Annotated in this window: 64 protein-coding genes and 2 pseudogenes (1 of these 66 running past the window's edge); 29 read left to right on the top strand and 37 right to left on the bottom strand. The window is 28.4% G+C overall.

The window, feature by feature from the left end; all coding sequences use genetic code 11:
• The 20 genes from cbiD to nagA form a co-directional block, all read left to right on the top strand.
• Positions 1-95, top strand: partial view of a cobalt-precorrin-5B (C(1))-methyltransferase CbiD gene (cbiD, locus tag IAA47_08750; protein MBU3843049.1) — the 3' end only. 1030 nt of this gene lie to the left of the window's left edge; 95 of the gene's 1125 nt are visible here — the last part of the coding sequence; its start codon lies off the left edge, out of view; it ends in the stop codon at positions 93-95.
• Positions 82-714 (top strand): precorrin-6y C5,15-methyltransferase (decarboxylating) subunit CbiE, encoded by a 633-nt coding sequence (cbiE, locus tag IAA47_08745; GenBank protein ID MBU3843048.1) that lies wholly within the window; start codon positions 82-84, stop codon positions 712-714. Before cbiD ends, cbiE begins: the two co-directional genes overlap by 14 nt.
• A 22-nt stretch (positions 715-736) precedes the next feature.
• Positions 737-1306, top strand: a complete 570-nt coding sequence (cbiT, locus tag IAA47_08740) for a precorrin-6Y C5,15-methyltransferase (decarboxylating) subunit CbiT (GenBank protein MBU3843047.1) — start codon at positions 737-739, stop codon at positions 1304-1306.
• Between the two features lie 25 nt (positions 1307-1331).
• Positions 1332-2060: a precorrin-2 C(20)-methyltransferase gene (gene cobI / locus IAA47_08735; GenBank protein ID MBU3843046.1), complete on the top strand. Its 729-nt coding sequence runs from the start codon at positions 1332-1334 to the stop codon at positions 2058-2060.
• Positions 2039-2797 (top strand): precorrin-4 C(11)-methyltransferase, encoded by a 759-nt coding sequence (gene cobM, locus IAA47_08730; GenBank protein MBU3843045.1) that lies wholly within the window; start codon positions 2039-2041, stop codon positions 2795-2797. The genes cobI and cobM overlap by 22 nt, the downstream gene beginning before the upstream one ends.
• 3 nt (positions 2798-2800) lie before the next feature.
• Positions 2801-3787, top strand: coding sequence for a cobalt-precorrin 5A hydrolase (cbiG, locus tag IAA47_08725; protein MBU3843044.1), 987 nt, complete (start codon positions 2801-2803; stop codon positions 3785-3787).
• Entirely contained in the window at positions 3780-4511 is a 732-nt protein-coding gene (gene cobJ / locus IAA47_08720; GenBank protein MBU3843043.1) for a precorrin-3B C(17)-methyltransferase, read from the top strand. Before cbiG ends, cobJ begins: the two co-directional genes overlap by 8 nt.
• Complete coding sequence (locus IAA47_08715) at positions 4508-5260, top strand: cobalt-precorrin-6A reductase (GenBank protein ID MBU3843042.1); 753 nt, start codon at positions 4508-4510, stop codon at positions 5258-5260. The genes cobJ and IAA47_08715 overlap by 4 nt, the downstream gene beginning before the upstream one ends.
• Before the next feature lie 170 nt (positions 5261-5430).
• Positions 5431-6762 carry a dicarboxylate/amino acid:cation symporter gene (locus tag IAA47_08710; protein ID MBU3843041.1) on the top strand — a complete coding sequence of 444 codons (1332 nt, stop codon included), beginning with the start codon at positions 5431-5433 and terminating at the stop codon, positions 6760-6762.
• 142 nt (positions 6763-6904) lie between these two features.
• Positions 6905-8095: a pyridoxal phosphate-dependent aminotransferase gene (locus tag IAA47_08705; GenBank protein ID MBU3843040.1), complete on the top strand. Its 1191-nt coding sequence runs from the start codon at positions 6905-6907 to the stop codon at positions 8093-8095.
• A 354-nt stretch (positions 8096-8449) separates the two neighbouring features.
• Complete coding sequence (locus IAA47_08700; GenBank protein MBU3843039.1) at positions 8450-9160, top strand: amino acid ABC transporter permease; 711 nt, start codon at positions 8450-8452, stop codon at positions 9158-9160.
• Positions 9153-9881, top strand: a complete 729-nt coding sequence (locus IAA47_08695; GenBank protein MBU3843038.1) for an amino acid ABC transporter ATP-binding protein — start codon at positions 9153-9155, stop codon at positions 9879-9881. The genes IAA47_08700 and IAA47_08695 overlap by 8 nt, the downstream gene beginning before the upstream one ends.
• A gap of 35 nt (positions 9882-9916) precedes the next feature.
• Positions 9917-10642 (top strand): basic amino acid ABC transporter substrate-binding protein, encoded by a 726-nt coding sequence (locus tag IAA47_08690; protein MBU3843037.1) that lies wholly within the window; start codon positions 9917-9919, stop codon positions 10640-10642.
• Between the two features lie 114 nt (positions 10643-10756).
• Positions 10757-11470, top strand: coding sequence for a 2-phosphosulfolactate phosphatase (locus tag IAA47_08685; protein MBU3843036.1), 714 nt, complete (start codon positions 10757-10759; stop codon positions 11468-11470).
• Between the two features lie 6 nt (positions 11471-11476).
• Positions 11477-11617, top strand: a complete 141-nt coding sequence (locus IAA47_08680; GenBank protein ID MBU3843035.1) for a hypothetical protein — start codon at positions 11477-11479, stop codon at positions 11615-11617.
• A gap of 104 nt (positions 11618-11721) precedes the next feature.
• Positions 11722-11934: a hypothetical protein gene (locus IAA47_08675; GenBank protein ID MBU3843034.1), complete on the top strand. Its 213-nt coding sequence runs from the start codon at positions 11722-11724 to the stop codon at positions 11932-11934.
• 32 nt (positions 11935-11966) lie between these two features.
• A complete protein-coding gene (locus IAA47_08670) occupies positions 11967-12875 on the top strand; it encodes a TIGR01212 family radical SAM protein (protein MBU3843033.1) in 909 nt (302 codons plus the stop codon).
• Positions 12876-12886: 11 nt separating this feature from the next.
• The gene (locus tag IAA47_08665; GenBank protein ID MBU3843032.1) at positions 12887-13741 is read left to right on the top strand and encodes a MurR/RpiR family transcriptional regulator; all 855 of its coding nucleotides are present in this window, start codon (positions 12887-12889) and stop codon (positions 13739-13741) included.
• A 21-nt stretch (positions 13742-13762) separates the two neighbouring features.
• Positions 13763-14590 carry a glucosamine-6-phosphate deaminase gene (locus IAA47_08660; protein MBU3843031.1) on the top strand — a complete coding sequence of 276 codons (828 nt, stop codon included), beginning with the start codon at positions 13763-13765 and terminating at the stop codon, positions 14588-14590.
• A 69-nt stretch (positions 14591-14659) separates the two neighbouring features.
• A complete protein-coding gene (gene nagA / locus IAA47_08655) occupies positions 14660-15799 on the top strand; it encodes an N-acetylglucosamine-6-phosphate deacetylase (GenBank protein ID MBU3843030.1) in 1140 nt (379 codons plus the stop codon).
• A 309-nt stretch (positions 15800-16108) separates the two neighbouring features.
• On the opposite strand, the gene IAA47_08650 is transcribed toward nagA, so the two are convergent.
• A complete protein-coding gene (locus tag IAA47_08650; protein ID MBU3843029.1) occupies positions 16109-17086 on the bottom strand; it encodes a tyrosine-type recombinase/integrase in 978 nt (325 codons plus the stop codon).
• A 118-nt stretch (positions 17087-17204) separates the two neighbouring features.
• Complete coding sequence (locus tag IAA47_08645) at positions 17205-17885, bottom strand: rRNA pseudouridine synthase (protein MBU3843028.1); 681 nt, start codon at positions 17883-17885, stop codon at positions 17205-17207.
• Positions 17886-18002: 117 nt separating this feature from the next.
• Here IAA47_08645 and IAA47_08640 point away from each other — a divergent pair, with 117 nt between their 5' ends.
• On the top strand, positions 18003-18551 hold the full coding sequence (locus tag IAA47_08640) for a hypothetical protein (GenBank protein MBU3843027.1): 549 nt from the start codon (positions 18003-18005) through the stop codon (positions 18549-18551).
• Positions 18552-18575: 24 nt separating this feature from the next.
• Here IAA47_08640 and IAA47_08635 read toward each other — a convergent pair whose 3' ends face one another.
• From IAA47_08635 to nfo, 3 genes are all read right to left on the bottom strand, one after another.
• On the bottom strand, positions 18576-18908 hold the full coding sequence (locus IAA47_08635) for a cupin domain-containing protein (GenBank protein MBU3843026.1): 333 nt from the start codon (positions 18906-18908) through the stop codon (positions 18576-18578).
• Positions 18909-19073: 165 nt separating this feature from the next.
• The gene (locus IAA47_08630; GenBank protein ID MBU3843025.1) at positions 19074-19580 is read right to left on the bottom strand and encodes a nitroreductase family protein; all 507 of its coding nucleotides are present in this window, start codon (positions 19578-19580) and stop codon (positions 19074-19076) included.
• A 16-nt stretch (positions 19581-19596) separates the two neighbouring features.
• A complete protein-coding gene (gene nfo / locus IAA47_08625; GenBank protein MBU3843024.1) occupies positions 19597-20478 on the bottom strand; it encodes a deoxyribonuclease IV in 882 nt (293 codons plus the stop codon).
• A gap of 191 nt (positions 20479-20669) precedes the next feature.
• On the opposite strand from nfo, the pseudogene IAA47_08620 reads away from it, so the two are divergent.
• Positions 20670-21749: pseudogene (locus IAA47_08620) on the top strand (Fic family protein).
• Positions 21750-21914: 165 nt separating this feature from the next.
• On the opposite strand, the gene IAA47_08615 reads toward IAA47_08620, so the two are convergent.
• The 6 genes and pseudogenes from IAA47_08615 to IAA47_08590 form a co-directional block, all read right to left on the bottom strand.
• Positions 21915-22820, bottom strand: coding sequence for an autotransporter outer membrane beta-barrel domain-containing protein (locus IAA47_08615; protein ID MBU3843023.1), 906 nt, complete (start codon positions 22818-22820; stop codon positions 21915-21917).
• Positions 22821-22829: 9 nt separating this feature from the next.
• Entirely contained in the window at positions 22830-23537 is a 708-nt protein-coding gene (locus IAA47_08610) for a Bax inhibitor-1/YccA family protein (GenBank protein MBU3843022.1), read from the bottom strand.
• A gap of 51 nt (positions 23538-23588) precedes the next feature.
• The gene (locus IAA47_08605; GenBank protein ID MBU3843021.1) at positions 23589-24761 is read right to left on the bottom strand and encodes an iron-containing alcohol dehydrogenase; all 1173 of its coding nucleotides are present in this window, start codon (positions 24759-24761) and stop codon (positions 23589-23591) included.
• A gap of 24 nt (positions 24762-24785) precedes the next feature.
• Entirely contained in the window at positions 24786-26369 is a 1584-nt protein-coding gene (locus IAA47_08600; protein ID MBU3843020.1) for an FAD-dependent oxidoreductase, read from the bottom strand.
• Between the two features lie 113 nt (positions 26370-26482).
• Positions 26483-26755: an HU family DNA-binding protein gene (locus IAA47_08595; GenBank protein ID MBU3843019.1), complete on the bottom strand. Its 273-nt coding sequence runs from the start codon at positions 26753-26755 to the stop codon at positions 26483-26485.
• A gap of 72 nt (positions 26756-26827) precedes the next feature.
• Positions 26828-27383 (bottom strand): annotated as a pseudogene (locus tag IAA47_08590) (tyrosine-type recombinase/integrase).
• Positions 27384-27639: 256 nt separating this feature from the next.
• On the opposite strand from IAA47_08590, the gene IAA47_08585 reads away from it, so the two are divergent.
• Positions 27640-28581 carry an FAD-dependent oxidoreductase gene (locus tag IAA47_08585; protein MBU3843018.1) on the top strand — a complete coding sequence of 314 codons (942 nt, stop codon included), beginning with the start codon at positions 27640-27642 and terminating at the stop codon, positions 28579-28581.
• A 38-nt stretch (positions 28582-28619) separates the two neighbouring features.
• Here the strand turns inward: IAA47_08585 and IAA47_08580 are convergent, their stop codons facing one another.
• On the bottom strand, positions 28620-29525 hold the full coding sequence (locus IAA47_08580; protein MBU3843017.1) for a hypothetical protein: 906 nt from the start codon (positions 29523-29525) through the stop codon (positions 28620-28622).
• Between the two features lie 105 nt (positions 29526-29630).
• On the opposite strand from IAA47_08580, the gene eutH reads away from it, so the two are divergent.
• A complete protein-coding gene (gene eutH / locus IAA47_08575; protein MBU3843016.1) occupies positions 29631-30728 on the top strand; it encodes an ethanolamine utilization protein EutH in 1098 nt (365 codons plus the stop codon).
• A gap of 224 nt (positions 30729-30952) precedes the next feature.
• On the opposite strand, the gene IAA47_08570 is transcribed toward eutH, so the two are convergent.
• Complete coding sequence (locus IAA47_08570) at positions 30953-31639, bottom strand: YjjG family noncanonical pyrimidine nucleotidase (protein MBU3843015.1); 687 nt, start codon at positions 31637-31639, stop codon at positions 30953-30955.
• Positions 31640-31734: 95 nt separating this feature from the next.
• On the opposite strand from IAA47_08570, the gene IAA47_08565 reads away from it, so the two are divergent.
• Complete coding sequence (locus IAA47_08565) at positions 31735-32649, top strand: homoserine kinase (protein MBU3843014.1); 915 nt, start codon at positions 31735-31737, stop codon at positions 32647-32649.
• A gap of 47 nt (positions 32650-32696) precedes the next feature.
• Here IAA47_08565 and pcp read toward each other — a convergent pair whose 3' ends face one another.
• Genes pcp through IAA47_08550 form a run of 3 tightly spaced genes read right to left on the bottom strand, consistent with a single transcriptional unit; the run spans position 32697 to position 34937 of the window.
• On the bottom strand, positions 32697-33338 hold the full coding sequence (pcp, locus tag IAA47_08560) for a pyroglutamyl-peptidase I (GenBank protein ID MBU3843013.1): 642 nt from the start codon (positions 33336-33338) through the stop codon (positions 32697-32699).
• A gap of 17 nt (positions 33339-33355) precedes the next feature.
• Complete coding sequence (locus IAA47_08555; GenBank protein ID MBU3843012.1) at positions 33356-34270, bottom strand: DUF979 domain-containing protein; 915 nt, start codon at positions 34268-34270, stop codon at positions 33356-33358.
• The gene (locus tag IAA47_08550) at positions 34263-34937 is read right to left on the bottom strand and encodes a DUF969 domain-containing protein (GenBank protein MBU3843011.1); all 675 of its coding nucleotides are present in this window, start codon (positions 34935-34937) and stop codon (positions 34263-34265) included. The genes IAA47_08555 and IAA47_08550 overlap by 8 nt, the downstream gene beginning before the upstream one ends.
• Before the next feature lie 203 nt (positions 34938-35140).
• Here IAA47_08550 and IAA47_08545 point away from each other — a divergent pair, with 203 nt between their 5' ends.
• Entirely contained in the window at positions 35141-36103 is a 963-nt protein-coding gene (locus IAA47_08545; GenBank protein MBU3843010.1) for a hypothetical protein, read from the top strand.
• 44 nt (positions 36104-36147) lie between these two features.
• On the opposite strand, the gene queF is transcribed toward IAA47_08545, so the two are convergent.
• The 18 genes from queF to IAA47_08455 form a co-directional block, all read right to left on the bottom strand.
• A complete protein-coding gene (gene queF / locus IAA47_08540) occupies positions 36148-36630 on the bottom strand; it encodes a preQ(1) synthase (protein MBU3843009.1) in 483 nt (160 codons plus the stop codon).
• Positions 36630-37328, bottom strand: coding sequence for a 7-cyano-7-deazaguanine synthase QueC (gene queC, locus IAA47_08535; protein ID MBU3843008.1), 699 nt, complete (start codon positions 37326-37328; stop codon positions 36630-36632). Before queC ends, queF begins: the two co-directional genes overlap by 1 nt.
• A gap of 13 nt (positions 37329-37341) precedes the next feature.
• Positions 37342-37917, bottom strand: a complete 576-nt coding sequence (gene folE / locus IAA47_08530; protein ID MBU3843007.1) for a GTP cyclohydrolase I FolE — start codon at positions 37915-37917, stop codon at positions 37342-37344.
• Entirely contained in the window at positions 37917-38585 is a 669-nt protein-coding gene (queE, locus tag IAA47_08525; GenBank protein MBU3843006.1) for a putative 7-carboxy-7-deazaguanine synthase QueE, read from the bottom strand. The genes folE and queE overlap by 1 nt, the downstream gene beginning before the upstream one ends.
• A complete protein-coding gene (locus IAA47_08520; GenBank protein ID MBU3843005.1) occupies positions 38585-39013 on the bottom strand; it encodes a 6-carboxytetrahydropterin synthase in 429 nt (142 codons plus the stop codon). The genes queE and IAA47_08520 overlap by 1 nt, the downstream gene beginning before the upstream one ends.
• Before the next feature lie 295 nt (positions 39014-39308).
• Positions 39309-40904: a CTP synthase gene (locus IAA47_08515; GenBank protein MBU3843004.1), complete on the bottom strand. Its 1596-nt coding sequence runs from the start codon at positions 40902-40904 to the stop codon at positions 39309-39311.
• A 176-nt stretch (positions 40905-41080) separates the two neighbouring features.
• Positions 41081-42019: a succinylglutamate desuccinylase/aspartoacylase family protein gene (locus tag IAA47_08510; GenBank protein ID MBU3843003.1), complete on the bottom strand. Its 939-nt coding sequence runs from the start codon at positions 42017-42019 to the stop codon at positions 41081-41083.
• 52 nt (positions 42020-42071) lie between these two features.
• Positions 42072-42869, bottom strand: a complete 798-nt coding sequence (locus IAA47_08505; protein MBU3843002.1) for a dipeptide/oligopeptide/nickel ABC transporter ATP-binding protein — start codon at positions 42867-42869, stop codon at positions 42072-42074.
• On the bottom strand, positions 42853-43692 hold the full coding sequence (locus IAA47_08500) for an ABC transporter ATP-binding protein (GenBank protein MBU3843001.1): 840 nt from the start codon (positions 43690-43692) through the stop codon (positions 42853-42855). The genes IAA47_08505 and IAA47_08500 overlap by 17 nt, the downstream gene beginning before the upstream one ends.
• Complete coding sequence (locus IAA47_08495) at positions 43692-44516, bottom strand: ABC transporter permease subunit (GenBank protein ID MBU3843000.1); 825 nt, start codon at positions 44514-44516, stop codon at positions 43692-43694. Before IAA47_08495 ends, IAA47_08500 begins: the two co-directional genes overlap by 1 nt.
• 5 nt (positions 44517-44521) lie before the next feature.
• A complete protein-coding gene (locus IAA47_08490) occupies positions 44522-45463 on the bottom strand; it encodes an ABC transporter permease subunit (GenBank protein MBU3842999.1) in 942 nt (313 codons plus the stop codon).
• 57 nt (positions 45464-45520) lie between these two features.
• Positions 45521-47116: a nickel ABC transporter substrate-binding protein gene (nikA, locus tag IAA47_08485; protein MBU3842998.1), complete on the bottom strand. Its 1596-nt coding sequence runs from the start codon at positions 47114-47116 to the stop codon at positions 45521-45523.
• Between the two features lie 248 nt (positions 47117-47364).
• Positions 47365-48087 (bottom strand): ABC transporter ATP-binding protein, encoded by a 723-nt coding sequence (locus IAA47_08480; GenBank protein MBU3842997.1) that lies wholly within the window; start codon positions 48085-48087, stop codon positions 47365-47367.
• Complete coding sequence (locus IAA47_08475; GenBank protein ID MBU3842996.1) at positions 48087-48938, bottom strand: ABC transporter ATP-binding protein; 852 nt, start codon at positions 48936-48938, stop codon at positions 48087-48089. The genes IAA47_08480 and IAA47_08475 overlap by 1 nt, the downstream gene beginning before the upstream one ends.
• Complete coding sequence (locus IAA47_08470; GenBank protein ID MBU3842995.1) at positions 48928-49902, bottom strand: branched-chain amino acid ABC transporter permease; 975 nt, start codon at positions 49900-49902, stop codon at positions 48928-48930. The genes IAA47_08475 and IAA47_08470 overlap by 11 nt, the downstream gene beginning before the upstream one ends.
• A gap of 12 nt (positions 49903-49914) precedes the next feature.
• A complete protein-coding gene (locus IAA47_08465) occupies positions 49915-50799 on the bottom strand; it encodes a branched-chain amino acid ABC transporter permease (protein ID MBU3842994.1) in 885 nt (294 codons plus the stop codon).
• A 129-nt stretch (positions 50800-50928) separates the two neighbouring features.
• Positions 50929-52077: an ABC transporter substrate-binding protein gene (locus IAA47_08460; GenBank protein MBU3842993.1), complete on the bottom strand. Its 1149-nt coding sequence runs from the start codon at positions 52075-52077 to the stop codon at positions 50929-50931.
• 502 nt (positions 52078-52579) lie between these two features.
• Positions 52580-53062 (bottom strand): hypothetical protein, encoded by a 483-nt coding sequence (locus tag IAA47_08455; GenBank protein MBU3842992.1) that lies wholly within the window; start codon positions 53060-53062, stop codon positions 52580-52582.
• Between the two features lie 148 nt (positions 53063-53210).
• On the opposite strand from IAA47_08455, the gene IAA47_08450 reads away from it, so the two are divergent.
• The 3 genes from IAA47_08450 to IAA47_08440 all read left to right on the top strand — a co-directional run bounded on the left by IAA47_08450 (position 53211) and on the right by IAA47_08440 (position 56189).
• Positions 53211-53453 carry a TIGR03905 family TSCPD domain-containing protein gene (locus IAA47_08450; GenBank protein MBU3842991.1) on the top strand — a complete coding sequence of 81 codons (243 nt, stop codon included), beginning with the start codon at positions 53211-53213 and terminating at the stop codon, positions 53451-53453.
• 176 nt (positions 53454-53629) lie between these two features.
• A complete protein-coding gene (locus tag IAA47_08445; GenBank protein ID MBU3842990.1) occupies positions 53630-55135 on the top strand; it encodes an ABC transporter substrate-binding protein in 1506 nt (501 codons plus the stop codon).
• 25 nt (positions 55136-55160) lie between these two features.
• Complete coding sequence (locus IAA47_08440) at positions 55161-56189, top strand: M42 family metallopeptidase (GenBank protein MBU3842989.1); 1029 nt, start codon at positions 55161-55163, stop codon at positions 56187-56189.
• An 84-nt stretch (positions 56190-56273) separates the two neighbouring features.
• Here IAA47_08440 and IAA47_08435 read toward each other — a convergent pair whose 3' ends face one another.
• From IAA47_08435 to IAA47_08425, 3 genes are read right to left on the bottom strand one after another with little or no spacing between them, the layout of a single operon-like run.
• Positions 56274-56849: a toxin-antitoxin system YwqK family antitoxin gene (locus tag IAA47_08435; protein ID MBU3842988.1), complete on the bottom strand. Its 576-nt coding sequence runs from the start codon at positions 56847-56849 to the stop codon at positions 56274-56276.
• Positions 56850-56875: 26 nt separating this feature from the next.
• Complete coding sequence (locus IAA47_08430) at positions 56876-57103, bottom strand: hypothetical protein (protein ID MBU3842987.1); 228 nt, start codon at positions 57101-57103, stop codon at positions 56876-56878.
• A 26-nt stretch (positions 57104-57129) separates the two neighbouring features.
• A complete protein-coding gene (locus IAA47_08425; GenBank protein MBU3842986.1) occupies positions 57130-57615 on the bottom strand; it encodes an SGNH/GDSL hydrolase family protein in 486 nt (161 codons plus the stop codon).
• Between the last annotated feature and the right edge of the window lie 56 nt (positions 57616-57671).

Genomic DNA, 57671 nt, shown 5'->3' with positions numbered 1-57671 from the left:
AGTGTGAAGTTTTACTCTTCTCTTTCAAAGGAGATACACTTGGTTGTAGTAAAAATTTTTACCAAATGGCAGGTGAGTTAGCTGAAAAAGATTAATATAGTTGGACTTGGGCCGGGAAATATAGATTATATTACTAAGGGTGGTATAGATATTATAAAAAAGTGTGAGGTAGCAGTAGGAGGGGCAAGGCAATTAGAGGAGATATCCTCTCTACTCCTACCTACTTGTGAAAAATATACCTTGGGAAAACTTACCGAACTGATAAGTTATATAAATAGTCATAGAGATAAAAATATCTGTGTGATAGTATCTGGGGATACAGGTTTTTATAGTCTACTTAGCTTTATGAGAAAAAATTACTCAAGGGAAGAGTTAAATGTAATTCCAGGGATATCTTCATATCAATATCTTTTTTCTCGTATAGGAGAGGCATGGCAAGATTATAGACTTCTTAGTGTACATGGAAGAGAGACAGAATATATAGAGATATTTGCAGGAGAAAAGGGTATAGTATTACTTACTGATGGAATAAATACTCCATATGCTATTGCTAAGAATATATATAATGCTGGTTATAGGGATGTAGAGATTGTAGTAGGAGAGAGACTTTCCTATCCAGATGAGAAAATTACCTTTATAGATATTAAGGAGTATGAAAAGTTAAATAGAGAGTTTGCTATAAATATTGTTATAGTAAGAAAACTTAATATTTAAAAGAGAAAAGGAAGTGAAAAATTTGCATATATATGATAAGGATTTTGTTCAAGGGGAATTACCTATGACAAAACAAGAAGTAAGAGCCGTAACAGTTGCCAAACTTCAGTTAAAACCTAACTCTATATTGATAGATGTAGGAGCTGGAACAGGAACTATAGGTATTGAGTGTGCTACATATATTTCCAATGGAAAAGTAATAGGAATTGAAAAAGAGGAAAAAGGATTAGAGACTATAAAAGAAAATATAAAAAAATTTAATCTAACTAATTATGAGTTAATACATGGAAGAGCTCCAGAAGCTATTCCTAATATAGCATATGATAGAATGTTTATAGGTGGTTCGACTGGAAGTATGAAAAATATATTAGAACACTTTATAAAATATTCAACTGTTGATGCTAGACTTGTAATTAATACTATAGCTCTAGAAAGTCTGAATGATACAATGAGTTTATTAAAGGAGTATGGATTTAAAGATATAGAAGTGGTAAATATGATGGTATCAAGAGGTAAAAAAATAGGTCCATATACAATGATGTATGGAGAGAATCCTATTTATATAATTACTGTAGATAAAAATTCTTTATAAGAAAGATATAAAAAGGAGAGAATAGATGACAAATAAATTTTATGGTATAGGTGTAGGGGTAGGAGACCCAGAGCAAATAACTATTAAGGCTGTAAATACTCTAAAAAAATTAGATGTAGTAATAGTCCCAGAAGCTAAGAAAGCTGAAGGAAGTACAGCATATGAGATTGCTAAAGAGTATTTAAAAGAGGATATAGAGATAGTATTTATGGAATTTCCAATGTTAAAAAATCCATTGGATAGAATAGAAGGAAGAAAGTTTAATACAAGAGTAATCGAAAAGTTACTTGATGAGGGAAAAAATATAGGATTTCTTACAATAGGAGATTCAATGACATATAGTACATATGTATACCTATTAGAAAATATGCAAGATAAATATAAATCACAAGTGGAAACTATTCCGGGAATTTCCTCTTTTGCTGATATGTCATCAAGATTTAATTTCCCAATAGTTATGGGAGATGAATCGTTAAAAATAGTATCACTTAATGAAAATACAGATATTGAAAAAGAGTTAGCTGAGAGTGAAAATATTGTTTTTATGAAAGTTATGAGAAATTTCGAAAAATTAAGAGAAGCACTGATAAAAACAAATAATATGAATAATATCATAATGGTATCAAATAGTGGAAAGGATACAGAGAAAGTTTTTTATGATATATCTCAACTTACTAAAGAAGATATCCCATATTTTACTACAATGATTTATAAAAAGGGAGGTTTTGAAGAATGGAAAAAGTTTTCTTTATAGGAGCTGGACCTGGAGACCCAGAATTAATAACTGTTAAAGGGCAAAGAATTGTAAAAGAGGCAGATATTATAATATATGCTGGTTCATTAGTGCCAAAAGAGGTAATAGATTGTCATAAAGAGGGAGCAGAAATTTACAATTCAGCTTCGATGACATTAGAAGAGGTTATGGAAATTACAATTGAAGGAGCAAAGAGAGGTAAAAAGGTAGCTAGAGTTCATACAGGGGACCCAGCTATTTTTGGAGCACATAGAGAACAGATGGATATCTTAGATGAGCATGGAATAGAGTATGAAGTAATTCCTGGAGTAAGCTCTTTCTTAGCTTCTGCTGCTGCGGTAAAAAAAGAGTTTACTCTTCCTTCAATATCTCAAACTGTAATATGTACAAGGTTAGAGGGAAGAACACCTGTTCCTGAAAAAGAGTCTTTAGAAAGCTTAGCAACTCATAGAGCTTCTATGGCAATTTTTCTATCTGTACATATGATAGGAGAAGTAGTAAAAAGATTGGCTACCTCATATCCTATGACAACACCAATAGCTGTTGTTCAAAGAGCTAGTTGGCCTGATGAAAAAATTGTTATGGGAACTTTAGAAACTATAGAACAACAAGTAAAAGAGGCTGGAATATCTAAAACAGCTCAAATCTTAGTTGGAGATTTTCTAGGTGATGTATATGAAAAATCTAAACTATATGATAAGACATTCACTCATGAGTTTAGAAAGGGAGTAGAATAGAAGATGAAACTAGCTATATGGAGTGTAACAAGAGGAGCTAGTGAAGTAGCTATTGATATTGGAGAGAAGTTGGGAGGAGATATCTACACTCTTAAAAAATTTCAATTTAAAAATACTATACAGATTGAAAATTTTAATACTGAGCTAGAAAACAAGTTCGATAGTTATGATGGACATATTTTTATTATGGCAACTGGAATAGTAGTTAGAAAAATAGCCCCTCTCATTAAAAGTAAAGATATAGACCCCGCTGTTCTTGTGATAGATGAGGGAAAAAACTTTGTAATCTCTCTTCTATCTGGACATATTGGTGGAGCCAATGATTTAACATATAGGATTGCTAATTCTTGCTCTCTTCTCCCTATAATAACCACTAGTTCAGATGTTACAGGAAAGATAGCTATAGATACATTGGCACAAAAACTAAATTGTGAGATGGAATCTCTAAAAAAAGCTAAAGAGCTAACGGCTCTAATAGTAGATAACAAAAGAGTAGACATACTTCTTCCACAGAATGTAAAATTTAACAAAAGTGATGAGGCTGATGGTATAGTTATTGTTTCGAACAAAAAAAATATAGATGTGATGAGATTATACCCTAGAAACCTAATTATTGGAATAGGATGTAGGAGGGGAACTCAAAAGAGTGAAATAAGAAAAGCATTAAATGAAGTAATGGAAAAACATAATCTTGCATATGAGAGTATTAAGAAATTTTCAACTGTGGATATTAAAGCCGATGAAGAAGGTTTGATTGAATTTGTTAGAGAGCTGGATAAGGAATTAGAAATCATATCTAGAGATAAAATTTTGAGTATAGAGAATATGTTTGTTGGCTCAGAGTTTGTAAAAAAGCAGATAGGAGTTTCATGTGTTTCTGAACCATGTGCTTTATTAGCTTCTAATAGAGATGGAAAATTTTTAGAACAAAAATTTATTTATAATGGAATAACAATATCAATTTATGAGGAGAAGTTTGGAGATGAATAAAGGAAAAATATATGTAGTAGGAATAGGTCCAGGAAATATGGAAGATATTAGTATTAGAGCATACAATACACTTAAAAATGTAGATATAATAGCTGGATATATTACTTATGTAGATTTAGTAAAAGATGAGTTTAGTGAAAAAGAGTTCTATGTCTCTGGAATGAAAAAAGAGATAGATAGATGTGAAAAAGTTCTAGAACTAGCTAAAGAAGGAAAAAAAGTTGCGTTAATCAGTAGTGGAGATGCAGGTATCTATGGAATGGCTGGTATAATGATAGAGGTAGCTTTAGGTAGTGGAATTGAAGTAGAAATCATACCTGGAATTACTTCATCAGTAGCAGGAGCTTCACTTGTAGGAGCACCTCTTATGCACGATCAAGCTATTATTAGTTTAAGTGATTTATTAACTGATTGGGAGGTTATCACTAAAAGAATAGATAGAGCTAGTGATGGAGATTTTGTTATATCTCTTTATAATCCAAAAAGTAAGGGAAGAACTGAGCAAATAGTAGAAGCTAGAGAGATTATGTTAAAGTATAAGGCTGCAACAACTCCCGTGGCACTATTAAGACATGTGGGTAGAGAGGATGAAAATTATACTTTAACAACTTTAGAAGATATGTTAAATCATGAGATTGATATGTTTACTGTTGTTATAGTTGGAAACTCAAAGACATATGTAAAAGATGGAAAAATGATAACTCCTAGAGGATATCATCTATGATTTGGATAATTGGTGGAACGAAAGATTCCAGAGATTTTCTTGAAAAAATTTGTCCGATAAGAAAAGATATAATAGTTACTACAGCTACAGAGTATGGAGGCAAGTTACTTGAAAATTTACCAATAAAAGTTATTAGTAAAAAACTCACTTATTCTATGATGTTAGAATTTGTTGAAGAGAATAAAATAGATATGATTGTAGATTTATCACATCCATATGCTGTAGAAGTTTCACAAAATGCCTTAAAAGTAAGTAGTGAAAAAAATATAGAATACTTTAGATTTGAAAGAGAGGAGATCTCTTTACTCCCTCAAAAATATAAGGAATTTGATAATATTGCTACTCTTATAAATTATTTAGGAGGAGTAGAGGGAAGGGTATTAGTTACATTAGGAAGTAATAATATCCCATACTTTTCTGAATTAAAAAATCTAGATAATTGTTATTTTAGGATTTTACCAAAATGGGATATGGTTAAGAGATGTGAAGATGCTGGTATTTTACCTAAAAATATAATAGCTATGCAAGGACCCTTTACTAAAAATATGAATAAAGCTATGATAGAACAGTACGATATTAAATATTTAGTAACAAAACAAGCTGGAGATACTGGAGGAGAAAGAGAAAAAATAGAAGCTGCTGATGAAACTGGAGTTGAAGTTGTATTTTTAAGTAGACCAAATATTATTTATCCTAATCTTAGTAATGATATAGAAATATTGTTAAAAAGGGTACTAAAAAAGCCTTAATAAAATATACTAAACTAATAGAGAAGTTTTTTCTTAATTGAGAAAATTTCTCTATTTATTTTTCTAAAATATTATGACAAAATTGTGAAAAACTCTTTGACATATTTTAAATTTTAGAATATAATAATTTTTAGGAATTTTTTTAATTAATTATTAGGAGGAAAAAATAAATGAAAAAACACTCTAATACACTAGCTATTAAAATGAGTATAGCTCTAGTGTTAGGTATCATTGCTGGATTTTTATGTATCTTTTTAAGGGAAAAAGTAGGAGTAGAAAGTGGAGCTTGGAAATTTTTAAACTTCTTACTGTTCCAAGATATAGGAGCTAAAGGTGGAGAAAGAGCAATCGGTTTATTTTATATAATAGGACAACTATTTATAAATTCATTACAGTTAGTAATTATACCAATGGTATATACATCAATAACTCTTGCTATATGTCATATCAGTGATACAAGAAAACTAGGACGTATATCTTATAAAACTTTAGGATTCTTTTTAGTATCATCAGTATTAGCTTTAACTTTAGCTGGATTTGTTGGAATGGCTTTAAATATGTCTGGAGCTTTTAACATCCAAATTGAATCAGGTGTTAATGTAGTAACAGGAAAAACTGGAAGTAATCCACTTCTTATGATTATGCAAATAGTTCCAAATAATATATTTGCAGCGTTTTCACAAAATGGTGGAGTTTTAGCGGCTGTATTCTTAGCTGTATCTACTGGACTTTGTATTAATTCACTTGGGGATAAAACACACTATGTAAAAGGATTTTTACAAGAGATTAATGATATTGTTATAAAGTTTTTATCATTTGTTATAAATACTTTTGGACCAATAGCTATATTTGTTTTATTAACTAGAACATTTGCTGCTTACGGAGTAGAGCACTTAAAACCAGCTTTAATTTACGTAGTATCTACAACAATAACATTACTTTTATTCTTAATATTTGGATATTCACTTTTAATAGTAGCTTCAACAAGATTAAGTCCTTTACCATTTATAAGAAAAGCTTCTAAGGTAGCTTTATTTGGATTTTCTACATCTTCATCTGCAGCTACTTTACCATTAAATACAAAAACTACTGTAGAAGAACTTGGAGTTAATGAGGATATAGCTTCATTTGTACTTCCACTAGGAATGACTACTAATATGAATGGAACTGCTATTATGCAAGTTATTGCTGCAGTATTTGTGGCAAGTACAGCTGGATACGAGTTAGGACTTGCTAATATATTTGTTATTGGAGTTCTTGCACTAATAGCTTCAGTTGGAACACCAGCGGCACCTGGAGCTGGAGCAATAGTACTATTTACAATACTATCTGGACTTGGATATGTTAATGATACAGCAATACTTACTTATTCATTAATACTAGCTATTAATAGACCTATAGAGATGTTAGTAACTTCTCTAAATGTAATAGGAGATAGTGCTGCTAGTATATATGTGGCTAAGAGTGAAAATATGTTAAATGAAGAAACTTATAATAAATAAAATATAGTAAAACTAGAAATGGGAGTTGTAAAATTCAATATATGATACAACTCCTATTTTTATTTTAATAAATATTTTGAATTTTTTTTAAAGTTATGATAAAATTAATGAATGAAAATTAAAATTGAAAAGAGGGAGAGTTATGAAGATATCCAATAGAGCAATAGAGATGAATTTTTCACCAATAAGAAAGTTGATACCTCTTGCAGATGAAGCAGAAAAAAGAGGAATTAAAGTATATAAATTAAATATAGGACAACCTAATATAGTAACACCAGATTCTTTTTTTGAAGGTTTAAATAACTATAAAGAAAAAATTGTTACATACTCAGATTCAAAAGGAATTTTAAAATTAAGAGAAAGTTTTGTAAAAAGTTATAAAGCTAGTGGAATTGATATAGATGTAGATGATATCTTAATTACACAAGGTGGTAGTGAAGCTATTTTATTTACAATTATGGCTATTTGCAATGAAGGTGAAGAGATACTAGTTCCAGAGCCTTTCTATTCAAATTATTCAAGTTTCTCAGCTTTTTCAGGAGCAAAGGTTAAGCCTATTCCTACTACTATAGAGAATAATTTCCATCTCCCTTCTCAAGAAGAGATAGAGAAATTAATTACACCTAAAACAAGAGCTATTATGTTTTCTAATCCAGTAAATCCAACTGGAACTGTTTATACAGAAGAAGAGATTAGAATGATTGGAGAAATAGCTAAAAAATATGATCTATATATAATAGCTGATGAAGTATATAGACAATTTGTATATGATGATAGCCCATATACATCAGTTATGAAGATGGAAGATTTAAAAGATAGAGTAATATTAGTAGATAGCATATCAAAACACTATAGTGCTTGTGGTGCTAGAATAGGGCTTATAGCTAGTAAAAATCATGAATTAATGAATTATATTTTAAAGTTTTGTCAAGCTAGACTATGTGTTTCTACAATTGAGCAACATGCTGCAGCAAACCTTATAAATACAATGGATAGCTATTTTGAGGATGTAAGATTAAAGTATAAAAGTAGAAGAGATCTAATGTATGGATATTTAAGTAAAATACCTGGTGTAATCTGTTCTAAGCCTCAAGGAGCTTTTTATATTTTTGCAAAACTTCCTGTAGATAATGCTGAAAAATTTGCTAAATGGTTATTAACGGATTACTCTTATGATGGAAAGACTCTACTTATAGCTCCTGGGCCAGGATTTTATCAAACAGAGGGCATGGGAGAGCAGGAAGTAAGATTTTCATTCTGTACAAATGTTGATGATATTGAAAATGCTATGATAGTTTTAAGAAGAGCTCTAGAGGAATATAATAAAAAATAATTTCTAAAAACAAGAAAAAATAATTGACTTTTTTAACGATATGGGGTATAATCGAATAAAATTAAAAAAAGGAGGAAGTAAAATGTTAAGGAATTTTAGGATGAGGAATTATAGAGATAAAATTTATAATAATATAGCCTTGTCTATTAAAATGACTGCATTATACTAACTTTTTGAAAAGATTGAAGAAGGTAATTTTATTTTTTTCATGAGCATAAAAGAGTAACCAATATTAAGTAATATATTAGTGATATTGGATTATTTAAGGGTATGTAATACAGACATTTTTAGTGTCTGTATTTTTTTTTATAAAAAATAAAAATATATAATAATTAAAAGTATTAAGGAGGAAAAATGGAGTATTTAGCACTACTGAAAGATATTTTTATAGGAGGTGAGAGATATAAATATATATTAAATGGACTTGCCTTTTCTGTAGGAACAACAGCTTTGGCAGCTATAATAGGAGTTGCTCTAGGAATATTTATAGCTCTATTACAACTTTCACATTTTTATCCATTTAAACATAGTGAAAAATGGAAAAAATTTAACCCACTTTCAAAATTGGCCTTTGCTTATGTTGATTTAATAAGAGGAACACCAGCAGTGGTACAACTTATGATTTTAGCAAACTTAATATTTGTAGGAAGCTTAAGAGATACACCTATTTTAGTAATAGCTGCTATCTCATTTGGTATTAACTCTGGTGCTTATGTTGCTGAAATAATAAGAGCTGGAATAGAAGGATTAGATAAAGGACAAATGGAAGCTGCAAGAGCTTTAGGAATGAATTATGGTCAAGCTATGAAAGAGATAATTATACCTCAAGCTGTTAAGAAAATTTTACCAGCACTTGTAAGTGAATTTATAACTTTATTAAAAGAAACATCTATAGTTGGATTTATAGGTGGAGTTGACTTATTACGTTCGGCTAATATTATTACAAGTCAAACATATAGAGGTGTAGAACCACTATTAGCTGTAGGTCTTATCTATTTAATTATGACAGCTATGTTTACTAAATTTATGAGAGGAATAGAAAAGGGGTTGAAAGTAAGTGATTAAGATTGAAAAATTATGTAAAAGTTATGGAAATTTAGAAGTATTAAAAGGAATAGATGCTAAGGTTAATAAAGGTGATATTATTGCTATTATTGGACCATCTGGAAGTGGAAAATCTACATTTTTAAGATGTATCAATAAATTGGAAGAACCAACAAGTGGACATATATATATAAAAGATCAAGATATAATGGATGAAAAAACTGATATAAATTTAATTCGTCAAAAAGTAGGGATGGTGTTTCAACACTTTAATCTATTTCCACATAAAACTGTTATGGAAAATTTAACATTAGCACCTATGAAATTAAAAAATATATCTCAAGAAGTTGCCGAGAAGAAAGCTCTTGTTTTACTTGAAAAAGTTGGACTTAAAGATAAAGCAAGTAGTTATCCAAACCAATTATCTGGAGGACAAAAACAAAGAATAGCTATTGCTAGAGCTTTAGCAATGGAGCCTGAAATAATGTTATTTGATGAACCTACATCAGCTCTAGACCCTGAAATGATAAAAGAGGTTCTAGATGTAATGAGAGAGTTAGCTGAAGAGGGAATGACAATGCTTATAGTAACTCATGAGATGGGATTTGCTAAAAATGTTGCAAATAGAATTTTCTTCATGGATAGAGGAAACATATTAGAGGATACTACTCCAAATGAATTATTCTTTAATCCTAAACATGAAAGAACACAAGAATTCTTAAATAAAGTATTAAATAAATAATTAAAAAATCTTAATAAAAAAGGAGAATATTTATTATGAAAAAACTATTAAAAAAAGCTTTAATTGGAATAATGGTGCTATCTTTATCGGCTACAGCTTTAGCTAAAGAAAAAATATATGTTGGAACAAATGCTGAATTTCCTCCATTTGAATATTTAGAAAATGGAAAAATAACAGGATTTGATATTGAATTAATGAACGAGATTGGAAAAGTATTAAATGCTGATATAAAAATCCAGGATATGGCTTTTGATGGGTTATTACCAGCTTTACAATTAAAGAAAGTTGATGTTGTAATAGCAGGAATGACAGCTACTGAAGAGAGAATGAAAACAGTTGCATTTACACAACCTTATTATACAGCTAGTCAAGTTATAATAGTAAAAGAAGGAGATAACAGTATAAAATCTTTTGAGGACTTAAAAGGAAAAAGAGTTGGAGTTATGTTAGGATTTACTGGTGATACTGTTGTAAGTGAGATAGAAGGAGTTAAAATAGAAAGATTTAACGCTGCTTATGCTGGTATAATGGCTTTAAAAGCTGATAAGGCTGATGCTGTTGTTTTAGACTCTGAACCAGCTAAAAATTATGTAAAACAAAATCCAGGATTAAAATTAGCTGAGGCTGATGCAGCAAAAGAAGAGTACGCTATAGCTATAAGAAAAAACGATAAAGCTCTATTAGAAAAAATTGAAAAAGCTTTAACTGAAATAAAAGCAAATGGAACTTATGATAAATTAATAGAAAAATATTTTAACTAATAAAAAAAGCTACCAAATTCTAAGTAAAAAGTTAGAATGGTAGCTTTTTTATTTGACTTTTCACAAATAATAGGATATTCTCTTATTAGGAAAGAGTATAAATAGGGAGGAGATATGAAAATAGATGTAATTGATATTGCTGGTAATATTACTCAAGAGAAAGTAAAAGGAAAAACAGCTATTATAATAGATGTTTTAAGAGCTACTAGTGTTATAACAACTGCTTTAGCAAATGGTGTAAAGGCTATATATCCATACAAAGATATTGAATCTGTTTTAGAAAATTCTAAGAAAGATACTAATCCTTTACTTTGTGGAGAAAGAAAGGGAATTAAAATAGTTGGATTTGATTGTGGTAATTCTCCGCTAGAATATTCAAAAGAGTTAATAGAAGGTAGAAATATGTATATGACTACTAGCAACGGAACAAGAGCAATAGAAAAAAGTGCCATTGGAGCAGAGAGAATATATATAGCATCTTTTTTAAATATAGGAAGAATAGTTAAACAAATTATAGAAGATAATAAAGATATAGTAATTATATGTTCTGGTACTGATGATAATTTTTCGTTGGATGATGCACTTTGTGCTGGAGAAATAATCAAAAGAGTAACTAAACAAAAAAATATAGAATTATCTGATATAGCTATAGCATTAAAAATTATAGCAGAAAATTCTAAAGATATAGCCTTAACTTTAACTGGAACTAAACACTATGAGTATTTGAAATCTATCGGTTTTATAGAAGATATGAAACATTGTTTTACAATAGATAAATATGATATTTTACCATTTTATAAAGATGGTAAAATATTAGTAAAGGAGTAGAGATAAATGAAAATAAAGTTAGCAATTTTTATAGGAAGTTTATTTTTTCTAGGTTGTACAAGTACTCATAAATTAAAAGTAGAAGACTTTTTTGTAGAAAATGATCAAACTATTCTGGAGGATTTGAGAATGCTAATTATAGAATAGACTCTAATATAATAGAGTTAGATGGTAAAAAATTTTTAGTAGAAAATACAATAGATACAGCTACAACTGTTCAAAGAGTTTATTACTTAAATAATGAAGAGATCTTGCTTTTATTCACTGGAGAAGCTCAAGTAGCAGATTTATCTACTCTTGATATAAATTCTGGAGAAATAGTATTAAAAGCTCCTCTTATAGTAGGAAAAACTTGGATTTCTAATGGAAATACTTATGAAATAATATCTGTAGTTGAAGATGAAATACAAGTTAAAAAAACTTTTAAAAGTGGAATAGAAAAGATTATGATTCTTAAAAAATAAAGAATATTGTAACAAAATTTATAGAGGAAAAAATGAAAAGATATAATAGTTTAGATAATTATTTTAAATTAACTTTTGGAAAAAAAATATATAAAGTTTCTCTTGACGGAGGCTTTACTTGCCCTAATAGAGATGGAAAATTAAGTAAAAAAGGGTGTATATTTTGTAGTGAAAGAGGTAGTGGAGATTTTGCTGGAAAACGTGGAGATGAAATATATAATCAAATTGAAGAACAATTAAAATTAATAGAAAAGAAATTTCCAGAAGGTGAAGTTATAGCTTATTTTCAAAATTTTACAAATACATATGCTGATGTAAATTATTTGAGAGAGATTTATACAAGAGCCTTATCTCATCCTAGAGTGGTTGGACTGGCTATTGCTACTAGACCAGATTGTTTAGGAGAGGATGTATTAGATTTGTTAGATGAATTAAATAAAAAATATTTTATTTGGATAGAATTAGGATTACAAACTATAAATGAAGAGGTAGCTAGAAGAATTAATCGTCAATATCCATTGCAAACTTATATAGATGCTACTAAAAAATTAAATGAAAGAAAAATTAAGTTTGTAACTCATATTATTGTTGGACTTCCTTATGAAGATGAAGAAGACCCACTGAAAACAGCTGTATTTGCAGAGGAATGTGGAACTTGGGGAGTTAAAATTCATCTACTTCATGTTATTAAAAATACCATTTTAGAAGAACTTTATAATAGAAATGAATTAAAATTACAAAAAAAAGATGAATATGTGAAAAAAATAGTTAAAATTTTGGCAAATTTATCGTATAATATAGTTATACACAGAGTAACAGGTGATGGAGATAAAAATAGTTTAATCGGTCCACTTTGGAGTTTGAACAAAAGAGATGTTTTAAATAGTATTGATAAACTTATGAAAGAGGAAAATGTTACTCAAGGAAGTATGAAAAAATAGGAGGACTTATAATGGGGGTACTTATTAAAATTGAAAGTATGTTAAAGGATATGAGTTCTACTGAAAAAAAAGTAGGAAAATATATTTTAGAACATCCCGAAAAGATTAAAGAATTTAATACTTATGAATTAGCAAATATTACCAATACAAGTCAAGCTACTGTGGTTAGATTTGCTAAAAGATTAGGTTTTAAAGGATTTCCAGATTTTAAACTTTCATTAAGTCAAGATTTGGGAAATAGAAAAGCTGAATCTCATATAAATATTATGCACGAAGAGATTAAAGCCGAGGATAGTTTTGAAATAATTGGAAGAAAAATTGCTACTGAAAATATAACAGCTATAAGTGATACATGTGATGTTACTGATTTTGAGGAATTAGAGAAAGCAGTAATAGCTCTTTCTAAAGCAGACAAAGTAATGTTAGCTGGAATTGGATTCTCAGGTATAGTAGCAAAAGATTTTTTCTATAAACTTTTAGAACTTGGAAAACATGCATTAATAGAAACGGATACTCATATGCAACTAAGTTGTTTAAGTACAATGGGAGCAAATGATGTTCTCTTTGTTATCTCTCACAGTGGTAAAACAATGGAGATGTACAATATAACAAAAATTGCTAAAAGCAAAGGAATAAAGGTTATTGCTATGACTAGTATAGCTCCTAATCCTATAAGGGATTTAGCTGATATAAAATTGAGTACTGTAGAGATGAAAAATAATTTTAGATCAACAGCATTATCACCAAGAATATCACAATTAACTGTAATAGATATGTTATATATAAAAATGATGTTAGAAAATAAAAATATGCAAGACTATATCTTTGATGCTATTGAATTAGTTCAAGGGTTTAAAATAAAATAAATTTAATTAGGAGGAATAAAAATGAGAGTAATTATTACTGATAAAAATGTAGGAGATTGGGCAGCAGTATATGTAGCAAGAAAAATTAATGAGTTTAAGCCAACTAAAGAGAGACCTTTTGTACTAGGACTACCTACTGGAGGAACACCATTAGAAATGTATAAGAGATTAATCCAATTAAACAAAGATGGAATTGTTTCTTTTGAAAATGTAGTTACATTTAATATGGATGAATATGTAGGACTTACACCTGATAATGATCAAAGCTATCACTACTATATGCATCATAATTTCTTTGCTCATATTAATATTCCAAAGGAAAATATCAATATTTTAGATGGTATGGCAAAAGATTATAAAGCAGAGTGTCAAAGATATGAAGATAAAATAAAATCTTACGGTGGTATTCATCTATTCTTAGGAGGAATTGGTCCAGATGGACATATAGCATTTAATGAGCCTGGATCATCTCTTTCATCAAGAACTAGAGATAAGGAGTTAACAATGGATACAATAATAGCTAACTCTAGATTCTTCGGTGGAGATATCAATAAAGTTCCTAAACTTGCTTTAACTGTTGGAGTTGGAACTATATTAGATGCTAAAGAGGTTTTAATCATGGTAACAGGTGCAAATAAAGCTAGAGCTCTTCAACATGGAGTAGAGGAAGGAGTAAACCATATGTGGACTATCTCAGCTCTTCAACTACATAGAAGTGGTATTATTGTTTCAGATGAAGCTGCTTGTTCAGAGTTAAAAGTAAGCACTTACAGATATTTTAAAGATATAGAGAAAGAAAACTTAGATTCAGAAAAATTATTAGCTGATTTATACAACGAAAATAAATAAAATATTTAAATCAACTAGGGAAAGTTGCGTTAATTATGTAGCTTTCCCTTATTTTAAAAAGGAGAAACTATGAAAAAGGCTATTATAAATGGAGAGTTATTTATAGGAAATAAGTTCTATAAAGAAAAAGTATTAATATTTGAAGATGATAAAATAGTTGATATATTAGATGAAGAGACATTTAAAAAAGATGGAACAAAGATAGAGACGATTGATGCTAATGGAAGCTATGTAACACCAGGATTTATAGATTTACAACTTAATGGATGTGGTGGAGTACTTTTTAACGATGATATAAGCAAAGAGACAATAGAAACAATGTATAAAACAAATTTAAAATCAGGGTGTACTTCATTTACCCCTACTCTTATTACAACAAGTGATGAGAATATTTTAAAAGCTATATCTCTAGTAGAAAATTTAGACAAAGAAAAATATGGTGTCATAGGATTGCATATAGAGGGACCATATATTAGTCTAGAAAAGAAAGGAATACATAATCCTAAATTTATAAGAGAAGCTGAAGACAAAATCATAGATAGAATTGTTGAATCTGGAAAAGAAAATGTAAGAATAATTACTTTAGCTCCAGAAAAAACAGATAAGAAATTTATTACTAAGCTACACAAAGCTGGAATTAACGTAGCTTTAGGTCATACAAATGGAACTTATGAAGAGTTAAAAGAGAAAGAAGGGTATGGAGTAACTCTAGCTACTCATCTGTATAATGGGATGTCTTCATTTAACCATAGAAACCCTGGTGCTGTTGGAGCAATTTTTGATAGCGATATTCATGCTGGAGTAATTGTCGATGGATTCCATTGCCACTATTCAGCAATTAAATCAGCTATAAAAATTATGGGAGAAAGATTATACTTAGTTACTGATGCTGTAGCTCCTGTGGGAACTAATATGGAATATTTCTATTTTGAAGGAAATAAAGTTTATTACAAAGATGGAAAATGCTTTGGAGAAGATGGAACTTTAGGTGGTTCTGCACTTACAATGGATGTTGGAGTTAAAAATTTAGTTAAATATTGTGATATAACTTTAGAAGAAGCCATCAGAATGGCAACTCTATATCCAGCTAAAGCTGTTAAGATAGATAATGAATATGGAAAGCTTCAACCTGGATATTTTGCTGATATAGTTTTTCTAGATAAACATTTAAATTTAAAAAAAGTTATTGCAAAGGGAATAGAGTATTAAAAATAGGGAGTGTTACTCCCTATTTTTAATACTTACAATCAATAAATTATTCGAAATAATTTTTATTTAACTAAATTTAATAACACAACCAAATATAATTAAAATTTATATTTGGTTTGGTTAGTTGTTAAATAATTATTTTTGTTTTTATTATTTTTATAAAACGTAATATATTCTTAAATTTTTTTATTTTATTTTAAATAATATAAATTATAACAATGAAATTAAATAATTATTTTCTACAATTTTATATATGAATTTTATAATTAAAATTATCGTTTCTTTATTTTTTATTATTTAACCATTAATTTATATTTTCTCTAAATCTGGAAGTTTTTCTAAAACTCTTTTTTCCAGTACTGATTTAGCATTAATATAAACTTCTGTAACTCTTGTATCAGAATGACCTAAGAAATCTCTTATTTCTAATATATCTGCCCCATTCAAAGATAACTCGGTTGCTACAGCATGACGAATATTATGAGGACTGATATCTTTTCCTATTATCTTTCCAAAATTTTGTATTATATCATATAATGTTCTATATGCTAATTTTGTATTTTTTTCAATTGAACTATTAAATATATACTGCTCTTCTATATCATTATCAGAAATAGAAAAAAACTGTTGTTTATATCTTTTATATTCCAATAATTTTTCAACAAGAGTTGGATATATAGATTTATATTGTTCTTTTCCACTCTTTGTTTCTTCGAGCTTTATAAAGTAGCTTCCCTCTCTATTAAGAAGATGTTTAAATTTTAAATTTATAAGTTCTGAACTTCTCATTCCAGTATAGAAAAGAGTATATAAGATAGTTATATTTCTATATTCTTTTTCACCGTTTATTTTATAATGTCCTATAATATTTTTTATATCTTCTGCTGACAATTTCAAAACATTGTCAATATTTCTTGATACTTTAAATAATTCGACATATCTAAAGGGATTGGGAAATCCATTTTTTTCCATCTCTTTATACAAAGATTTTAATGCGGATATAATTTTATTAATAGATGTTTTTTTCATTTTTCTATCCTCTATTAAATGTGTTAAATAATCTTCAATATCCTGCTTCTCTATATCTTTCATTAAATCTATAAGTTCATCACTTCTAATATCTTCACCTTCATATATATATTGTAAAAAATCTTTAAGATAAAAGAGATAATCTTTTATTGTCTTTTGAGAACGATATATTTCAAAGATACTTTTTCTATTCTCTTTTTCTCTTTTTTTTCTTCGTGGAGTATCTAATCTCGTTTCTCCTCTTTTTATAATATCCATAACCTCTCCTTAAAAGTCCTATTATATTTTTTATAAAATATAAACTTTTTAAAAGAAATAAAAATGTTTTTAAGTAAAACTATGACTGATTTTAATATTTTTTCTTCTTTTCAAAAAATTATATAATATCTTCTAACTCAATTTCTATAACTTCACCCAACTCCATATTTCTTAATTCTAATTTACCAAAAGTTAATCTCTTTAAATAGATAACTTTATTATTTACCGCTTCTAACATTTTTTTCACTTGATGAAACTTCCCCTCTCTAATTATAAGCTCTATCTCTTTTTCACCAACAATTTTAGCTTTTGCTGGTTGAGTGATATATCCTCCTATATCTACTCCATTTTCAAGTTTTTTAATCTCCTCTTCTCCTATCTCCTTTTCCAATTTTGCATAATAAGTTTTATCTACATGTTTTTTAGGTGAAAGAAGTGAATGAGCTAATTTACCATCATTGGTAAACAATAACAATCCTTCTGTATCCTTATCTAATCTTCCAACTGGGGCTAAATCTTTTTTTATAACCCACTCTGGTAATAATTCCATTACAGTTTTCTCCTTTGGATCTTCTGTAGCAGTAATATATCCAGCTTTTTTATTCATTATATAATATCTAAATTCTTTATACTCTAATTTATTCCCTGCATACTCTATTATATCACTATTTTCCTTTATATTAGTTTGTGGATTTTTTACAATAACTCCATTTACTTGTATTTTTCCATTATCCAAAAGTTTCTTTACCTCTCTTCTACTTCCTAAACCACACTCTGTTAAAAATTTATCTAATCTCATTTTATCCTCCAAAAATTATTCTTTCTTTAATAGTACCATATATTACACTAACTTTCAAATTTACTTTTATAAAAGTAAATGTTATAATTTAAATATAAAATAAAAAAGGAGTAATATATGCTAGATTTTAAAAAGATAGATGATATGATTGAGTTAATAGAAGATAATATAATTCCCGAAGAATATTCAAATAACGAGTTTTTTATAGAATTTTTTAAAGCTGTTCAAGTAATCCCTTTATCTAAGTATTTGAGAACAAAGGGAAAAGATAGTAAACTTCCTAAAATAATGAACTCTAAAAAAGCTGGAGAAATTTTAATAGATACATACAAGGACGAGGAAATAAGGTTATATCTTAAAAGAAAAGGATATTCTGAAATACCACAATTAGACTATAAGTCTATAATGTTACTTAGAAAAACTGATTTATATAGTAATTGGAATAAAATAATCTCATTCTTAGAAGGAAAAGGTACAGTTGGTGAAATTAACCAATCTACTAGAAAAGCACTATTGCCTCAGGAGATAGAGATGTTAGAAAATTATATTAAGACTAATCTTTCTATTGATGAAAAAGAGTTGAACTGGTTACTAAATAAGCTGAAAAAAGCTGAACAAGATAAAGCTGTAGGAAAAGCATTAAAAAAACTAATAAATAATTTATAGGAAGAGAAAATCTCTTCCTATTTTTTACATCACTATAGTAAGTAACATTTTGAATTTTTCTAATGCATGAACTGAATGTGGTTCTTTTGCTGGCATAAGAATATAATCCCCTTCTTTAAGAATATGTTCTTTGCCACCTAAAATAATTTTTCCTTCCCCTTCTAAACAAGTAACAAAAGCGTCTCCATTAGCTGTATGAGTAGGAATCTCCTTTCCTTTATCAAAAGAAAAAAGAATCATAGTTACACCTTGATTTTTAGCAAGTATTAATTGCTCAATTGAATTTTCCTTATACTCTATTTGTGACTTTAGAGAAACTGATTTAGATCTTTCTATATTTTTTATAATACCGTCCATATTTATTTACCTCCAAACTAAACTATCTTTTACTTGAGAATATAATATCATAATTTTATATTCTTTTCAGTAACATATGTTACAAATAATTTAATTTAAAAGAAGCTGCTATACAAAATATAAAAAGAGTTACTATAGCTTTGCCTATAATAACTCTTTTTTATTTTACCATTTATTAAAATGTACCTTAGTCATATCCATATCTTTTTCTGTATATGCTGGTCTCTCTTCAGCTGGATATTCTAACGATATCATATTACTTATATGAATATCTTCTGGGATATTTAATATCTCTCTGATATTTTCATGACAAGTTTTACCATTAGTTCCGATTTTTCCTTTAGTTTGTAACCAACAAGATCCTAATCCCAATTCATGAGCTTTTAACTGAATAATAGTGCTTGCTATACAAGCATCATCTTCTCCTGTTGGATATTCGTGATATAATGTTACTATCATTAGAGGTGCATTTTCTGCAAATTGAGCTCCGCTCTCTTTAGAATGAGCTAACTTCTTAATAATTTCTTTATCATCAACAACTACAAACTCATATGGTCTCCCATTTCTTCCACTTGGAGATACAACAGCTGTTTTCATCAATTGCTCAATAACTTCTTTTTCCACTTTTCTGTCTTGATATTTTCTAATACTTCTTCTTGTTAAAAAATCCATATTAAAGCCTCCCTTATTATTTAATCAAGCTATATAAATATTCTATTTCCTCTTTCCAAATAGTATCATCGATAGTTTCTAAAATTATGGGAATATTATCAAATCTTTTATCATTCATAAATCTAATAAAAAATTCTTCACCTAAAACTCCTTTTCCTATACTGTCATGCCTATCCTTTTTACTTCCAGTATCAAATTTTGAGTCATTTAAGTGAATTCCTCTAAGATATTTAAATCCTATCTCTTTCTCAAACTCCTCCATAGTTTTATTGTATCCATCTTCATCTTTTAACTCATATCCTCCTGCCAAAGTATGACAAGTATCTAAACAAACTCCTATTCTGCTTTTATCCTCTATTTTATCTATAATCTTACCTATATGCGAAAATTTATAACCCATATTAGAACCTTGTCCTGCTGTATTTTCTAGTACAACAACTACATCTTTTGTTACAGCTAAAGCCTTATTTATGGAGTCAGCTATATTTTCTATACACTTTTCTTCACTTATTTCGTTAATATGACTTCCAGGATGAGTATTAAGATATTTTAGTCCTAATTGTTCACACCTTCTTATTTCATCAATAAAAGCATTTAAAGATTTTTCCCTTTTCTCTAAATCTTCAGCTCCTAAATTAATAAGATAACTATCATGAGGTAATATATATTCTGGAGAATATCCATATTTTTTTAGATTATTTTTAAACTCCATTATATCCTCTTCTGTCAAGGGCTTTGCTTCCCATCTTCTCTGATTTTTAGTAAATAGTGCAAATGCTCTTGCTCCTATTTTATTAGCATTTATTGGAGCATTAAATACACCACCAGTTGTAGATACGTGAGCTCCAATCCACTTGTTTTTTACTCTATCTTCTCTTGTTTCAACTTTCTTTTCCATAACCACTCCTTTATCTTATACTAATTATATCATAAATTGGAGCAGAGAGGAATATTAATTTTTAATCTATTCTAAAAGTTCTAATTAGATGATGGATTAAAGTTAATTAGGTAATTTAACTTTTTGATATTATTTTGCTATAAAGTATAGTATAATATAACAATAAATATAATATAGGAGATTTTTATAAAATGGTTCAATATGAAAGTTTAGAAAAATTACATTTTAAAGGAGAAAATGTAGTTGAAGAATATCAAAAAAGAATTGAGAATTGTTGTACTTATAATACCGAATTAAAAATTTATCCTATATTAAGAGGAGAAAGAGTAATAAAAGAGCAATATTCTTTATTCTGTTTACCTATAAACGAAATTAATCTTCTACAAGAAAAAATATTTTTGAAAAGAAAACTACTCGTTACTCTGGTATTGTTAATAAATACACTCAGATTATATTAAATAATATTGAAAATATTGATTCTCCAGAACAGATAAGAAAAATGTATGATGATATATTCTCAGAGGATATTTTAAAAAATCCAGAAAATAAATTAGATGGAACTTTATTTAGAAAAGGAAGAATAAATGTTTCAAATGGAGCTAGTAATATACATAGTGGAGACCCTTCAGAAGAAACTATAGTAGAACATATTAATGACTTAATTAAGTTTATGAATAGAAAGGATATCCCATCTTTATTGAAAGCTTCTATTGTTCATTATTATTTTGAGTATATCCATCCGTTCTATGATGGAAATGGAAGATTTGGAAGATTTCTTTTCTCTATGTATTTAGCAAGAAAAGTAGATATTTATACAGGTTTATCTCTTTCTTATTCAATATTTGAAGATAGAAAAAATATGCTGAACTTTTCTTAAATACTTCAAAAGTAAAAAATTATGGAGAAGTAACATTCTTTGTAATTGGAATGTTAAATTTTATTGTTAATGGTCAAAAAAGTATTATACAGATGCTTAAGGATAAGATATTAAAACTTAATTATGCAAAAAAATATATAGAAAATATAGAAAGCTCTCATAATCTTTCAAAAGTTGAATGTAATATATTGTTCATATATATTCAAAACTATATTTTTGCCAAAGAAAATCCATTACCTGATAAAGAGCTACTGAAATATGTAAAAGAGATAAAAAGTATTCAAACTTTAAGACGTCATTTAGATAATTTAGTAACGTTAGATTTGATTACTTTAAACTCAAAAAAACTCTAACAAGAATTATTAGTAATACACTTAAAGAAATATTGGATTAATAATAAATACGTAAAATCTTCAGTAAATTACTACTGAGGATTTTTTTATTATAAGTAGTTAGATAACAATTTCAAAAAATAAAAAAAGAAAAGCCACCTAGTCCATATAGGTAGCTTCCCAAGGGTTGTTAAAATTATTATAACAAATTAATATATTTTTGTCAATTAGAAGTTATGTGAAAGAGTAAAGGTAAACATATCATAATAATAATTTTTATTTAAAAAACTACTATATCCTAAGCTAACTAAAAAATCAGGATCAACATAATATCCAAGTTTAATATTAAATACTCCTGTCTCTCTTCCTACTTCCAATCCTTTTATTTTGCTTCCATCATTAATTTTAATTTCTTTTCTTTCAGAAAAATCATAATTCCATTCTCCAGATGTAGTAAGTAAAAACTTTTCTCCAAGCTCTTGAGCATATGTTATTCCAATAGCTCCACTTCCTACTCTATCTTCGTTATCTTTAATATCATTATGAGCCTTCATTGTATATTGGTTCCAATCAAAAGCTAAATATGGATAGACAATACTCTTTTCTCCTAAAGAGTACATATAGCCTCCCTCTACTCCTAGAGAGTAATCTTTTGTTCTATATCTATAATCTTCGTAGCTATTTTTACTTTCACTATACCCAGCTTTCCCTATAAATAACCAATTATCAATATTTTGTCCAATATAGTAATCAATTCCATAAGTTCTAATTTTTCCATCTTCATTATGATAATCTACTTTTGATTTTAAATATCCAAATCCTACTCCGATATATGTATTAGGGTTAGAGATTAGATTACTATTTGTTCCCATCATAAATCCCTTTGTCTTAACATCATATTCAGATAAATCATTATCATATTTATTTTCTATCTCACCAATATACTCTAAATATTGATTACTATTACTATACCCAGATCTTTCAAATTTTTTAAATATTATATTCTTTCTGAATTGTTCTTTACCTCTATTTGATAATATTTTACTATGTATCTCTCCCATATTATTAAAATTTTCTTTTGCAAGTAGGAGAGAAGAGGTTAATAAAAAAATGATTCCAAAATACTTTTTCATAACTTACACCTAATCTCTTTTCTTTCCAAAAATTCTTAATAAATACAGGAATAGATTAATAAAATCTAGATATAAATTCAAAGCTCCAATTATACCTAATTTTTTCATTGTTTCCTCATCATTACCAACCATATCAGAAGCAATACCTTTTATTCTATTAATATCAAAAGCTATTAGTGCTGAAAATATTACAACTCCTAATATAGTCCCTATCCAATATAGCATTGGTGCTTTCACAAAAAAATTAATTAATGAAATTATAATAATAGTTATTAATCCTGTAGTTAAGAAATTTCCATATTTTGTTAAATCTTCTTTTGTGGTATAACCATATATTCCAATTACTACAAACATAATAATCGTAACCGCTAAAGTATATAGTATAGATACTGGTTGAAAAATAAAAGTTAAGCTTGAAAGTAGTATTCCATTCATTAGTGCATATATATAAAATAAAAGTCTAGCAGTACCAGATGACATCTTTTTCAAACCTAAAGTTAATACAAAAACTAAAACTATTTCTCCTAAAGCTACAATATTTAAATATTTAGCTAAAGTATACATCAAACCTTGATTAATAAAAAATACATAGATAGGAACCAATGTAGTCACTAATAGTCCTCCTATCATATTTAACATCACTTTTCTTACAAAAGTATTACTTACTTCTGTGCTTATATTTGTTACATTTTTTCCAAAATAATCATTGTAACTCATAATATCAGCTCCCTATATTTAATAATTATTTTTTATATCTTTTAATTTTTTTCATAAAGCCATTTTATAAATAGCTAAAACATCTTCCTTATATAATTTTTTCATGGTTCCAATAGCTCCAAACATTGTAGCTTGCTCTGCCATTTTTTCTAATTTACTATCATCAATTCCTACTTCTCTTAAAGTTTGAGGAATATTTAAAGAGTTAAAGAATTCTCTAGTTTTATCTATAGCTTTATTTGCTATCTCCATATTATCATGTCCGTGTATCTTCCATACGTTTCTTCCATATTCCACAAATCTATGTACATTATCCTCTGATAAAACATATTTCATCCAATATGGTGTAAGTATTCCAAGTCCAACTCCATGAGTAATATCATAAAAAGCACTTAGCTCATGTTCCATTCTATGAGTTGCCCAATCAGTTTCCACTTTTCCATAAGATACCATACCATTTAGAGCAAGAGAACTTGTCCACATAAGATTTGCTCTAGCTTCATAGTTATCTAGTTCATTATAAGCTATTGGTCCATACTCAATAACTGTTTTCATCATAGCTTCCATCATACGATTTTGTAAATACCCTTCGTGGTCAGGAGTAAAGTATTGTTCAAATAGATGGCTTAATATATCTACTATTCCAGCAGCTGTATGATATTTATTTACAGTAAAAGTATATTCTGGATCTAAAATAGAAAATACTGGTCTTAATATATCATGCCCTATTGATAATTTTTGATTAGTATGCATATTTGAAATAACACTATTTCCATTCATTTCACTTCCAGTAGCAGCAAGGGTAAGAATAGAAGCTATTGGTAAAGTAGAAGTTAATGTATCTAACTTTTGTTCTACATATAAATCTTGCCAAACATCTCCACAATAGTTAGCTTGTGCTGCAATAGCCTTTGAACAATCTATAACACTTCCACCACCCATTGCAATTATAAGATTTATTCCCACTTTTCTACATAACTCTGCACCTTGATATACAGAATCTATTCTCGGATTAGGATCTATATTTGGAAGTTCATAGATATGTATTCCAGCATCTTTTAAACTATTTACCACTATATCAAAAAGTCCGCTCTTTTTAACACTACCTTTACCATAAACCAATAAAACTTTATCTCCATATTTTTTTGCTTCTTTTCCTACCTCTTTAACTTTTCCTTTTCCAAAAAGAACTTTTGTAGGAATATTGTAATTAAAATTTTTCATATTAATCCCTCCCTATTTTTTATATTAAGCTTTTATCCTAGTGAAAGCTAAATCAACAATTTTTACACCATCTACACCAGCACTAGTTATTCCACCAGCATATCCAGCTCCCTCTCCTATTGGATAAAGTCCTTGAACATTGATAGACATTCCTGTTATATCCCTTACTATTCTTACAGGAGCAGAAGTTCTTGTCTCTGGAGCTATAAGGTTAGCATTTGGTGATATAAACATAGGATTTTTACTCCAATATTGAAAAGCAGATTTCATATTATCAACTATTACTTCTGGGAAAAACTCATTTAGATTATATGATGTTTTTTTCATTTCATAACTACTCTCTATCTCATAGCTAGTCTTTCTATTTCCTATAAAATCTAAAACTCCTTGATATAAAGCTCCATACCCTTGTCCCAATTCATAAGTTTTTCTCTCTAATTTTTCTTGAAACTCCATACCAGCAAACAGATGACTTCCAAAGTCATTCTCCTTAACTCCTACAACAATAGCTGAGTTAGAAAATCTTCCATCTCTTTGAGAATAGCTCATTCCATTGACTAATGAAGTATTAAGCTCTGATGAAGCATTTACTATAACTCCTCCTGGGCACATACAGAAAGAAAAGACTCCTCTTTCCTCTGCCCTGTTATTATATGTTACACTATAAGTTGCTGATCCTAAAAGTTCATTATCGGCAAATTTACCATACTGCATTCTATCTATATCACATCTAGGATGTTCAATTCTAGCTCCTATAGCAAAAGGCTTACTTTCCATATGCACTCCATTTTTATGTAACATTCTATAGGTATCTCTTGCTGAATGCCCAATAGCTAATATTACAGATTTAAAGGGATGAAATTCAAGTTCTCCAACTGAGTTTATTATATCGATTCCAGTTACTTTTCCATCCTTTATATGTAAATTCTCAAGCTTATGGTTAAAAAAGAATTTCCCACCTAATGATTTTATTTTCTCTCTCATATTTTTAACAACAACTTTTAAAATGTCGGTTCCAACATGTGGTTTATAATCCCATAATATATTTGAGGGAGCTCCACATTCAACTAAAGTTTCAAATATTTTATCCATATATTCACTCTTTATTCTTGTATTCAATTTTCCATCAGAATATGTTCCAGCTCCACCTTCTCCAAACTGTATATTAGAATTTGGATTTAAAATAGAGTTTTTAACAAAGTTCTCTGTTGTAATATCTCTTTTATCTACCTCTTCTCCTCTTTCAAACACAATAGGAGTAAATCCATATTCAGCCAATCTAAGAGCAGCAAAAAGACCAGCAGGTCCAGCTCCAATTATTGCTACCTCTTTTTCTATTGAACTAATTGGCTCTCTATTTACCTTTTCTACATCTTTAGCTAAAGATATATTATTTAAAGTTGTAATATCAATTGGTTTATTCAATTCTACCTCTAAATTATATATCAACTTAATATCTGTTTTCTTTCTACTATCAATAGATCTTTTACTCCAGATAATACTTTTTATATTATTTCTCTTTACTCCCCTTTTTTCTATCTCTTTTATTATCTCTTTCTCTTGATCTTTTCCTAATGAAATAATAATATTATTAATACTTACTCTCAAAATTTCACCTCTATAACTGATTAAATATCATCCCCCTATTTTATATGTAGAATTATATCACAAATTAAAAAAATACTAAAGAAAAAACCTGTAAAATACAGGTTTTTTGAAAACTATTTAATTTTATCAGCCAATATTTTTCCAGTTTTAAACTTAACTATTTTTTTAGGCTCGATCTTTATAATTTCTTTTGTTCTAGGATTTCTTACATCTCTACCAGCTCTCTCTACTATCTCCCATTTTCCCCAACCAACAAAAGAAACCTCTTCTCCTTTAACTAAAGCCTCTTCCACACTTGCAAGAAAAAGATTGATACCTTTTTCAGCTTCTTTTTTAGTTAAATTTCCTTTTTCAGCATATAAATCTATAAATTCTTTCTTTGTCATTGTAATCCCTCCTATTGATGTTCTTTTGTTAATATTATATATACTATCAAAATTTAATTTTGTAAATAGATTTTAGAAAATAATTTTAAATCTTTCTGATGCTAAATTTACCTCTTCATCTGTAATACCTAAATATCTTTGAGTTATAGCAATTGAAGAGTGATTTAAAAGTTTTCTCACTAGTTCTATATTACATTGATTATTTATATATTGTAAGTGAGCATATGTTTTTCTAAAACTATGGGTAGATATATCTCTCATTCCTAATATTTGAGCTATAATCTGTATATATCTTTGTACCCATCTTACCTTTATATCAAATAAATTCTCTTCATTTTCTAACTCTCTTACTAAACAATATTCCTCTATTTTTTGAACTAACTCTCTATTTATCTTTCTATTTTGTATTTTTCCTGTTTTTTGCTCCTTTAAATATAGAAAATTATTATTAAAATTTCTTTTCTTTAATCTTAAAACATCTCCTACTCTCAATCCAGTATTCAGTTGAATTAAAAATATTAAATAAATCTGTTTGTTTGCTCTAATTTTTATTTTTTCATCACTATATCCATTTTTACATAAAAAAAATTTCTCTTAACTCCTCTTCTGTTAATGTTCTAGTTATCATTTTTCCTCCTTTTTATATAATAAAAACTTTAAAAGTTTATAATTTATATTATACTATGAAATAAATACTTTTACAAAAGTTTTTTTATTTTTTTAATAATATAAATAATATAAGTTTAATAAAAAATATTGTTATTGTTAAATTAAAAGTATTATCTTTAAATATTTATGATAAAATTAGTTGACTTTTCTTACTTAAAATCTTATAATCAATATACATTTAGTTATGACAAAAAAATTAGTATGGAAGTGAGAAAATGAATAAAATATATGATATGATTATAATAGGTGCTGGTCCAGCTGGACTTACAGCCGGTATCTATGGTGGAAGAGCCAAATTAAATACACTAATAATTGAAAAATCTATTCCTGGAGGTCAAATAACTGTTACCAATGAAGTTGTAAATTATCCTGGAATAATTGAAACAACTGGAGCTAAGTATGCTGAAAATCTAAAACAACAAGCTTTAAATTTTGGTGTTGAATTTCTTAGTGATGAAGTTATTGACTTAGATTTAAGTAATGACATAAAAATTATAAAAACTAAATCTAATGAATACCACGCTTTTACTGTTGTAATTGCTACAGGAGCTACTCCTAGAAAAGTTGGATTTATAGGAGAAAAAGAGTATGAGGGAAGAGGAGTTGCTTACTGTGCTACTTGTGATGGGGAATTTTTTACAGATATGGATGTATTTGTAATAGGAGCTGGTTATGCTGCTGCTGAAGAAGCTATATTTTTAACAAAATTTGCTAGAAAGGTAACAATAATTGCTAGAGAGCCAGAATTTACTTGTGCTAAATCAATAGCTGATAAAGTTTTAACTCATCCTAAAATAGAGGTAAAATTTAATACTGAAATCTTAGAGATGAGTGGAGATTTTTTACCTAGAAGTGCTAAATTTAAAAATAACTGTACCGGTGAAATAACAGAGTATCAAGCAAGTACTGATGAAACGTTTGGTACTTTCGTTTTTATAGGTTATGCTCCACAAAGTCAACTATTTAAAGGAAAAGTTGAAATTGATGAAGCTGGATTTATTCCTACAGATAAAAATTTAATGAGTGACGTCAATGGAGTTTTTGTTGCTGGCGATATTAGACCTAAAAATTTAAGACAGATAGTTACAGCAGTAGCTGATGGAGCTGAGGTAGCACACAATATTGAAAAATATCTAGAGCATCTTAAAAAAAATTAAATATCTAGACTATTAAATATCTAGACTATAAGTTAAGTTTAAAAACTTAACTTATAGTCTATTGAAAATGTTATTCTTGAGTCATCTTTAGTTGAATTATCCCATTTTTCATAAGCATCTTTATTTACCTGATATATTAAATCTAATGAAAGATCTGTATACTCAACTCCTGCTCCTATACCATAGTACATCCCACTTTGATTTTTTCTTTCTAAATACTCTTCATTTTCTTCATACTCCCCAATAGCATATCCTAAATTTAATTTCAAATACTTGCTACTATCCTCATCACTAGAAAGTCTATACTTTCCAGTTGCATATATTGGAGTATGACTCCATATATCAGAATTTTTATTTTCATATTGTGAATTATCGTATTCACTATTTTTATAAGCAACTCCTAAACCAAATTCAAGATTATCTATAATTTTATCTGAAGTTATCTCCTTTGCTGTAATCTGTCCACCGTATATATCTTCACTTTTATCAGAAAAACTATATTTATCTAATTTATTTTTTATATCTATTAAAAAATCTGGTTGTTGAATCATATCACTTTCTTTTGATATTATACTATTCTCTTTATTTTCCACATTATTTTCTGGAAGAGGGGAATTTTTAGCCATATTTATAATTTGAATCAATTGTTCTTCAGATATTAGAGGTACACTATTTTTCTCTATTACCTCTTTAACTTCATCACCGTTCTCAATATATTCTATTTTATTCTCCTCTTTTAATTCACACCCTTCATTGAGTCTACTATTTTCATATTTTATTGAATTATCTCTAGATTTTTTTTCAATTCTTTTCATACCTTTATCTTGATTAATATTTTCTATCTCGATTATTGAAATATTTTCCAACGGAGTAATTTCTCTAAACTCTCCATATAGAATATTAGTCATACACACTATACTAAAAAACAAAACACTTTTTACCATATTCCCACCCACTGTGATTTAGTATATATTCCTTTAATTTGATTATAGCATTTTTTTAGAAAATATTATATAATAAATAGGATTATTTTTTAAGAGGATTGATTTATGAGTATTAATAAGATAATTATCTATATTATGGTATTTTTTATGTTTGTAGGGGCTATAGACCGAATATTTGGAAATAGATTTGGATATGGAAAAAGATTTGAAGATGGTATGATGACAATGGGAACTCTTGCTCTAGCTATGCTTGGAATCATCTCCTTTTCTCCAGTTATCTCATCATTTTTAAAACCAATAATTTCTCCTTTTTACAGAATTATTGGAGCAGACCCGGCTATGTTTGCTGGAACAATACTTGCTAGTGATATGGGTGGGTATATATTATCTCAAGAGTTAGCCTCAACTCATGATAGTGCTATGTTCTCTGGTCTATTTTTGAGTGCTACTATGGGAACAACTTTATCTTTTTCTATTCCAGTAGCTTTAGGAATAATTGAGAAAGAAGATGAAAAATATTTATCTAAAGGAATATTAGCTGGGATCTCTACTATTCCATTAGGATGTTTGATAGGAGGAATTGTAGCTGGATTTTCAATAAAAATTCTTCTTTTAGATTTAATTCCAATTATAGCTTTTACAATTTTCATATGTTGGGCACTATTAAAATTTCCAAAGGGAGTTGCAAAAGGGTTTTTTATTTTTGGAAAATTTATGTTCATACTTACTACTATTGGATTAGCTCTACAAATTTTAGAGACTTTAACAGGGGTTGTTTTAGTCAAAAATATGTTGCCTATAATGGATGGAATAAAAACAGTTGGAAGCATAGCAATAACTTTAGCTGGAGCTTTCCCTATGCTATATTTTGTTACAACAGTATTTACAAAGCCGCTTACTTCTATAGGGAAAATGTTTAGAGTAAACGAAAAGTCAACAGCTGGTTTTATTGCATGTTTAGCACATAATATTCCTATGTTCAATATTTTAAAAGATATGGATGAAAGAGGAAAATTGTTAAATATAGCCTTTTCTGTAAGTGGAGCTTTTGTGCTTGGAAGTCATTTAGGATTTACAGCTGGAATAGATAAAAATTTAGTTTTTCCTGTTATTATTACTAAAATTGTTGGTGGAATATCAGCGATGTTTGTGGCTAATTATATATATAATAAGGAGTTCAGAAACAAAAAACATCTGAATTAATATATTTATTGATTAAAGAATAAGCAAATTGAGATTATAAAATTGGCAAATAATTTAAATATACATTGACAATTCCATAAGAGTATGATAGTATAATTATGTAGAACAATGACAGTTTGTTTCTAATACCCATAAGTTCACGAAAGTGAACAAAACCCATATGACCCTAACTTACCCAAGGTTAGGGTTTCCCTATTTTTTGGAGAAAATAAGGGATAGCTATGCTACCCCAAAATAATTTTTTCTAATTCCATTAAATCTTTAATAATAAAATCCTTTTTTATAGCCTTGTCATCTTTTATCCCTTTAGGATTGTACCAGCATGTCTTAATTCCCGCGATATTTCCTCCTTGAATATCAGCTGATATAGAATCCCCTATTATCAACACTCTCTCTGGAGATATTACATTAGCTTTTTCAAAAACTGTTTCAAAAAATCTAATATCCGGTTTATTATATCCAATCTCTTCTGAAATAAATAAATATTTGAAATATTTTTTTAAGTCAACTTTTCTTAATCTGTTATATTGTATATCCTTTCCACCATTAGATGCTACTGCTAAATCTACTTTACCATATAGAATTTTACAAATTTCAACAGCATTTTTTATAAGATAAGCTCCCTCTCCAAGTCTACTTCTATATTTTGTATTAAATTCAATCGGTTCTCCTTTTAGATTAAATTTTTTAAAAAATCTATCAAATCTTATAAAAGCTAGCTCTTCTTTATTAATTAAACCTTCTTCTAATTGTTTCCAACATTCAACATTTATTTGATGATATACATTCAACATCTCTTCATTGTAAGGAAATCCATACTCTCTACAAGTATCTTCTAAAGCTATTTTTTCTGTCATATCAAAATCTAATAGAGTACCATCAATATCAAATAAAACTAAATCATAATTCATCTCTTTTCTCCTTAAATAAAACTATTTTTTATTTTATTATAGCATAGTTCTCTTAAAAATGTTAAGATATAACTGGGATAAATCTAGGAGGAATAATGGCAGTATATACAAATTTAGATAAAAATGATGTAATTAATATATTAAATAACTACGGAATCTCTTTTAAAACTTTCAAAAAAATAGAAAGTGGTATTCTTAATACTAATTACTATATTGAAAGCTTTGATAAAAAGTTTGTATTGAGAGTATTTGAAGGAAAAAGAGGTATTTTTGAAGAAAATCAAGAATTAGAACTCTTATTAAATTTAAAAAATATTATTCCTTGTTGTACTCCGGTAAAAACTATTCTTGGAAAAAATTATGTAGTTTATAAAAATAGGATGATAGCTCTATTCTATTTTATAGAAGGAGAGCCTCTGAAAATTTTCAATGCAAATTGCCTTTATGAGATTGGTAAATATCTTGGAAAATTCCATAGTTTTTCATTAAATCAAGAGTTAAATAGAAAATCAAGAATTGACTTACAATTTTATTATAATAAAATTAACTTTAACAAACTAAATATATCTTTAGGAGAAAAGAGAAAAATTCTTAAAACATATGATGAGATTAAAAATTTTGACTTCTCTCTTCTTCCAAGAGGAATAGTTCACAATGATATTTTCCCAGATAATGTTCTTATAAAAAATAACCATATAGTTGGTATTTTAGATTTTAATGAGGCACAAAGTGGAGCTCTCATATTTGATATTGCTATTGTAATTAATTATTGGATAAAAATATATAAATTTCCTAAAAATGAAGAGGAGTATCATATTTCTCTTTTTCTAAAGGAATATGAAAAATATAGAAAATTAGAATTAGGAGAAAAGAGAGCCTTAGAGATAGCTATAAAAAAAGTAAATCTTACATTTATTTTATTGAGATTAAATAAATTCATTAACGAGAATTTGTCAGGAGTCTTAATTGAGAATAAAAGTTATTCAGAGTTATTAACTCTTTTAGATTAAAATAAAAGGAGAAAGATTTAAAAAAATCCTCTCCTTTTAAGTTTTAACTAAAACTCTTTACCACCAGAAACTTTTATATCTGCTTCATAATTTTTTATCGCTTTTATTGAAGCTTCTAATCCTTTAGTTATAGTTTTTAAATCCATATATGGTGTATTCTTTTTATCTAATACTTGCTCTGTAATATAAGGAACATGGATAAATCCACCTTTTATATTTAAATTATTTTTATTGATGTAGTAAAGTAAAGAGTACATTATATGGTTACATACATAAGTTCCAGCAGTATTTGATACAGCAGCAGGAACACCAGCTTTTTTAACTTCCTCTACCATAGCTTTAATTGGTAAGTTTGTGAAGTATGCATTTTCTCCATCTTCAAAAACTTTTACATCAATAGGTTGATAACCTTCATTATCTGGTATTCTACCATCATCTAAGTTTATAGCTACTCTTTCTACGCAAAACTCATATCTTCCACCAGCTTGTCCTACACATATAACAACATCTGGTTTTACAGCATCTATATTTTCATATAATTTTTGAGCTGATTTTTTAAATACAGTTGGTATTTGTAATTTTATTACCTCTACTCCATCTATATTATCTGGTAATCCTTTTACAGCTTCCCAAGCTGGATTTATTTTTTCTCCTCCAAAAGGATCAAATCCTGTAATTAATAATTTCATTTTTACCTCCTAAATTTTTAAAAAGCTAACATATACATAAGTACTATGTGAATAAATAATAATATTATAGCTATTGGAGCTTGTACTAATATTATACCATTTTTATTTTCCATTTCAAGAATAGAAGCTGGAACAATATTAAAATTTGCTGCCATTGGTGTCATAAGAGTTCCACAATATCCAGCTGTAAGTCCCAAAGCTCCTACTATTGCTGGATTTCCTCCAAGATTAATAACAAATGGAACTCCAATTCCAGCAGTAATTACAGCAAAGGCTGCGAAGGCATTTCCCATTATCATAGTAAATACCGCCATAGCTATACAATATCCTACTACTCCAAATAATCTACTTCCATCAGGGATAATCCCACTCATTATTCCAGCTACAACCTCTCCTACTCCTGCTTTAGCAAATAGAGCTCCTAAAGCTCCTAAAAGTTGTGGTAGAATAACACTAGCTCCCATCTGTTGTAACATTCTTGATGAATCATAAGGTATATTTTTTACACTCTCTTTAGTTACTAACATAGTTAAAAGAAGAGAAACTAAAGCTCCTACTCCTAATCCTACAAGTCCACCCAATTTAGTAAATTGTGCAACTGAAAAAGCTACTACTCCAATAGATAGAGCTGGAATAAATATTTTATTTCCAACTTTTTCCTCTTGAGCTATTCTATACTCTTCACTACTATTTTGTAGACTTCCTAATCTTACACTCTTTGTAGCTGTAAGTGCTCCCATTACTAAAAGCAAAGCTCCTATTATTGCTGGATTTATATATGGTCCAACTATAAATATAACTCCAAATATTATCCAGAAAGCTGCCGTTCCAATTTTTTTAGGATTAGCATTATCAACTAGGGCATATATACCACATACAATCAAAATAATTCCACAAATTATATACATTATTTCAAGAAGTGTATTAACCATTAATATCACCTTTCTTCATTCTTACTTTTTTATCAAATATATAGTTTCTAATTCCAGCTAATACTATAGCTATTATTGCCATAGGAATACTAGCCTTGGCTATGTCATAAGCCTCTACTCCTGTTATTCCAGATTCTTTCAGCGTTCCTAGTATTAATAAAACTCCAGATGAAGCTATAAATACATTTTGTCCATAGAAATTCCCATAGTTTTCCATACTGTTAGCCAATCCTTTTAACTCTTCATCTAACTCTTTTGTAAGTTTACCTTCTCTTTCAGCAGCACCCTTAGCCATCGGATAAACTAGTGGTCTTATAAACTGAACATGTCCTCCTAATCTTAAAGACATCGCTCCTGCTATAGTTCTTATGATTACATATAGTGTCATAACCTTACCACAAGTAGCTCCATTTAGAGATGATATACATTTTGCTGCTCTCTCTCTTAATCCGTTTCTCTCCAATATACCTACAGTAGCTAGAGTTAAAAGTAAAAGCGTCATATATCTAGTTGATACAAAGGCACTTCCTAAAACACTTAAAATCTCCATAAAATCCATTGATGATACTAGACCTGTAGCTATTCCAGCAAGTAATACTACAGCAATAGTATCTAACTTTAAAGTAAATCCTACCAATATCAATAGGACACCAATTAATTTAAACATTACTATATCCTCCTACTATTTATATAATAAATTAATTTGCATTTATTATTATATAATAAAAATGGAAAATAGTAAATAAAATTGTAGTATTAAATTAGTTCTTTTATCCATAAAAAATAGACAATATTTATAAAAATTTAATTTCATTTTTTAAAAAAACGTGATAAAATATGTAGACAGATTTTAAATAAAAGGAAGAAAAAATGATAAATAATAAGATAAAGAAAATAGCCCTACTAACATATGAAAATTTTAATGAAGAGATTCAAAATATTTTACTTGATAGTGAAACTGAGTATTTAATATTTTTATATTTTACCTCTAATGCAAATAAGAATTTAAACCTATTAGAAAAAATTAAAAAATACTTTTTTAATCCTTCTAAAGATGAATATATGAAAAATGTACTCATTCTTTCTAAAAAAGAGTTTTTAGCAAATGATCTATTAGTAAGAGGAATTATCACACCTAATAATTTAGAAAACTTTGATTACTTTAATTTTATAAAGCTTTATGAGCAAAATAATGATTTAAATATTGATAAGTTTTTAATTGATAACAGAGATACTTTTAATTATAAGCTTGATCTTTATGATAAAAAATCTCCTTGGTTATATTATCAAAATAAAACTGGTATTCTAATAATAGATGAGAATACACATGATAAAATTTTAAAGAATTACCATAAGGTAAGATTTTTTATCCCTGAAATTGTTTTAGTTACTTTAGGTGGAACTGGAGATGAAAAATTAATAAAACTTCTAAAGCTTATTGGAGCAGATGCTCATATCACATTAGGGTTTATAAATAAATTAGCTATTCCATATACTAAGAGAACTGATGCCTACGTATATATAGAAGAGGAAAATTATGCTGAAATTGGAAGAAATTTTATAAATAAAATTCTTTTTAATCAGAGCTATCCAAATAATCTTATTGAGCTTAGAAATTTTCTTAAAATTCCAGAAAAGAATTTTGAAGCTGATATGACTTATGACGAGGAGAGAGAGATTAATAAAAAAGAGATTAAATACTACTCTCTTGTATTAGAGAGTGGATCATCTTTAAAAAATGAAGTTACTATAAATGAAGATACTTTAATTTTTAATAGTGGCTTACAAAAAAAATATACTCTTTCTAAGATTTCTAATTCTTCTATGTCATAATATTGAAAATATAAAAGGGAGTTTAAAAGCTCCCTTTTGATCTACTATCTATTATCTACTTTTTCTGGATACATATCATGGTTAGCTAATCTTGTCATAGCTATCTCTTCCCACTTAGTTCCTTTTTTTCCATAGTTACAATATGGATCTATTGAAATTCCACCTCTTGGAGTAAATTTTCCCCATACTTCTATATATTTAGGATCCATTAATTTTATTAGATCTTTCATTATAATATTTACACAATCTTCATGGAAATCTCCGTGATTACGGAAACTAAAAAGATATAGTTTTAATGATTTACTTTCAACCATTTTAATATTTGGAACATATGATATTATTATATTAGCAAAATCTGGTTGACCTGTAATAGGGCAAAGGCTTGTAAACTCTGGGCAATTAAATTTTACAAAATAATCATTATCTGGATGCTTATTATCAAATGTCTCTAAAATTTCAGGTGCATAATTATCTGGATATTTTATCCCTTGATTTCCTAATAGTGTTAAATCTTTTAAATCTCTCATTATTTATCTCCTCTTCTTATTTTTACTAATGGATCTATAGCTCCATTTATTTCAAAAGCTTTCTCTCTATCTATACAAGTTCCACACTTTCCACAAGAGTGTTCTTTTCCTTCATAACAACTCCATGTAAGTTCATACGGTAAATTTAATTCAAGTCCCTTTTTCACAATATCACTTTTATGCATATTTACAAATGGAGCTTCTATTCTTACTTCCTTTCCACTCCCTAGATAAATAGCTTGGTTCATAGCTTCATTAAATTCTGGACTACAATCTGGATAGGCATTTCCTGCTGAATCATCACTATGAGCTCCATAATATATAATTTGACAATTTTTAGAAAGAGCTATACTAGCTGCTGTAGATAAAAATAATCCATTTCTAAAAGGAACATAAGTAGAAATTCTCTCTCCATCACTCTCTTTTAATTGACTATCATAACTCCCTTGTGGGATATCCTCATCAGAGTGAGAAAGCAAAGAGCAATTACTAAATGAGAAAATTTTCCCTAAATTTATCTCTAATAATTCTACTTGATAATAATTTGCTACTTTTCTAGCTGATTCTAGTTCTTTTGTATGCTTTTGTCCATAAGAAGCTGATAGAGCCACAACATTATCTTTTCCATATTTATCTACTGCCATAGCTAGACATGTTGAACTATCTACTCCACCACTCAACAATACTAATACTCTCATATGTTTATCTCCTTTATAATCTACTAAACAATCTATTTTGTAACATATAGTTATTCTTAAACTCTCCCATAAATGTAGAGGTTTCTGTAAAACTGTTTGTTTTATTTATTCCTCTAGCTGTCATACATCCATGTTTTCCTTTAATTAAAACAGCTATATCCTTCGAGCCTATTATTTTACTTAAAATTTCTGCAATATCTCTTCCTATTCTTTCCTGTAGTTGTAATCTCTTTCCTACCATATCACATATTCTTGCAATCTTACTAAGTCCAATTACTCTATTTTTAGGAATATATGCTACTGTCACACTCATATCATACATCAAAGCTAAGTGATGTTCACAACAACTAAAAATCTCTATATCCTTAACTATAACCATATCTTGACTATCTAAAGTATCTGAAACTTCAAAACTTTTATTATACATATCAACTATCTCATCATTTGTATAATTCATACCTTGAAAAATTTCAGCATACATGTTAGCTACCCTTTTAGGTGTTTCTATAAGTCCTTCTCTATCTGGATCATCACCTAATGCTATGAGTATTCCTCTTATATGTTTTTCAATCGCTTCTTTATCTATCATTATACACCTTTACTTTCTGGATCCCATATAAATTTATGAAGTTGTAATTGTAGATTTACTCCATTTAATTTATTCTCTTTCATAAATTCCACTATCTCAACTGGGTCTATAGATCCAAATACTGGACTAAAATATACAGCACATTTTCCTATTAAATTATATTTTTCAATTATTTCCTTCGCTTTTCTCAAATCTTCTATAGTTCCAGCTACAAATTTTACTGTATCTTTATCTTCTAAATATTTAAAATTGTCCAAACACATAGTACCTTCCATTTTGCTACTTGGTAATTTATAATCCATAGTAAATGATGGTGGGTTTTCTAATTTAGAGAATTTTTCAAGAGGTATGCTTCCATTTGTTTCTATCTCTAAACTTAACTCTGGATTCTCTCCTATTTTCTTTAATAATGTTTCTACATTCTCATGTAAAAGAGGTTCTCCTCCAGTAAGAGTTATATTTTTTATTCCACTTTTTATTATTCTATCGTATATCTCATCTTCACTCATTAAAGTATATGGAGCATCATCACCATTAGCCCACATTGTATCACAGTAACTACAATGTAAATTACACTTTTGTAATCTCACAAAAATAGCTAGTTGTCCAGCTTTTCTTCCCTCACCATTAATACTCTCAAAAATTTCTACAACCTTAAAATTTGCCATTATCTGATCTCCTCACTATATGTAGCACAATTATTTGGTGTTTCATATACTATTACTTTTTTTACTGGGATATTTTTCTCTTTAAAATAATCAAAGATATATTTTGAGAAATTTTCTGCTGTTGGTCTAAAATCTACCTCAATAATTCTAAACCCATCTTCTTTTAAAGCATTTAATGTTATCTCTCTCATACTGTTTTTTTCTATAATAAAAGAGTGATCAAAATAATCAGCTAATTCTTTTAACATTCCCTTTATATCCCCAAAATCTATTAGCATTCCTCTCAAATGCCCCTCTTTTTTTAACTTATCTCCATATATCTCCATTTTTACTGTCCAACGATGTCCATGAATATTTTTACACTTTCCATTATATCCTAATAAAAAATGAGCACTATCAAAACTTGCTTCACTAATTAATGTATACATATAAACTTCCTCCATCATAACTTTAAAAATAAAAAAAGAAAAGTTACCCTTCTACTCTATAAACAAGCAATAAAAAAGGAACTTTTCTATTATTCAAAAAATTATAATAAAAAAAGAGCCCTAGTTTTGTTTATAGACAGGATGGTACAAATGAACTGTCTTTTTTTGTATTCTTTTTCACATAGTAACATATTTATTCTTTTTTGTCAAAAAATATTTAATTTTAAATTAATATTCTATATCAAAAAGGAAATTCTACTTATTCAAAAGTAAAATCTCCTTTTCTATACTTTTATTATTTTATTTTAGCACTAGCTTCTATAAATCCTTTGAATAATGGATGTGGATTATTTGGTCTTGTCTTAAATTCTGGATGGAATTGTCCAGCAATATAGAATGGATGAACATCTTTAGATAATTCTACTATCTCTACAAGGTTATTATCTGGAGATGTTCCAGAAACTTTCAATCCAGCTTTTTCTAACTCTTCTCTATATAGATTATTATACTCATATCTATGTCTATGTCTTTCACTTATCTCTTTAGAGCCATATAGTTCTTGAGCTAAAGTTCCATCTCCTAAAACACATGGATAAGCTCCCAATCTCATTGTTCCACCCATTTTTTCAATATATTTTTGATCTTCCATTATATGAATTACTGGATGAGTTGTATTTTCATCTAATTCACTTGAATTAGCATCAGCATATCCTAAAACATTTCTAGCAAATTCTACAACTGATAATTGCATACCTAAACATATTCCTAAGAAAGGGATTTTGTTTTCTCTAGCATATTTGATAGCTGCTATTTTTCCCTCTACTCCTCTATTACCAAATCCTCCAGGTACTAATATTCCTTGATATCCTTTTAAAGATTCTACATCTAGATTTTCAGCTTGTATATATTTTATTCTAGCTTTGTATCCTAATGAATAAGCAGCATGTTCTAATGATTCATTTATACTTATATACGCATCTTTTAATTCAACATATTTTCCTACTACAGCTATTTTTACTTCTGATTTAGGATTTTTAATATCATAAACTATTTTTTCCCATGGAGCTAAGTCAGCTTTTCTATTCTCTATACCTAGTTTTTTGCAAGTAACATTTGCTAAACCTTCTTTTTCCATAATTAAAGGAATTTCATAAATAGTACTAGCATCTTTAGCTTCTATTACAGCATCATAGTCTATATCACAGAACATAGCTAATTTTTTTCTTAATCCTTCATTTAAATCGTGCTCTGTTCTACAAACTAAAATATCTGGACGAATTCCTAAACTCATTAACTCTTTAACAGAGTGTTGTGCTGGTTTTGTTTTTAACTCTCCTGCTGCTTTTAGATATGGAACTAAAGCAACATGAATATACAATACATTTTCACGTCCTATATCATATTTAAATTGTCTGATAGATTCCAAAAACGGTGTTGATTCTATATCTCCTACTGTACCACCAATCTCTGTTATAACTATATCAGAGTTATTAACTTTTCCAGCTATCTCTATTTTTGATTTTATCTCATTAGTTATATGAGGAACTACTTGTACAGTTTTTCCAAGATACTCTCCATTTCTTTCTCTCTCTATAACTGTTTGATAGATTTTTCCAGTAGTTATATTATTATATTTTGTTAAATTTTCATCAATAAATCTCTCATAGTGTCCTAAGTCTAAATCTGTTTCAGCTCCATCATCTGTAACAAATACCTCTCCATGCTCATATGGATTCATTGTTCCCGGATCAACATTTATATATGGATCAAATTTTTGAATAGTTACATTATATCCTCTAGCTTTTAATAAATTTCCTAATGAGGCAGCAGTAATTCCCTTTCCAAGTGATGATACAACTCCTCCAGTGACAAAAATATATTTTGTATTCATTTAATAACCTCCTAAAAAATTTAATAAATAAAAAAAGGCGAAAAAAAAAATTCGCCTTGCTAGTTTTTTATTTTTTAAGAAAAGTTCTTTGTTTTCTTACTCATATATACTTTTTTAATTAACGTATTTATGATATCATAACTTTTAATAAATTGCAAGAAAAAATTTGAAACAATTTAAATTTTACCATAAGCTAAGATTTCTTCAGATTTTTTTATTGCTAATGAAAAGACTCCATATAGTATAACTCCATCAAATTCTGCATAGTATGAAGTAATAATATTTCCAAAGCAATCTTTGATTTCTCCTAACAAATCTCCTTCATTAAATTTTTCTCCAGCTTTATATCTAGGATACCAAAATCCATCTACTTCAGAAGAAATATATTCAGCTATACTAATCTCTTTTTGATTTAAATTCTTCTCATTTAAAAAGTCTATAATATTGAAGTATCCTAAAACAGAAAGAATATCCTTTTTATACTCTTTCACTTCTTCATTGTTCCAAAGTCCATTTCCCCCTCTTTCAATTAACATAGAGGGAACTCCTTGAATAGCTGCAGAATTATATGCTCCTGTTTTAGCTGAAGATCTTACTCTATAAGGAACAGAAAGTACTTGAGCAACTTCGTGAGATACTTCTATAACTTTATTATCTCCTATTCCTGGAGAGTATACAAAATTTGTAGCTCTTTCATATAAGTCTCCACCATGTAAATCTATAAAAAAATCCAATTGAGGATAAAGAAACTTAGAAAAGTGATAGGCTATCTTATCCGCTGTACTTCCATTCTCAATTCCTGGAAAAGCTCTATTTAAGTTCTTGTTATCCTCAGGCATCACAGCTGGAATTTTATGAAAGAAACCTGAATAATTAACTGGATGAAATATTATAACTGTCCCATTTATATTTACTGGATCTATCTCTTGAGAAAGTTCAATAGCACTCTGTATTCCCACATATTCACAATTATGTATTCCAGAAGATATAGCTACTATTTTTCCACTTTTTTTCCCATTTATTATAGTAGTAGGAATACTATATCCTTCAATATCCCAAAATCCTGAAACTTTCTCTCCTAATTTACAAACTATATTTCCTAATTTAAATTCCATATTTTACTCCTTAATCAATAATTACTTTATAGTTAAAATCTTTTAAATAATTTTAATTATCAAAATCTATTTCTAAAATAGAATTTAATAATTTTTTAGCATAAGAACTTTTTACTTTTGAAAGTTTATAAATATCCTCTACCTTTTCTACAATTTCTCCATCATGAAAAAATAGCACTTTATCACATATATATGTAACAGATGGTAAGTCATGGGTAATAAAAATATATGATAATTTATATTTATTCTGCAAATTTTTTAGTAAATCCATTACTTGAGTTTGAGTAGAAGCATCTAAAGAACTAATAGCTTCATCTAAAAGAATAAATTGTGGTTCTGTAGCTACGGCTCTAGCTATACATACTCTTTGTAATTGTCCACCACTTAATTCATGAGGGTATCTATTCATAAAACCTTCATTTAAGCCTACTGTTTCCAATAGCTCTTTTATTTTACTAACCTTATCTATTTTTTTTCCAAGCTTTCTCTCTAATACTCTCAAAGATTCCCCTATAATATCTTTGACTAAAAAACGAGGATTGGCAGAAGATGTATAATCTTGAAATACAATACTTATCTTCTGTTGTATCTTTCTTTTTTCCTCTTTAGTAGCATTATACATATCTACTCCATCAAAAATTATATTTCCACTGTCTGGTTTTAAAAGTCCAATTAAAGTTTTTCCTAAAGTAGATTTCCCACTTCCACTCTCTCCTATTATTCCAAGACATTCTCCCTTTTTTAATGAAAGGGATACATTTTTAATAACCTGTTGTCTTTCTTTACCAAAAATTGTTTTTTGATTCTCCTTTTTAAAACTTACATTTATATTTTTAGCCTCTAATAACATCTTTCTCCCCTTTCATAATCTTTTTATATCTATTCATAACTGCTAACTTTTTTTCTATTAACATCTTGGTAAATTCATCTTTAGTTTTGGAAAAAACTTCATTCTTCTTTCCTTGTGAAACAATTTTTCCCTTGTTCATTACAATAATATAGTCAGCTATTTCAGAAATTACTCCTAAATCATGTGAGATGAAAATCATTCCAACTTTACCGCTATTTTTTATTTTTTGAAACTCTTTCATAATTTCAAATTGTGTAATAGCATCAATAGCTGTAGTTGGTTCATCTGCTATTATAAAATTAGGATTCATCGATAAAGCTAGCCCTATCATTATTCTTTGTAACATTCCACCACTTAATTGATGAGGAAATTTTGAAAGAATATCTTCTGGATTTTTTAACTGCATCTTTTCTAAAATTTCAATGGATTTCTTTTTTATCTCTTGAGCTGAAAGTGAAGTATGCTCTACAAATGTCTCCATTATTTGATAACCTACTGTATATAAAGGATCAAAGCAAGTCATAGGATTTTGTAAAATCATAGCAATTTCTTTTCCTCTTAATTTTCTTAGATCTTCACCCTTTGCTTCCAAAAGATTTTCTCCATTATATATAGCTTTTCCTTCAGTAAAAAAAGTTTTATTATCTAATAATCCCATAATTGATTTGCAAGTTAAACTTTTCCCACTTCCACTCTCTCCTAGAATCCCAAGACACTCTCCCTCTTTTAATTCAAAAGAAACATTTTCAACTAAACTTTTTTTTATACTCTTTTTTCTCAAAAATATAGAAATATTTTCTACCTTCAATAACGTTTTTTTCATTAAATTTCTGCCTCCTTTGGATCAAAAGCATCTCTTAAACAATCTCCTAAAAAATTAAAAGCTGCTACTAAAATTACTACTGCTACACCTGGAGCTATCATTTGTATTGGATTAGTAGTCATTACATTTTTTGCCTCATTCAACATAGCTCCCCACTCGGGAATAGGAGCTTGTACTCCAAGTCCTAAAAAAGAGAGAGTAGAAATATTTAAAATAGCCCATCCAATATCTAAAGTAGCTAATACAGCCATTTCTGAAGCAATACAAGGAAGCATATGCCTAAAAAGTATAAATTTTTCTCCAGAGCCTATACATCTTGAAAAAAGAATAAAATTTTTATCTGTATATTTTATAACATTTGTTCTGATCATTCTTGCATACCAAGCCCATTTAATAAAAACATTAGCTATAATAACGTTCCTAATATCTACTCCTAATAAAGCTACTACAGCTAATATCATTATTTGGCTCGGGAAAGAAAGCATCATATCAACTATTCTCATTATTACATTATCAATTATTCCTTTAAAATATCCTGATAACAATCCCATCAACGTTCCTATACCGATAGTTCCGACCATTGTAACTAATGATAAGAAAAGTGTAGGTCTTATTCCATATATCATTCTTGACAAAACACATCTTCCTAAATGATCAGTTCCTAATGGATATTGCCATGAATAAGGTGCAAATTTATTTAAAATATTATTTTCATAAGGATCATTTGGTGCTACTAGTGGGGCAAAAATTCCCATAAAAACTAACATTAAAATTAAAGCTATACATATTAAAGCCATCTTATTTTTTAAAAGTCTTTTAATCATATTTTTTAATCCATCCCCTTTCTAAGTCTTGGATCAGAAACATATTGGATTATATCAAATATTAAATTAAACATAACAAAAAGTGTTCCGACCATTAAAACATATGCCTGTATCACAGGATAATCTCTATTAAAAATAGAAGCTATACAAAGTTTTCCTATTCCTGGCCATGCAAAAACATTTTCTACTACTATAGTCCCTGCAATAAGTTGTGGTATGCTCATTCCTATTGCTGTAATACATGAATGAAGAGAGTTTTTTAAAATATGCTTTCTTAAAATATTTTTTTGCTGTAGTCCTCTTACATTAGCATAAAGAACATAATCTTCTTTCATATTCTCTAACATATTATTTCTAATTAGTCTTATGTATGTAGATATATATGTAAGTGATACTGTAAAAGCTGGTAAAATCAGATGTTTAAAAGAACCTGCCCCACTTGTAGGCAATAAATCAAGTTTTATACTTATTAACCAAATCATTAATAACCCTATCCAATAAGCTGGCATTGCTGTAGTCATAAAAACAATTCCTCTCATAATTTTATCAAACCAAGAATCTTTGTATGCAGCACACAGAAAGCCAATAGGTAAACTTAAAAATATAACAAAAACTAAAGAAAGTCCCGCTAATTGTAAGGTTGCTGGAAGACATCTTCCTATCTCACCTAAAACTGTACGAGTAGGATTTGTATAACTTACTCCAAAATTTAAAGCTAAACACTGAAAAAACCACTTTATATATCTTATAAAAAATGGATCATTTAAGCCTAACTCTTCTCTTACTTGTGCAATAGCTTCCTCTGTAATTATAGGAGTTTGTCTAACTCTTAAAGCTACTTCAGCTGGATCTGAAGGAATTAAATTTATAAATATAAAGCAAACAAAGGAAATACAAATAAGTAATGGAATACTCATCAAAATTCTTTTAATAATATAATTTTTCACTTTTCCTCCTTTTAATAAATAGGGATAGGCTATGCCTATCCCTATGGTATCCTATAATTAATTTCCAAAAGTCATTTCAGCAAATGGAACTTCATATTGAGTTTGTGTAAATTTAACATTTTTTAAATCAGAAGTATAAATTGCTTTATTACACTCATAAGTAAGTGGAATATATACAGCATCTTCATGTAATCTTGTCAATACAAATGTATATAAATTTTGTCTTTCTTCTTCATCTGTAGAAACAAGAATTTTTGTTATAGCCTCATCTATCTCTGCCTTATCTTCTAATCCTAATTGAGCTGCATAATCTCCATACACACGTTGACGCATTGCAGCTAAAGAAGATTGAGGATCATATGGTGTTCCCCAACAAATATTAAATACCATATCAAAATTTCCTGCTTTCATATTATCACGATAAGATTGCTCTTCTTGTCCTATAATATTTATAGCTATTCCTATTTTTTTATATTCTGCCTGTAAATATTCAGAAATAGTTTTCTCTGTAACACTATCACTATTATACAATAGATTTAACTCTAATTTTTTACCATTTTTAGTACGAATACCATCCTTACCTTTTACCCAACCACTTTGATCTAAATATTTATTAGCTAAATCTATATCAAAATTAAATGGCTTTAGATCAATATTACAATAAGGAGTTGTCTTTGAAAACAATGTATCAGCTGGCTTTTCTAAACCATAAAATACTCCTTTAGATATAGCCTCTTTATTAGTAGCATGTTGTAAAGCATATCTTATATTTTTATCTTTTAATATTGGATTACTTGTATTTATAACAATTTGTCTAGTTGAAGTTGGTTCAGATAGGGCTACTGTAAATTTATCACTATTCTTATATTTATTTACTGCATCAGCATCTATCATATTTTTTCCAAATATTAAATCTATCTCTCCTTTCTCTAGTGCTAAGATACGAGTTTGATTATCTGGAATTACTTTTACTAAAATCTTTTTAATTTCTGGAACTTTTCCCCAATAATTTTCATTAGCTTCAAATATAGCATACTCATCTGTCACAAAATCTTTTAAGATATATGGTCCCGTTCCTATATAAGCATTTACTCCATTCTTAGTTGAACCATTTTTCATAGCTTTTGGAGATATCATTGCAAAAGGTCTAGTTACTCCTAATTCTGTAAGCATTGGATAGTATGGTTTACTTAATTTTATCTGTATTGTGTAATCATCTACTAGATCCACACTTTCTAAAAGATGCATCATTTCTAACCAAGTATGTCTGCTCTTATTTTCTAAAATAGCATCAAAGTTTGCCTTAATAGCATTGGCATCACAAATTGTTCCATCTGAAAAAGTTACTCCTTTTCTTATATTGAATGTGTATACTTTTCCATCTTCACTTATACTCCAACTCTCTGCAAGACATGGCTCATACCCATTCGGACCAATATTAACAAGAGTTTCATATAACATCTCTTGTGCATACATCTCTCCAGCATAAAGATGGGGATTTAAATCTCTAATATCCCTATAATTTACAAATACTAACTCATCTTTCTTTTCTTTTTCATTTTTAATGACTTTTTCATTCTCTTTGCCATCACAGCCTAGCATTCCAGCTATAATTAAAGTTCCAACTAGAAACTTTGTCAAATAATATCTCATTTTATTCACCTCTAATATTTTGTGTTTAGATATTTTAACAACATCACAATGATATCACAAAATATTAAAATAGTCAATATAAATATTTTGTATATCAAAATAAAATCGGAAATATATTGATAAATATTTAATTAATTAAAAATAAAAATTGCTATCAATATAGTGAATAAACGGAGAATTTTTTTAATAAAAAATAGGCTATTGCAAATTTTATACAATAGCCCTTATAAAATGGTACAAAGTTTTTATTAAGCTCCTAAATAAGCTTTCTTTACATCAGCATTATTTAATAGATCCTTGGCCTTTCCTTCCATAGTAATCTTTCCAGTTTCAATAACATAAGCATAGTCAGCAACAGAAAGAGCCATCTTAGCATTTTGTTCAACTAAAAGTATTGTAGTTCCAGCCTCTTTCAATCTTTTAATTACAGAAAATATCTCTTTTACAAATAAAGGTGATAATCCCATTGAAGGCTCATCTAATATAAGAAGTTTTGGTCTACTCATAAGAGCTCTTCCCATAGCTAGCATCTGTTGCTCTCCACCAGATAAAGTTCCAGCAAGTTGATTTTTTCTTTCTCCCATTCTTGGAAAAACTTCATAAAATTTAGCTCTATCTTTTTCAAGATTTTCTGGAGTATCATCAACTGTAAACGCACCTAATTTTAAATTATCTTTTACAGGAAGTCTAGCAAAAACTCTTCTTCCTTCAGGAACTTGAGCTATTCCCATTTTACATATTTTATGACACTCCACTTTAGTTATATCCTTCCCTTCGAATATAACTTCACCACTTCTTGATTGAATAAGTCCAGATATTGTTTGAAGAGTAGTGGTTTTTCCAGCTCCATTGGCACCTATTAAAGATACTACTTCTCCTTTTCCTACTTTCAAAGATATTCCTTTTAAGGCATGTATATTATCATAATACACATGTAAATCTTTAACCTCTAACATAATATCTCTTTCCATTACTCTTCCTCCTCATCATTAAATATCTCAGCTTTTACTGAAGCGATTTTTTTATTTTCCTCTTCCTCTTCATCAATTTCATCATCATCTTTACCTAAATAAGCAGTAACAACTGCTGGATCATTAACAACTTTTTGTGGATCTCCACTAGCTATAATTGTTCCATGATCTAAAACTATAAGTCTTTCACAAATTCCTAAAACCAGTTTCATATCATGTTCTATTAATAAAATTGCTATTCCAAACTTATCTCTTATTAACTTTATAGTTTTCATTAACTCTTCAGTTTCAGTAGGATTCATTCCTGCTGCTGGTTCATCTAATAATAAAACTTTTGGATTAGTAGCCATAGCACGAGCTATTTCTAATTTTCTTTGTTGTCCGTATGGTAAACTTCCAGCTGGAGTATCGGCATACTTATCTAAATCGAAAATTCTTAGAAGTTTTAAAGCTTTTTTCTTTGCTCTTCTCTCCTCTAACCAAAATTTTGGTAAACGGAAAATTCCAGTAAAAACTCCATATTTCATATTAAAGTTATTTGCTACTAATACATTATCTAATACACTCATATTTTTAAAAAGTCTAATGTTTTGGAAAGTTCTAGCAAGTCCTCTTCTTACTAATTTATATGTAGGAGTTTTCTTTACCTCTATTCCATTAAAAGTGTAAGTTCCAGATGTAGCAGAATATACCCCAGTTAATATATTAAATACAGTTGTCTTTCCAGCTCCATTTGGTCCGATAAGTCCAACTAATTCCTTCTCTCTTAATTCTAAATTAAAATCACTTACAGCTCTAAGAGCACCAAAAGTAATATTTATATCCTTAGCATGTAAAATTCTATTTGACATTTGTTGCCCCCCTTTTTGTAATAAATTTTTCAACCAATTTTGAGATTTGGAACTCTTTACGTCCTAATAATCCAGTTGGACGGAAAATCATAGTTAAAATTAGTAGTAAAGAGTAAACTATCATACGATAATCTGAGAACTCTCTCAATACTTCAGGTAAAACTGTTAAAGCAATTGCTGATATTATTGAACCAGTAAAACTTCCCATTCCTCCTAAAACTACCATAACTAAAATATTTATAGAGTAGTTAAAATCAAATTGTCTTGCTCCTAGAATTCCCATGTTTTGAGCATATATTCCACCAGCTACCCCAGCAAATATAGCAGAAACTGTAAAAGCAAAAGTTTTATAATATGTAGTATTTATTCCAGATGCTCCACTAGCAATTTCATCATCTCTAATAGCTAAAATTGCTCTTCCGTGACGACTTGTCATAAGTGAAAACATCATAGCTACACATAATACCATTATTATATAAATTACTCCAAATTTATTAAAACGTGGAATTCCTCTAAGTCCTTGAGCCCCTCCTGTAAAATCAAAATATTCTATTAAAACTCTGATTATCTCTCCAAAAGCAAGAGTAATAATAGCTAAATAATCTCCATTTAATCTTAAAGCAGGAATCCCAATAATGACTCCAATTATTCCAGCTACAATTCCACCAATAATTAAGGCTATAATATATCCGGGCAACCCAGCTACAATTCCAGATTTTGCAAATAGTGCTGCTGCATAAGCTCCTACAGACATAAATCCAGCATGCCCAATTGTTATCTGCCCAAGACAACCAACTGTTATATTCAAACTTACCGCCAAAATTATATTTATACATATAAAAATCATTACTGTTGTTTGATATCTTGAAATAGCTCCAGAACTTATCAATCCAGTTAATAAAAAATATCCAATAACTATTAGAACCAGAGTTAAAGCATAACTCCATCTCTTTGTTTGATTCATCTCTCTTTCCTCCTATACTTTTTCTCTTAAATTTTTTCCTAAAAGTCCTGTTGGTTTAAAAAGTAAAACTATAATAAGTATAGCAAACACAAAAGCATCTGCAAGTTGTGATGACAAGTAAGCTCTAGTTAAACTTTCTACAATTCCAAGAATAAATCCTCCTATTACTGCTCCTGGAAGAATTCCTATTCCACCAAGTACCGCAGCTATAAATGCCTTTATTCCCAACATTGATCCCATAAGAGGTTGAACTTGAGGGTAAGCTGAAACGTATAATACAGAAGCAATAGCAGCTAATCCACTTCCTATTGCGAATGTAAGCTGTATAGTACTATTTACATTAATACCAACAAGTCTTGCTGCTCCATAATCTTCACTTGTAGCTAGCATAGCTTTTCCATACTTAGTTTTTTTCATAAAATATTGTAGCCCTATAGATAGTATCAAAGTTAATATAATAGTTACAACAGTCCCATAATTTAAATAAATATCACCAAATCTAAGAGGCTCTTGAGTAAATACTTTTGGAAAGGCTCTTGTATTAGGGGTAAAAAGTTTCATAAATAAATTCTCTAAGAATAAGCTTACTCCTATGGCTGTGATTAAGTTAGAAATTCTTGGTGAATTTCTAAGTGGTCTATATGCAATTCTCTCTGTTAACATACCCAAGACTACACAAATAACAATAGCAGGTACTACTGTAAGCCATACGGGTAATCCCATTCTTGTAAAAACAGGTATACTAAATAGTGAAACATAAGCTCCCACCATAATAATATCCCCATGTGCAAAGTTAATAAGTTGTGCTATTCCATAAACCATGGTATAACCAAGTGAAACTAGTGCATAGATACTACCAATCTGTAGTCCATTAATAATTTGCATAATAAATTCCATTTTTTCTCTCCTCTCAATGTCTTATAGTTATTTTAGCTAGGAATAAAGTTCTTTTAAGAATTTTAGAGAGCTAAAGCATCAGCTTCAGCTACTCCTAATTCCCACACTAAATTTTTTATAATTTTAATACTATTCTGGTTGAATTACAGAATCAAAAGTATAGTTACCATTTACAATTTTTAAAACAGTTACAGCTTTAACCGGGTTATTTTTATCATCAAATTTTAAGTGTCCAGTAACTCCATCAAATTCAATACCTTTCATAGCTTTAACAATAGCTTCTTTATCAGTTGAACCAGCTTTTTCAATTGCATCTTTCATAATGTATGCAGCATCATAAGATAGAGCAGCAAATGATGATGGATCTTCATTATATTTTGCTTTGTATGCTTTTACGAAATTTTGTACTTTTTCATTTTTATCTTCTAATGAGTAGTGGTTAGTAAAGTAACTATTCTCAATAGCCTTATATGAAGATGGATCTAATGCTTTTGTTACTCCATCCCAACCATCTGGTCCAATAAGAGTAGATTTAACTCCAACTTCTCTAGCTTGTGTAGAGATTAAAGCAGCTTGTTCATAATAATCTGGAATAACTAATACATCTGGATTAGCTGATGCCACCTTTGTAAGTTGAGCTCTAAAGTCTTTATCTCCTTCAGCATATCCCTCTTTAGCAACAATTTTTAATCCAAGTTTATTTGCTTCTTCAAGAAATGCTTTTGTAACTCCATCAGAATAATCACTTGAGTTATTAACTAAAATAGCTACTGTTTTTGCTCCTAAATTTTTCTTAGCAAGATTAGCTAAAATTACTCCTTGGTAAGGATCTGTAAAACATACACGGAATACGTTTGGTCCAGCTTCTGTAATGTTAAATTGTGTTCCAGTTGGTGTAATCATTGGCATCTTATCTTGAGCAGCAACTTCAGCTATAGCTAGTGTAGGCTTAGAAGGAGCATCCCCAATAAATGCTACAATCCCCTCATCTACAAGTCTATTATAAGCAGTAATCGCTTCAGTAGCATCTCCCTTTGAATCGAGGACAAGAAACTCAACTTGTTTCCCTAAAATTCCTCCATTTTTATTGATCTCTTCCATAGCTAATTTTGAACCATTTGTAGCTGTAACTCCATAAATTGCTACTGGTCCTGTTAATGGTGCTGTAGCTCCAATTTTAATTGTGTTACTCTCCTTTGCTGTTTTAGCTTCCTTTTCTCCCCCGCAAGCTGTAATTAGAAACGACAGTCCTAAAAGCATTAAAGTAAATTTTTTCATTTTGACTCCCCCTTTAAAATGTATATAAATATTGATTCCACTAAAAACAATGCTAATAAAAAGTTATTTAAGTCTCTTATAGACGGACAGAATTTTAGTTATAAAAAAACAGCCTTATTAGGCTGTATCTTTATACTTAAATAAAATATTCCTATCCTATCTAAATTCTATAGTTACTAAGTTAAAACTATACCATATGCCTAACGTAATTTTTTGTATATGAAATTAGACTCATATCTATTTGTATGAGTAATATTATGCATATGACAAATATTATTACATTAAACATTAACATAGTCCCTTCTCTCCTTTTTATAAAATTATTATTTTTAGTTGTTAGAAAGAAGTATACTCCTAAATCACAAAAAAATCAAGTGTAATTTTAATTTTTTTTTTATTTTTTTAAAATTCACTAATTACTTTTCAATTTTGTATCAAAGTATTATTTTTTTAGTATTGTTTTTTCCTATACTTGAACAGTGTTTGATTTTCTATATTTTACTTAATTAAATAAGCTATTTATTTTTCCTTTTATTTTGTCTGTATCTACTATAAATTGTTTAACATCTTCTAATTTACCATCTTTATATGTCTCAGTAAGAATTAATTTTTTCTCGTCTGTATATCTGTTCCACTCTCCATTTTTCTTACCATTAGAAAATTGTCCTGTATATGCTATTTCTCCATTTTGATGATACTCATAATAAGTCCCTACTGGTACTCCATTTTCATAAGATATTTTTTCTTTAATTTGTCCATTATCATAATAATAAGTTTGAGTTCCATTAAATTTTCCATCTTTAAAATTTTCAAGAAGCTTTTCTTTTCCATTTTTATACTTTCCAATAACTTTTCCAGTATATGGCTCAGTTGCATTTACTGTATAAACAATTCCATTTCTTACTTGTTTTTGTGAAATATCAATCTCTTTTCCACATCCTGTTAAAGCTAATAAAATAAATCCTGTTACTAATAATTTTTTCATTTTAGATAATTTCCTCCTAAGTTTATTTTCTCTAATTAATATTTTACCATATTTTTTATAAATACCTATGTAATTTTATAAAACTTGTATTTTTATATATTTTTTTGTATAATACTCCTATATGGAATTAAAATTGTAGGAGGATATTATGAAATATTATAAAACTGAAAAAATTTGTGCAAAAGAGATCGGAGTAGAGTTTGACGAAAATGGAATTATTACTGAAATAGAGTTTTGTGGTGGATGCGATGGAAATACTCATGGACTTCAAAATCTTATCTTAGGAATGAATAAAGATGAAGTTATAAAAAAATTAGAAGGAATTGACTGTAGAGGAAGAGGAACTTCTTGTCCTGACCAACTAGCTAAAATTTTAAAATCATTATCTTAAAACTATCTAAATGGCTATACAATAAAAATTGTATCAGCCATTTTTTATTAAAATTTTAAATCTTGGTTTATTTAATTATATATCTATTGAAAGAAAAACATATATTTTATCTATTTTTAAAATTTTATTTTCAATAGTAAGATATAACTATTAATATTAAACTTGGAGGGGATTTTATGAAAAAGTTTGTATTTGCTATGTTAGGACTCTCTCTTTTTATAACTGCATGTAGTGAAAAGAAAGAGGAAAAAATTAATAATAGTGTTGTAGTTTCACAAGGTTCAAAACCAAAAAGTTTGGATCCAAATATGTATAATGAGATTCCTGCTCTTACGATTACTGAGCAAATATTTAATACTCTATTAAAAATTGATGAAAATGGCAATGTTGTTCCAGAATTAGCAGAATCTTATGAGTATACTACTCCAACAGAACTTATTATAAAATTAAAAAAGGGAGTTAAATTTCATAATGGAGATACTCTTACTTCAAAAGATGTAGTATTTAGTATTAATAGAATGCTTAATAAACCAGCAAGTAGAGTTATGATTGATGCTATAAAAAAAGTGGAAATGATTGATGACTATACTGTCAAATTAGTTCTAAGTAAACCGTCATCACCATTGCTTTTTGGATTGGCTCATCCTATTACTGCAATTTTAAACGAAAAAGATACTTTGGCTAAAAATGACGTGATTGCTACTTCTCCTATGGGAACTGGTCCTTATAAATTTATTGATTGGGGAAGTGGAGAAAAAATAGAACTTACATCTTTTGATAATTATTTTGAAGGAAAACCTAAAATAGATAATTTAACTTATAGAGCTATTACTGAAAATAGTAGTAGACTAGCTGCTCTTGAAACTGGAGAAATAGATATAGCTTATAATATGGATGCCATTGATGGAAGTACTGTTGAAAAAAATCCAAAATTACAACTTATATCTAAACCTACTACTTCAACTGAGTATATAACTTTTAACAATGAAAAAGCACCTTTTGATAATGAAAATTTTAGAAAAGCTGTAAACTATGCACTTGATAAAAAAAGTATGTCTGATTCTATTTTTATGGGAAAAGCTATCCCGGCAAATTCTATAGTAAATCCTAATGTATTTGGTTACTCTGACACTGTAAAGGGATATCCATATAACAAAGAAAAAGCAATTGAGTATTTAAAAAAATCTGGAATAGAAAATCCTTCATTTACTTTATTTGTAAATGATAATACTACAAGACTTCAATTAGCTCAAATTATACAAGCTAACTTAAAAGAGATTGGAATAGACATGACAATTGAAACTCTCGAGTGGGGAACTTACCTACAAAAAACAGCTCAAGGTGAACATCAGGCATTACTTGGTGGTTGGGTATCTGGTACTTCAGATGCTGATATTGTATTTTTCCCATTATTACATAGTAGTTCTCACGGTGGAGCTGGAAATAGAGCTTTTTATACAAATAAAAAATTAGATAAAATTATAGAACAAGCTCAATTAGCTTCTGATCCTAAAGAGAGAAAAGAACTTTTCTTTAAAGCTCAAGAGATTTTACAAAATGATGCTCCTTTCGGGTTATTACTTTACAAAAATGAAAATATAGGTATTAATAAAAGAGTTAAAGGATTTGAATATAATCCTACTATGATGCACAATCTAAAAGATTTATATATAGAAAAATAAAAAAGGGAGTGAAATTATTATGGATATTAACTTAGATATTGAATATGTACTAGATATGGCTGTGGATCTTTTAAATATTCCGAGTCCAGTAGGTTATACTGATGAAGCTATGGAAAGAATAGGAGCAGAGTTAGATCAGTTAGATGTTCCTTATAGTTTAACTAGAAAAGGAGCTATTCTTGCCTATATTGAGGGAGAAGATAATAATTATAAAAAAATGATTTCTGCCCATGTTGATACTATTGGAGCTATGGTTAAAAAAATAAAACCAAATGGTAGGCTAGAACTTGTAAACTTAGGTGGTGTAAATTGGGGTGGAGTAGAAGGAGAGAATTGTTTAGTTCATACTCTTGATGGAGATGCTATTGAGGGAACTATAGTCCCTGTTAAAAGCTCTGTTCACATATATGGAGATGAAGCAAGAGAGATACCTAGAAATGCTTCTACTATGGAAGTAAGACTAGATGAAGAGATTTATACTAAAGAAGATGCAGAGCAATTAGGAGTAAGAGTAGGGGACTTTGTATCTTTTGATCCTCGTACTGTAATCACAGAGAGTGGATATATAAAATCAAGATTTATTGACGATAAGATTTGTATTGCTCAAGTTCTTGGTTATATTAAATATCTAAATGATAATAATCTTAAACCTAAAAATGGATTATATATTTACATCTCTAATTATGAAGAGATAGGGCATGGAGTTTCTGTTATTCCAGATGATATGGATGAATTTATAGCTCTAGATATTGGACTAGTTGGAGCAGAAGCTTTAGGAGATGAGAAAAAAGTTAGTATAGCTGCTAAAGATAATAAAACTCCTTATGACCTAAGTGTAAGACTTGAACTTATGGAAGCAGCTGAACTAAATAATATAAAATATACGGTTGATGTTTATAATAGATATGGTTCTGATGCAAGTGCCGCTATTTTACAAGGATTTGATTTCAAATGTGGTTGTATAGGACCGAGTGTAGAATCTTCTCATCACTATGAAAGAACTCATATTGAAGGAGTCATTGAAACTATAAAATTATTGATAGCTTATTTATAAAATATTTATCTATTTCAAAAAAAACCTTAAGAATTGTTCTTAGTACAAGCCTTAAGGTTTTTTATTTAGTTTAATGGACAAAGATTATTTTTTATTTTTTTCTCTTATCTTTATCTCTTCATCTTCATAATAGTAAATATTCTCTCCTTCGATTAGTCCGTTTATAAAATGTTCATTTATTCTAATTTCTCCATTTTCACTATAAGAAATATAATCCCCATGAAGTATATTATCTCTAAAAGTTATTATTTCCATAATGTTTCCATTTGGATAATAATTAATTTTTTTTCCATTTAATTTTCCATCTATAAAATACCCTCTAGATTTTATAGCTCCATCTTCATAGTATTTTACCCAATCTCCATTTATTCTATCATCTTTAAAAACTATCGATTCTTTCATTTGACCATTTTCATAGTACTGAATAGAGTCGCCATTTAACTTTCCATTTATAAAATCATTCGACTCCTTTATTTGACCACTTTCGTAGTATCTAATATTTGCTCCCTCTTTTATTCCATAAATAAAAGTTTCTCTCTCTTTTAACTGTCCATTTTTATATCTAAAATTTATTACTCCAGAAAAAGGTTCTTTTTCTCCAATAATATAGACAACTCCATTTACCATCTGTTTTCTATAAAACTCCTCTTCTCTTATCATATAAAAACCTCTCTCTCTATTATAATTTATTTATTTTCTTCGCTATCAACTTCATCCTTTTTTATTCTTTTTAAAAATATATTCTTTGCTTTTAATATCAATACCATAAAAATAAAATAATGAATAAACCTCATCTCTTCAAAAGATTTTCCAAAATACTTATCACATATAAAAATAAATCCTATCCATATAACAAGTATCCCTATAAGCATTACTACTAATTTAAACCATTCTTTCCAAAAATTATTTTCCATATTCCACTCCTAAATTTTTTATGTATCTATCTTATTTCATTAATTTTTTCATCAAGTTTATTATTAAATATCTCATATCCAGCATGATTTAAATGAATTCCATCAGTTGTATACTCTCTTTTTATCTCTAAATTATTATCTATAAATAATGGATACAAATTTAAAAAATACTTTTTATAATTTTCTTCTAACCATTGATTAAAAAGAACTATTTTATCATTAGTAATTTTTCTATCAGTTGGAAGAAGAGAGATTAAAATTATTTTAGATACTCTTTTCTCCAGTTTATTTACTATTCTATTATAATAATTTTTAGATTTTTCCATATCTATATTTGTAAAAAAATCATTTACTCCTACTAGTAGTATTCCAATATCTCCTACTATATTTTTGTTTTCTTCTAATAGCCAAAGAACATCTCTTGTTCTATATCCGTTTTTTCCATAATTTTCATATGGAGATTTATAATTCCAATCTATTAAGCTATCTCCTAACATAATTATCTTACGCATATAAATTCCTCCCAAGTATTTCTTATAAGTTGATTATAACACAAAATTTTATTTGT

This window comes from Candidatus Fusobacterium pullicola (assembly GCA_018883725.1).
Classification (GTDB): domain Bacteria; phylum Fusobacteriota; class Fusobacteriia; order Fusobacteriales; family Fusobacteriaceae; genus Fusobacterium_A; species Fusobacterium_A pullicola.
This window is presented reverse-complemented; position numbering and strand designations above follow the sequence as displayed.

Coding starts and splice junctions, on each gene's coding strand:
- queC (MBU3843008.1), bottom strand. CDS start 37,328: ATGAGAGTATTAGTATTGTTGAGTGGTGGAGTAGATAGTTCAACATGT.
- queF (MBU3843009.1), bottom strand. CDS start 36,630: ATGAGAGATTTAAAAGATTTAACACTATTAGGAAATCAAGGGATAAAA.
- nagA (MBU3843030.1), top strand. CDS start 14,660: ATGAAAAAGGCTATTATAAATGGAGAGTTATTTATAGGAAATAAGTTC.
- cobJ (MBU3843043.1), top strand. CDS start 3,780: ATGAATAAAGGAAAAATATATGTAGTAGGAATAGGTCCAGGAAATATG.
- IAA47_08665 (MBU3843032.1), top strand. CDS start 12,887: ATGGGGGTACTTATTAAAATTGAAAGTATGTTAAAGGATATGAGTTCT.
- IAA47_08680 (MBU3843035.1), top strand. CDS start 11,477: ATGAAAATAAAGTTAGCAATTTTTATAGGAAGTTTATTTTTTCTAGGT.
- IAA47_08555 (MBU3843012.1), bottom strand. CDS start 34,270: ATGGTTAATACACTTCTTGAAATAATGTATATAATTTGTGGAATTATT.
- cobI (MBU3843046.1), top strand. CDS start 1,332: ATGACAAATAAATTTTATGGTATAGGTGTAGGGGTAGGAGACCCAGAG.
- IAA47_08550 (MBU3843011.1), bottom strand. CDS start 34,937: ATGTTTAAATTAATTGGTGTCCTATTGATATTGGTAGGATTTACTTTA.
- IAA47_08700 (MBU3843039.1), top strand. CDS start 8,450: ATGGAGTATTTAGCACTACTGAAAGATATTTTTATAGGAGGTGAGAGA.
- cobM (MBU3843045.1), top strand. CDS start 2,039: ATGGAAAAAGTTTTCTTTATAGGAGCTGGACCTGGAGACCCAGAATTA.
- eutH (MBU3843016.1), top strand. CDS start 29,631: ATGAGTATTAATAAGATAATTATCTATATTATGGTATTTTTTATGTTT.
- IAA47_08640 (MBU3843027.1), top strand. CDS start 18,003: ATGCTAGATTTTAAAAAGATAGATGATATGATTGAGTTAATAGAAGAT.
- queE (MBU3843006.1), bottom strand. CDS start 38,585: ATGGCAAATTTTAAGGTTGTAGAAATTTTTGAGAGTATTAATGGTGAG.
- IAA47_08455 (MBU3842992.1), bottom strand. CDS start 53,062: ATGAAAAAATTATTAGTAACAGGATTTATTTTATTAGCTTTAACAGGA.
- IAA47_08645 (MBU3843028.1), bottom strand. CDS start 17,885: ATGAGATTAGATAAATTTTTAACAGAGTGTGGTTTAGGAAGTAGAAGA.
- folE (MBU3843007.1), bottom strand. CDS start 37,917: ATGATAGATAAAGAAGCGATTGAAAAACATATAAGAGGAATACTCATA.
- cbiG (MBU3843044.1), top strand. CDS start 2,801: ATGAAACTAGCTATATGGAGTGTAACAAGAGGAGCTAGTGAAGTAGCT.
- IAA47_08670 (MBU3843033.1), top strand. CDS start 11,967: ATGAAAAGATATAATAGTTTAGATAATTATTTTAAATTAACTTTTGGA.
- IAA47_08630 (MBU3843025.1), bottom strand. CDS start 19,580: ATGGATTTTTTAACAAGAAGAAGTATTAGAAAATATCAAGACAGAAAA.
- IAA47_08465 (MBU3842994.1), bottom strand. CDS start 50,799: ATGGAATTTATTATGCAAATTATTAATGGACTACAGATTGGTAGTATC.
- IAA47_08480 (MBU3842997.1), bottom strand. CDS start 48,087: ATGGAAAGAGATATTATGTTAGAGGTTAAAGATTTACATGTGTATTAT.
- IAA47_08460 (MBU3842993.1), bottom strand. CDS start 52,077: ATGAAAAAATTTACTTTAATGCTTTTAGGACTGTCGTTTCTAATTACA.
- IAA47_08685 (MBU3843036.1), top strand. CDS start 10,757: ATGAAAATAGATGTAATTGATATTGCTGGTAATATTACTCAAGAGAAA.
- IAA47_08635 (MBU3843026.1), bottom strand. CDS start 18,908: ATGGACGGTATTATAAAAAATATAGAAAGATCTAAATCAGTTTCTCTA.
- IAA47_08520 (MBU3843005.1), bottom strand. CDS start 39,013: ATGTATACATTAATTAGTGAAGCAAGTTTTGATAGTGCTCATTTTTTA.
- IAA47_08500 (MBU3843001.1), bottom strand. CDS start 43,692: ATGAAAAAAACGTTATTGAAGGTAGAAAATATTTCTATATTTTTGAGA.
- IAA47_08425 (MBU3842986.1), bottom strand. CDS start 57,615: ATGCGTAAGATAATTATGTTAGGAGATAGCTTAATAGATTGGAATTAT.
- IAA47_08430 (MBU3842987.1), bottom strand. CDS start 57,103: ATGGAAAATAATTTTTGGAAAGAATGGTTTAAATTAGTAGTAATGCTT.
- nikA (MBU3842998.1), bottom strand. CDS start 47,116: ATGAGATATTATTTGACAAAGTTTCTAGTTGGAACTTTAATTATAGCT.
- IAA47_08705 (MBU3843040.1), top strand. CDS start 6,905: ATGAAGATATCCAATAGAGCAATAGAGATGAATTTTTCACCAATAAGA.
- IAA47_08715 (MBU3843042.1), top strand. CDS start 4,508: ATGATTTGGATAATTGGTGGAACGAAAGATTCCAGAGATTTTCTTGAA.
- IAA47_08660 (MBU3843031.1), top strand. CDS start 13,763: ATGAGAGTAATTATTACTGATAAAAATGTAGGAGATTGGGCAGCAGTA.
- IAA47_08570 (MBU3843015.1), bottom strand. CDS start 31,639: ATGAATTATGATTTAGTTTTATTTGATATTGATGGTACTCTATTAGAT.
- IAA47_08595 (MBU3843019.1), bottom strand. CDS start 26,755: ATGACAAAGAAAGAATTTATAGATTTATATGCTGAAAAAGGAAATTTA.
- IAA47_08435 (MBU3842988.1), bottom strand. CDS start 56,849: ATGATAAGAGAAGAGGAGTTTTATAGAAAACAGATGGTAAATGGAGTT.
- nfo (MBU3843024.1), bottom strand. CDS start 20,478: ATGGAAAAGAAAGTTGAAACAAGAGAAGATAGAGTAAAAAACAAGTGG.
- IAA47_08615 (MBU3843023.1), bottom strand. CDS start 22,820: ATGAAAAAGTATTTTGGAATCATTTTTTTATTAACCTCTTCTCTCCTA.
- IAA47_08515 (MBU3843004.1), bottom strand. CDS start 40,904: ATGAATACAAAATATATTTTTGTCACTGGAGGAGTTGTATCATCACTT.
- IAA47_08690 (MBU3843037.1), top strand. CDS start 9,917: ATGAAAAAACTATTAAAAAAAGCTTTAATTGGAATAATGGTGCTATCT.
- IAA47_08650 (MBU3843029.1), bottom strand. CDS start 17,086: ATGGATATTATAAAAAGAGGAGAAACGAGATTAGATACTCCACGAAGA.
- IAA47_08710 (MBU3843041.1), top strand. CDS start 5,431: ATGAAAAAACACTCTAATACACTAGCTATTAAAATGAGTATAGCTCTA.
- IAA47_08545 (MBU3843010.1), top strand. CDS start 35,141: ATGATAAATAATAAGATAAAGAAAATAGCCCTACTAACATATGAAAAT.
- IAA47_08565 (MBU3843014.1), top strand. CDS start 31,735: ATGGCAGTATATACAAATTTAGATAAAAATGATGTAATTAATATATTA.
- IAA47_08605 (MBU3843021.1), bottom strand. CDS start 24,761: ATGAAAAATTTTAATTACAATATTCCTACAAAAGTTCTTTTTGGAAAA.
- IAA47_08610 (MBU3843022.1), bottom strand. CDS start 23,537: ATGAGTTACAATGATTATTTTGGAAAAAATGTAACAAATATAAGCACA.
- IAA47_08475 (MBU3842996.1), bottom strand. CDS start 48,938: ATGTCAAATAGAATTTTACATGCTAAGGATATAAATATTACTTTTGGT.
- IAA47_08505 (MBU3843002.1), bottom strand. CDS start 42,869: ATGTTATTAGAGGCTAAAAATATAAATGTAAGTTTTAAAAAGGAGAAT.
- IAA47_08495 (MBU3843000.1), bottom strand. CDS start 44,516: ATGATTAAAAGACTTTTAAAAAATAAGATGGCTTTAATATGTATAGCT.
- pcp (MBU3843013.1), bottom strand. CDS start 33,338: ATGAAATTATTAATTACAGGATTTGATCCTTTTGGAGGAGAAAAAATA.
- IAA47_08585 (MBU3843018.1), top strand. CDS start 27,640: ATGAATAAAATATATGATATGATTATAATAGGTGCTGGTCCAGCTGGA.
- IAA47_08450 (MBU3842991.1), top strand. CDS start 53,211: ATGAAATATTATAAAACTGAAAAAATTTGTGCAAAAGAGATCGGAGTA.
- IAA47_08580 (MBU3843017.1), bottom strand. CDS start 29,525: ATGGTAAAAAGTGTTTTGTTTTTTAGTATAGTGTGTATGACTAATATT.
- IAA47_08445 (MBU3842990.1), top strand. CDS start 53,630: ATGAAAAAGTTTGTATTTGCTATGTTAGGACTCTCTCTTTTTATAACT.
- IAA47_08470 (MBU3842995.1), bottom strand. CDS start 49,902: ATGAATCAAACAAAGAGATGGAGTTATGCTTTAACTCTGGTTCTAATA.
- IAA47_08510 (MBU3843003.1), bottom strand. CDS start 42,019: ATGGAATTTAAATTAGGAAATATAGTTTGTAAATTAGGAGAGAAAGTT.